We start from the raw sequence: 54,973 nt of genomic DNA, 5'->3' as shown, positions 1-54,973 counted from the left end.
GACGGCTTCGAGTTCCTCGGTGCTGGGGGTGTGCTCGAAGTTGTGGTAGGAGACGATCGCCACGGTGTCGTGCTGCTTGGCCGCGGCGATCACGTCGGCGAGGATTCCTCGTGAGGACAGTTCGATGTCCAGTGCCTCGACGTGGGGGGCCATCGCGCGGAACAGCTCAAGGCGCTCCTCCTCCGTGCCGTTCCAGTCGCCGCCTTCCTGCGCGGAGCGCACCGTGGCGAGGACGGGCAGGGAATGGAAGGTGCGGATCTGCTCCAGGACGTGCTCGGCGTCGGTCTGGGCAAACCTGTCGATGCGGAGTTCGGCGATGTCGATACCGGCTGCTTTCGCCTCGCTGGCAAGTCGCTCGCTGTCATTGTCGCGGAAGCTGACGGCCACGAGGGGAATTTCACTGTCGAGCAGCACCCGCATCATGTTCATTTACTTCGTCACATCCCTTTTGGAAATACTTGCGCCGCCAGCCCAGCCCTGCGATGTTCCACGGGATCATACCGCATCGGCCCTGCTGGAATGGGGCTGGGGCGGGCTCCCGCCCGTCTCTTCAAGCCTCGCTCGATGATGCCGGCGCCGGGGATTTCCGGGCGTTTTCCCGCAACGGGGTTTCGGGGAATCCGTCATGAAGGAATGGCGTGATGAATTCAAGAGTGGCCCGGCTTATCCCCTCCCGGCAGCAGGGGGAGTGGAGCTGGCCTGCGGCTGTGGGCGCGGGGTCGGCGGGTGCGGGGCTCCGGCGCGGGGTGGCGGGCACCGGCCGGCCTGTCCGGTGGTCACCGGATCGAAACCTGGGAGGGGTGTTGCGGCCGGTTGACCGCGGGTCAGAATCTACGCGCGTTGTTATGCGTCACGAGGGAGATGACATGCCGTTCGATCGTAGGACTTTTCTGGGCACTTCGGCTGCCACGGGTGCTGCCGTAGCGCTGGGAGGGGCGGCCGCCGCGCCCGCCGTCGCGCAACCGGGACCGCGCCGGCGGACGTACTCCTTCACCGTGATGGGGACCACCGACCTGCACGGGAACGTCTTCAACTGGGACTACTTCACCGACAAGGAGTTCGACGACAAGGCACACAACGACGTCGGTCTGGCGAAGATCTCCACCCTGGTCAATCAGGTGCGCGAGGAGAAGGGGCGGTGCAACACGCTGCTCATCGACGCGGGTGACACCATCCAGGGCACGCAGTTGTCGTACTACTACGCGAAGGTGGACCCGATCACGGCGCGGCAGGGTCCCGTGCACCCGATGGCCCAGGCGATGAACGCGATCGGCTACGACGCGGCGGCGCTGGGCAACCACGAGTTCAACTACGGCATTCCGGTGCTGCGGAAGTTCGAGGAGCAGTGCGACTTCCCGCTGCTGGGGGCGAACGCCCTGGACGCGAAGACGCTGCGGCCCGCTTTCCCGCCGTACAGCATGCACCGGCTGCGGACGCCGCACGGGCCGGATGTGAAGGTGGCGGTGCTGGGGCTGACGAACCCGGGGATCGCGATCTGGGACAAGGCCAACGTGCAGGGGAAGATGAGCTTCCCTGGGCTGGAGGAGCAGGCGGCGAAGTACGTGCCGCGGCTGCGTTCGCTGGGCGCCGATGTGGTGATCGTGTCGGCGCACTCGGGGTCGAGCGGTACTTCCTCGTACGGTGACCAGTTGCCGTACGTCGAGAACGCGGCGGGGCTGGTGGCGGAGCAGGTGCCGGGGATCGACGCGATCCTGGTGGGGCACGCTCACACGGAGATACCGGAGTACCGGGTGACGAACAAGGCGACCGGCAAGGAGGTCGTGCTGTCGGAGCCGCTGAAGTGGGGGCAGCGGCTGACGCTGTTCGACTTCGAGCTGACGTGGGCGAAGGGCCGCTGGTCGGTGGCGAAGGTCTCGGCGAAGGTGCTGAACTCCAATACGGTCGCGGAGGATCCGAAGATCACCGGCCTGTTGTCGGACGAGCACCGCAAGGTGGTGGCGTACGTGAACCAGGTGATCGGCACCTCGACGCAGGCCATGTCCTCGGCGGAAGGCCCGGTCAAGGACGTGGCGGTCATCGACTTGATCAACCACGTCCAGGCGGAGACGGTGCGGGCGGCTCTGGCGGGCACCCAGTGGGCCGCGCTGCCGGTGCTGTCGCAGGCCTCCTGTTTCTCGCGGACGGCGGCGATCCCGGCCGGGCAGGTGACGCTGCGGGACGCGGCGGGCCTGTACCCGTTCGAGAACACGCTGGAGGCGCGGCTGCTGACGGGCGCGCAGCTGAAGGACTACCTGGAGTATTCGGCGAAGTACTACGTGACGACGGCTCCCGGTGATGCGGTGGACCCGGCGAAGCTGACGAACGCCGAGGGCACGCCGGACTACAACTACGACGCCGTGTACGGGTTCACGTACGACATCGACATCGCGAAGCCGGCCGGTTCGCGGATCACGGGGCTGTCCTTCGAGGGCAAGCCGGTGGATCCGGCGGCGCGGTTCGTGCTCGCGGTGAACAACTACCGGGCTTCGGGCGGCGGGAACTTCCCGCACGTGCCGCAGGCCGAGCAGGTGTGGGCCGATTCGGACGAGATCCGCAACACGATCATCCAGTGGGTGAAGGCGAAGGGGAGCATCGATCCGGCTCGGTTCGCCTCGGTGGACTGGCGGCTGACCCGGGCGGGCGTGCCGGTCTTCTGAGCGAGCCGGAGCCCACGGGCCGCCGGAAGGCGGCGGCTACGGGTACTCGACCAGCGGGAGCAGTTCGCCCGCCGGCCGGGGGCGGGATCGTTCCCGCTGGTCGAGGCCGAAGGTGGTGAAGGCGGTGCGCTGCGGCTGGGGGTAGGGCTCCTTGCCCGTGAGGGTGTTCAGGATGGCGGCGCTGCGCCAGGCGGCGAGGCCGAGGTCGGGGGCTCCGACGCCGTGGGTGTGGCGTTCGCCGTTCTGGACGAAGACGCTTCCGGTGACGGTGGGGTCGAGGATCATCCGGTAGCGGTCGTCGATGCGGGGGCGGCCGGAGGAGTCCTTGCGCAGGTACGGGTCGAGGCCGGCGAGGAGTCGGCCGAGGGGGCGTTCCCGGTAGCCGGTGGCGAGGACCACGGCGTCGGTGGTGAGGCGGGACCGGGTGCCTTGTTCGAGGTGTTCGAGGTGCAGTTCGACTTTGGTGGTGGCGACGCGGCCGGCGGTACGGACGCTCACGCCGGGGGTGAGGACGGCGTCGGGCCAGCCGCCGTGGAGGGTGCGGCGGTAGAGCTCCTCGTGGATGGCGGCGATGGTGGCGGCGTCGATGCCCTTGTGGAGTTGCCATTGGGCGGGGACGAGCCGGTCGCGGACGGGTTCGGACAGGGAGTGGAAGTAGCGGGTGTAGTCGGGGGTGAAGTGTTCGAGGCCGAGCTTCGAGTACTCCATGGGGGCGAAGGCGGGGGTCCGGGCCAGCCAGGTGAGGTGTTCGCGGCCGCCGGGGCGGGCGCGCAGCAGGTCGAGGAAGACCTCGGCGCCGGACTGGCCGGATCCGATGACGGTGACGTGCTCGGCGGCGAGGATGCGCTCGCGGTTGTCGAGGTACTCGGAGGAGTGCATCACCGGGACGGTGGGGGCTTCGGCGAGGGGGCGCAGGGGTTCGGGGACGTAGGGTGCGGTGCCGATGCCGAGGGCGATGTTGCGGGTGTAGGTGCGGCCGAGGGCTTCGACTTCGCCGTCGGCGTCGAGCTGGGTGAAGTCGACTTCGAAGAGGTCGCGTTCCGGGTTCCAGCGGACGGCGTCGACGTGGTGGCCGAAGTGGAGGCCGGGGAGGCGGCCGGCGACCCAGCGGCAGTAGGCGTCGTATTCGGCGCGCTGGATGTGGAACTGCTCGGCGAAGTAGAAGGGGAAGAGCCGTTCCTTGTGTTTGAGGTAGCTGAGGAAGCTCCAGGGGCTGGCCGGGTCGGCGAGGGTGACGAGGTCGGCGAGGAAGGGGACTTGGAGGGTGGCTCCCTCGATGAGGAGTCCGGGGTGCCAGCGGAAGTCGCGGCGCTGGTCGTAGAAGGCGGTGGCGAGTTCTCCTGTTCCTTGCTGCGGCAGGCCGTGGGCGAGCGCCGCGAGGGACAGGTTGAAGGGGCCGATGCCGATTCCGACGAGGTCGTGGGGTGTATCGAGGTGGGCGGTCATCGGGGGGTCCTGCCTTCCAGGAGGGTGACGAGGGTGTCCAGGTCCCGCGCCGTGGTGTGGGGGTTGAGCAGGGTGGCTTTGAGCCAGAGGCGGCCGTCGGCCCGGGTGCGGCCGAGGACGGCGCTGCCGTCGTGCAGGAGGGTGCGGCGCAGGGTGGCGAGCCGGGTGTCGTCGGCGTGGGCGGGCCGGAAGAGGACGGTGCTGATGGTGGGCGCCGAGTGGAGTTCGAAGCCGGGGTGTGCGTCGAGGGTCCGGGCGAGGTGGTGGGCGAGTTCGCAGGTGCGGTCGATGAGCCGGGCGAGGCCGTCGCGGCCCAGTGCGCGCAGGGTGGTGGCGATCTTGAGGGCGTCGGGGCGGCGGGTGGTGCGCAGGGAGCGGCCGAGGAGGTCGGGCAGGCCGGCTTCGGTGTCGTCGGTGGCGTTGAGGTAGTCGGCCTGGTGGGCGAGGGGGGCCAGCAGGGCGGTGTCGGGGACGGCGAGCAGTCCGGCGGCGACGGGCTGCCAGCCGAGTTTGTGCAGGTCGATGGTGAGGGAGTGGGCGCGGCCGAGTCCGGCGAGTTTGTCGCGGTGGCGGGGGCTGAGGGCGAGCAGGCCCCCGTAGGCGGCGTCGATGTGGAGGTCGGCGCGGTAGCGGTCGCAGACGTCGGCGATGCGGTCGAGCGGGTCGATGAGTCCGGCGTCGGTGGTGCCGGCGGTGGCGGTGACGAGTACGGGGCCGTGGCGGGTGGCGGCGGCCAGGGCGTCGGCCAGGGCGCCGGGGTGGATCACTCCGGTGGGAGTGGGGAGGGCCACGGCCGGGGGCAGGCCGAGGAGCCAGGCGGCGCGGGGGACGGAGTGGTGGGCGTTGGCTCCGTGCAGGACGGTCAGGCGGGGGCCGTGGCGTTCGCGGGCGAGGAGCAGGGCCAGTTGGTTGGCTTCGGTGCCGCCGGTGGTGACGAGGGCGTCGGCGTAGGGGGTGGCGTAGAACTCGGCGGCGAGGGTGCGGGTGAGGAGCGCTTCGAGGGTGGCGGCGGCGGGGGCCTGGTCCCAGGAGTCGAGGGACGGGTTGAGGGCGCTGGCGGCGAGGTCGGCGGCGGCCGCGACGGCGAGCGGCGGGCAGTGGAGGTGGGCCGCGCAGAGGGGGTCGGCGGGATCGGCGGCGCCGGCGGCGAGGGTGTGCACGAGGGTCCGTAGCGCTTCGTGGTCGCCGGTTCCGTGATCGGGCAGTACGTCGCCCAGTGCGGCTTGGACGCGGGCCGCGAGCGGGCCCGGGCCGCCGGGCGGAAGCGGCCCGCCGCGTTCCTCGGCTCCGGTGCGCAGGGCGTCGAGGACGGTGTCGAGCAGCGGACGCAGGGCGTCGGCGCCCGCGCGGCCGCCGGCGAGCGGGGGCAGCGGGGGTGGTGTGCGTGTGCCGGGCGGCGCTGTCATGTGGGGTCCTCCGAGGCGGGGCGGTCGGGGCCTGCGGTGCCGTGCGTACGGGGTGGCGGGGCGGGCGCACCCGGCCGGTACAACGATCAGACCCGAATGGGGTAACCGCCGGGGTTTGTTCCGGATCAACGTTCCTGCGGCGGGCCCTGCCGGGCGGGGGGCGGTCTCGGGCGGCGCCTGCCGGGCGGGGGGCGGAGGTCCGGCGGGGCGGGGGCTGCCCCGCGGGGGTGGGGGGACGCCTGCCGGGCGGGCGGGGGGGGCCGCCAGGCGGGGGCGGTCTCAGGCCGACGCCTGCCGGGCGGGCGGCGGGGGGCGGAGCCTGCCGGGCGGGGGCGGTCTCAGGCCGACGCCTGCTGGGCGGGGGCGGGGGCGGAGCCCTGGCGGGCCCGGTGCGGGCCGAGCACGGCGCTGGTCCGGCGGTAGGGCGCCGCGCACCGCCCGGCTCCGGCCCCCGCCTGCGACGGGGCGGGGGCGGGGCCGGGGGCAACGGGGGCCCGGGACCTGCGCGGCCGTCGTAGCGGCCGGGGGCCCGGGGCCCGGGCCCGAGGGGGCTGCGGGCGGGGTTCCCGGTCCGGGCCGGAGTGAGCGGGAGGGTCAGGCCGTGCGGATGCGCAGGGCGCGGGCCAGGTCGTCCAGCTGGTCGACGAGCTTGCGGCGCAGGAGCGGCAGGATCTCCGCGTCCGCATCGGTGAGGCAGGCATGGCCCGCCCGGAGGTTGGCCTCGTCCACGGCGTAGGCCGGGAACGCCCAGCGGCCCGCTGCCTCGGCGATGGCCGGGCCGCGGCGGGCGCCGAGGGCGACGGCCTCCCGGTAGAACCGCGGTACGTACTCCCGTACGAGATCGCCTTGTTCGGCCTGCCAGAACCCCTGCGCGGTGGCGCTGAACAGGTAGTTGGACAGGCTGTCGTCATGGAAGAGGCGGTTCCAGGCGGCGGCCTTGGCCTCGGCGGAGGGCAGCGCGGCGCGGCAGCGGGCCGCGCCTTCCGCGCCGGTGGCGCTGGGGTCGGCGGCGAGGGCCGCGTCGATCTGGGCCTCATCGACGGCGCCCAGGACGGCGAGCCGGGCGAGGATGCGCCAGCGCAGCTCCGGGTCGAGTTCGGGGCCGCCGGGCACGGTGCCGTCGGCGAGCCAGGTGATGAGGGGGTCGGGGCCGGTGGCGCTGTCGATGAGGGCGCGTACGGCGGTCAGCCGCAGTCCGGGTTCCGAGCCGTCCTCGGTGCGCCGCAGCAGGTCGTGGGCGATCGCGGCGAGGGTGGTGAGCGCCTCGGTCCGCTCGGAGGGGGCGGTGTAGCGGTCGGCGATCTGGGTCCGGGCGAAGGCGAGGACGCCTTGGACGATGGCCAGGTCGCGTTCCTGGGGCAGGTGCGCTCCGGCGGTGGCGAGGTAGGCGCCGGGCTCCAGTTCCCCGTCGCGGACCATGTCGCGCAGGGAGTTCCAGACGACGGCGCGGGTGAGCGGTTCGGGGATGCGGGAGAGGCCGCGCAGGGCGGTTTCGACGGAGGTCTCGTCGAGCCTGACCTTGGCGTAGGTGAGGTCGCCGTCGTTGAGGACGAGCAGCGCGGGGCGCGGGCCGGTCACGGAGACCACTTCGTCGGACGGGACGTCGAGGTGGAGCAGTTCGTGCTGTTCCAGGACGGCGTCGGCGGCGGGGGCGCGGTGGTAGGCGCCGGCCGCGATGTGGTGGGGGCGGCTGCCCTGGCGCTCGACGGTGAGGGTCCAGCCGCCGGGGCTCTCCTCGATCCTGGGCGTGAGGGTGTCGATGCCGGTGGTGCGCAGCCAGATGCCGGCCCAGGCGTGGACGTCGCGTTCGGTGTGGGCGGCGAGGGAGTCCACGAAGTCGGCGAGGGAGGCGTTGGTGAACTTGTGGCGGGCGAAGTGGGTGTTGATGCCGGCCAGGAAGTCCTTCTCGCCGAGCCAGGCGACGAGTTGGCGCAGGGCGGAGGCGCCCTTGGCGTAGGAGATGCCGTCGAAGTTGAGGAGGGCGGAGGCGGTGTCGGGTACGTCGGCGGGGTCGGGGGCGACGGGGTGGGTGGAGGGGCGCTGGTCGGCGTCGTAGCCCCAGGACTTGCGTTCGACGCCGAAGTCGGTCCAGGTGCCGGTGAAGCGGGTGGCTTCGGTGAGGGTCTGGTAGCCCATGTATTCGGCGAAGGATTCGTTCAGCCAGATGTCGTCGAACCAGCGCAGGGTGACGAGGTCGCCGAACCACATGTGGGCCATCTCGTGGGCGATGACCATGGCGCGGCGCTGCCGCTCGGTGTCGGTGACGGCGGACCGGTAGATGAACTCGTCGCGGAAGGTGACCAGGCCCGGGTTCTCCATGGCGCCCGCGTTGAACTCGGGGACGAAGGCCTGGTCGTAGGAGTCGAAGGGGTACGGCTCGGTGAACTTCTCGTGGTAGCGGTCGAAGCAGTCCGTGGTGATGGACAGGATCTCCTCGGCGTCGGCGTCGAGGTGGGGGGCGAGGGACTGCCGGCAGTGGATGGCGAAGGGCAGTCCGACGTGCTGGGTGCGCACGCTGTGCCAGGGGCCGGCCGCGACGGCGGCGAGGTAGGTGGAGATGAGCGGTGTCGGGGCGGACTGCCAGATGGCGGCGCCGTCCGGGTCGTCGGTGTCCTGCCCGCCGGTGCGCTGGGTGCGCTGGGTGATGCCGTTGGCGAGGACGGTCCAGTGTGCGGGGGCGGTGACGGTGAACTCGAAGACGGCCTTCAGGTCGGGCTGGTCGAAGGCCGGGAAGACGCGCTGGACGTCGTCCAGGAACATCTGGGTGTAGACGTACGTCTCCCCGTCCGCGGGGTCGGTGAAGCGGTGCAGGCCTTCGCCGGTGCGGGAGTAGCGCATGAGGGTGTCGATGCGCAGCTCGTGGGCGCCTTCGGCGAGGCCGGCGAGGTGGAGGCGGTTGTCCTGGAAGGCGTGGGCGGGGACGGGGTCGCCGTCCAGGAGCGCCGAGTTCAGGTGTTCCGGCTTCAGCTCGACGAAGGTGTCGCATGCGGTGCGGGTGGTGAAGCGGATCACCGCGAAGGAGTGGAAGGTCTCGTCGCCGCGCGTGAGGTCGAGGCTGACGGCGTAGTGGTGGACGTCGAGGAGCTGGGCTCGGGTCTGCGCTTCGTTGCGCGTCAATGCGGGCATGGGCCCATGCTGCCGCAAGGGGGCAGCCGGACCTCGGTTCTACTCTTCGCCCGCCGCGATCGTCTCGTGGTGGCGGATGACCTCGGCGATGATGAAGTTCAGGAGCTTCTCGGCGAAGGCCGGGTCGAGCTTGGCGTTCTCGGCGAGCTGGCGCAGCCGGGTGATCTGGCTGGCCTCGCGACTCGGATCGGCCGGGGGGAGCTGGTGCTTGGCCTTGAGATGGCCGACCTGCTGGGTGCACTTGAAGCGCTCGGCGAGCATGTGGACGACGGCCGCGTCGATGTTGTCGATGCTGTCCCGCAGGCGGGCGAGTTCGGCGGTGACGTTCTCGTCGATGTCGCTGGTGTTCATGGTTCCCGAGAATACGTGGCGCGCGGCAGTCCTTCCCCGGCCAGCCGCTCCGTGAGACGCGGCCCGTCGGGGGCCCACGGGCCGCCCGGGTCGGGTGACCACCCGACCGCGCCTCGGGGGGGTGACCGGGGGGCGAGCGAGTCGCCGGGGGCTGTGCGCGCCGGGCGGGGCGGTGCGGGTGGCCCGGGGTGTACGGGTGCCCGTGCGGGGCGGCGCGGGAGCTGGCGCGGGCCGGTACGGGTCCTCGTGCGGGCCGGTACGGGTCCCCGTGCGGGCCGGTACGGGTCCCCGTGCGGGCCGGTACGCGCGGGCCGACCGGCTTCGCCGGGGCCGCCACGGCCCCGCTCCCCGGCTACCGCGCAGCCAGGATCCCCGGCCGGGGCCGGACGGACCGGTCGGGCGCGGCCGGACGAGCCGGGCGGGCACCCTACGGGGGCTCGTGCAGGCCGGTACGGGTCCCCGTGCGGGCCTGCACACCCGGGGCGGCAGGCTTCGCCGGAACGGCCGTGGCCCCCGCACTCCCCCGGCTACCGCGCAGCCAGGGTCCCCGGCCGGGCGCGGCCGGGCGAGCCGGGCGGGCGCCGTGGCGGGACCGCAGGGAGGTATCGCCTCGGCCGGGCGCGGCCGAAGCCGCCCCGTGGCGGGCCCGGCCGAAGCCGGGGTGGGGGGCGTCCTTCCGGTCGGTTTGCGGGCGGCCGGAAGGACGGTGGGGGCTACATGCCTGCCGCGGCGGTCTTGATCTCGTCGGCGAAGGCGGAGACCTCGGTGTAGACGCCGGGGTAGTCGGGCCTGGCGCAGCCCTGACCCCAGCTGACTATGCCGACCTGGATCCAGGCGTTCGTGTTGTCTCGGCGGAACATGGGGCCGCCGGAGTCGCCCTGGCAGGTGTCGACTCCGCCCTGGTCGAAGCCGGCGCAGATCTCCTCGTCGGGGACGAGGCTGCTGCCGTACGAGGCCTGGCAGCTGGCGTCGGAGACGAAGGGCACGGTGGCCTTCATCAGGTAGCGCTGCTGGCTTCCGCCCTCGCGCGTGGCTCCCCAGCCCGCGACGGTGAAGGTGCCGTTGTCGTAGGCGTTGGTCTCGGCGATCTTGAGGGTGGGCAGGTTGATGGGCTGGGCAAGTTTGATGAGGGCCCAGTCCTTGCCCTGGCCGTTGTAGCCGGGGGCTTGGAGCACCTTGGTGGATTTGACCTTGATGGCGCTGGAGCTTCTGAGGTCCACGACTCCGGCGGTGGCGGTGATGGTGGTGTTGTTGCCGGAGCCGTTCACGCAGTGGGCGGCGGTCAGGACGATCTGCTGGGTGTAGAGGGAGCCTCCGCAGCCCATGGAGAGGCGGACCATGAAGGGGAATTCGCCCTGGGCGGCGCGGGTGCCGCCGACGACGGGGGCCGGGGAGGCGGTGGCGGAAGTGGGCTGGAGGCTGACGGCCGCGAGGGCCACCGCGCCGGCGGCGAGGGTTCGCTTCATGAACCGCGCGAGAGTGGTCACAGTCAACACACTGCCTTTCGTGGGGGGTTGGGCCGTGCGCGCCATTGGGTGAATGACGGGTCCATGACACATCAGAGGTAAGGCGGGCATCAAGAACGCGTTTTTGGCCAACTTCGGCCGCTGACGGCAGGGGTTGCGGCGCGGGGCAGCCGATGACGCAGAACCGCAGGCGGGCCGGCCCCCAGGCGCACGGATTTCCCTACCGGGCGGGACCGCGCGGACCTCGATCACCGCCCCCTTCCGGCGCCTGCCGCCCCCGTGGGATCCGCGCGTACGCGAACGAGCGCGGCCTGCACGACCTGCCCGTACGCGGCCTTCGCCACCCCCGACGACCCGCACCGGGCGACCTCCGCCGTCATGCGCGCCCTACGACCACCGAAGCACGCCCGGTGGTCGGCTTCCGGCCGATGGCGTAGCAGGCCACGGCGGAACTGGCCGCAGGCTCCGGGCACTTCATCAAGGCGAGCGACCGATTCCACCCACCCCGCCGCCCGAGCCTTTCCGCCACCACGGAGGACTCGTGAACCTCCTGCGCCCACCGGGGCCGCAGCGACCGCCGGTGCCGGTGCGCAAATCGCCGGCGGCGGATTCACCGGGCGGCCACGAGAAGTTTCCTACCGACCAGTAGACATGGGTTCCGGACACCCCGACCCTGGTCGTGAACATGCCAGTTCACGACCCGAGGAGCGCCCCCCATGCGCATCAACCGCCGCATCCACACGGCCCGTACGCCCCGCACCGCCGCAATCGCAGTGGCCGCCGCGGCGGCCGTCCTGACGCTCCTTCCGGCCACCGCCGCCCAGGCGGCCCCGGCGACGGCGACGCTGCCGGCCACCGGCACTCAGCTGGCGCCGTACGGGACGTACGCGGCCTCCACGGCCTCGGCCTCGTCCGCACCCGGCGGCAACGCGGCGCTCCTCGGCATCGATTACGCCACCTGGCAGCGCGACGTCGCCGCCGTCATCGACGCGGCCCGCCCCGCCATCGAGCAGCGCATCGCCGCCTCACCCGCCGGAGAGAAGCCCGCCCTCGTCCTCGACATCGACAACACGTCGCTGGAGACGGACTTCCACTGGTTCTGGACCTTCCCGACCCCCGCGATCGCCAAGGTCCGCGAGCTGACCCGGTACGCCGACGAGCGCGGCGTCGCCGTCTTCTTCGTCACCGCCCGCCCCGGGATCATCCACTCCCTCACCGAGCACAACCTCAAGGCGGTCGGCTACCCGGTCTCCGGCCTGTACGTCAGGGACCTGCCGGACCTGTTCGAGGAGGTCAGCGCGTACAAGACGGGCAAGCGCGCCGAGATCGAAGCGCGGGGCTACACCATCATCGCCAACATCGGCAACAAGCCGAGCGACCTCGTCGGGGGCCACGCCGAGCGCACCGTCAAGCTGCCGGACTACGACGGCAAGCTCTCCTGACCCGGGCGGTCCGGCGAGGACGGACAAGTTGATGCGGCGGTGTGGTTCGGCAGCGGGGCGCACGGGGTAGTGATACCTCAGCGCACGAATGAAGGACCAGGGCCCGACCCCTCGCCAGGGGGCCGGGCCCTCCGCCGTTCCGCCGTTCCGCCGTTCCAGTCTTTGCCCGAGCGGCCGGCCCCGGGCCCGACCCGCCCGCGTACGGTAGGCAGCGGACCCGTACCGGCCCGGAGACGCACCGGTACGGCCCCGGCCCCGGCCCGTACCGGCTCAGCGAGCCCCGTACACCGGCAGCGGGGTTCCGGCCGCCGACAGGAGCTTCGCCGCTGCCTCGCCCGCCTCGGCGGGGGTCCAGCGGGTCCCCCGGTCGGCGGTGGGGCCGGGACGCCAGCCCTCCATCACCGTGATCCTGCCGCCCTCCGCCTCGAAGACGCGGCCCGTGACGCCCGCCGAGGCATCCGCGCCGAGCCAGACCACCAGAGGGGACACGTTCTCCGGGGCCATCGCGTCGAAGCCGCCCTCCGCCGGGGCGGCCATGGTCCCCGCGAAGGTCTCCTCCGTCATCCGGGTCCGCGCCGCCGGGGCGATGGCGTTGACCTGGACCCCGTACCGTCCCATCTCCGCGGCCGCGACCAGGGTCAGGCCGAGGATGCCCGCCTTGGCCGCGCTGTAGTTGCCCTGCCCGACCGAGCCCAACAGCCCTGCCCCGGACGTGGTGTTGACCACGCGGGCGGCCACCGGACGCCCGGCCTTGGCCTGCGCCCGCCACCAGCGGGCCGCGCACCGCAGCGGGAGGAAGTGCCCCTTCAGGTGGACCCGCACGACCGCGTCCCAGTCCTCCTCGCCCAGGTTGACCAGCATCCGGTCGCGCAGGAAACCGGCGTTGTTGACGAGCGTGTCCAGCCTCCCGAAGGCTGAGAGGGCGGTCTCGATGAGCGAGGCGGCGCCCTCGCCCGTCGCGACATCCCCGCCGTGCGCCACCGCCTCCCCGCCCAGCGCCCGGATCTCCGCCACGACCCGGGCCGCCGGACCGTCCGGCCCCGGCAGTCCGTCGAGGCCGACCCCCAGGTCGTTGACCACGACCCGCGCCCCCTGCGCCGCGAAGGCCAGCGCGTGGGCCCGGCCCAGGCCCCGCCCCGCGCCCGTCACGATCACGACTCGGCCCTCGCACATGCCCGCCATGCCTGCCGTGCCTGCCATGTCAGCCCTCCTCGCTTTCCGCGTTCGCCGCGCTTCCCGCGCTTCCCGCGCCGGCCTTGCCGCTCTCCACGTTGACGTTGGCCGCGGCCAGGAATGCCGGGCGCTCCCCGCCCCCGTGCACCAGCAGGCTGGCCCCGCTGATGTATCCGGCCCGGCCGGAGGCCAGGAAGACGGCCGCCTCCCCCACCTCCGAGGGCTCCGCCAGCCGCCCCAGCGGCACGGTCGCGCCCACGGCCGCGACGCCCGCCTCGTCCCCGTAGTGCAGGTGGGCCAGTTCGGTCCGCACCATGCCGAGGACCAGCGAGTTCACCCGTACGTCCGGCGCCCACTCCACGGCCATGGACCGGGCCAGGTGCTCCAGCCCCGCCTTCGCCGCCCCGTACGCGGCCGTCCCCGGGGAGGGCCGTGTCCCGCTGACGCTGCCGATCATCACCACCGATCCCCCCGCCCGCCTCAGCCAGGGGTACGCCGCCAGTGAGGCCGTCAGCGGCGCCAGCAGGTTGAGTTCCACGACCCGCGCGTGCCGCCGCACCTCGCCCACACCATCGGTCTCGCCCTCACCCCCGCCCAGCAGTCGGTACGGGGTCCCGCCCGCGTTGTTGACCAGGCAGTCGAGCCGCCCGTACCGCCGGGCGACCGAGCCGAAGAACTCCTCAACGGCGGCGGGGTCGCGCAGGTCGAGGGCGGTGAAGGCCGCCTTCCGCCCGCCGGCCGACACCGGTTCCGGAGGCGGCCGGCGCGCGCAGACGACGACCCGCGCCCCCGCCGCGAGGAACGACCGGGCGATGCCGGCGCCGACGCCCCTGGTCCCGCCGGTGACGACGGCGACCCTCCCCTCCAGCTCCATGGGCTGCTACCTTCCTCGCCTAACAAATGTTTGGTGGAAAGGTAGCTGATCCGCTCATGGGTGTCTCCACCTCCGCCCCCGCCAAGGGCATCGCGCTCGTCACGGTCGACTTCCCGCCGGTCAACGCACTGCCCGTACACGGCTGGTACGAGCTCGCCGACGCCGTGCGCGCCGCCGGGCGCGACCCAGAGATCCGCTGTGTCGCCCTCGCCGCCGAGGGCCGCGGATTCAACGCCGGCGTCGACATCAAGGAGTTGCAGCGCGACAGCGGCCACGCCTCCCTCATCGGCGCCAACCGGGGCTGCTACGAGGCCTTCGCCGCCGTGTACGACTGCGAGGTGCCGGTCGTCGCCGCCGTGCAGGGCTTCTGCTTGGGCGGTGGCATCGGCCTGGCCGGGAACGCCGACGCCATCGTCGCCTCTGACGACGCCGCCTTCGGCCTGCCGGAGCTCGACCGGGGCGCGCTCGGCGCCGCCACGCACCTGTCGCGGCTGGTCCCGCAGCACCTGATGCGCGCCCTCTACTACACCTCGCGGACCGCGAGCGCCGCCGAACTGCACGCACACGGCTCGGTCTGGAAGGTGGTCCCCCGCGCGCAGCTGCGGGCGGCGGCCCTGGAGCTGGCCGCCGAGATCGCGCGCAAGGACGGCTACCTGATCCGGCTCGCCAAGGCCGCCATCAACGGTATCGACCCCGTCGACGTGCACCGCAGCTACCGCTTCGAGCAGGGCTTCACCTTCGAGGCCGGTCTCAGCGGGGTCGCCGACCGGGTCCGCGACACCTTCGCCGCCACCGCACGACGGGAGGAACCGGCATGACCGACAAGAGCATGACCTGCGAGGAGGTGATCGGCCGGCTGCGCAGCGGGATGACCCTCGGCATCGGCGGCTGGGGCTCGCGTCGCAAGCCCATGGCCCTGGTGCGCGCGCTGCTGCACTCGGACATCACCGATCTGACGGTGGTCTCGTACGGCGGTCCCGATATCGGGCTGCTGGCCGCCGCCGGCCGGATCCGCAGGCTCGTCGCCCCGTTCGCGACCCTCGACTCCATCGCGCTGGAGCCCCACTTCCGCGCCGCCCGCGAGCGCGCCGCCTTCGCGTTCACCGAGCTCGATGAGGCCATGTTCATGTGGGGTTTGCGGGCCGCCGCCCATCGGCTGCCCTTCCTGCCCGTCCGCGCCGGCCTGGGCTCCGACGTCATGCGGGTCAATCCGGAGCTGCGTACGGTCACTTCCCCCTACGCGGACGGCGAGGAGTTCGTCGCCGTGCCCGCCCTGCGCATGGACGCCGCGCTGGTGCACCTCAACCGCGCCGACCGCCTCGGCAACGCCCAGTACCTGGGCCCGGACCCGTACTTCGACGACCTCTTCTGCGAGGCCGCCGACGCCGCCTACGTCTCCTGCGAACAGCTGGTCGAGACGGCGGAGTTGTCCAAGGCCGGTCCCCCGCAGTCCCTCCTCGTCAGCCGCCACCACGTCTCGGGGGTCGTGGAGACGCCGAACGGCGCGCACTTCACCTCCTGCGCGCCGGACTACGGCCGCGACGAGGCCTTCCAGAAGCTGTACGCGACCACCCCCTGGTCCGAGTTCACCGGGCGGTTCCTCCACGGCGCGAGTGAGTACGACTACCAGTGCGCCGTGCGGACCTGGCAGGAGGAGCAGCGGTGACGGCCACACCGGCGACCCCGCCGACACCCCGGCCCACGGCCGAAGCCACGCCCGCGGCTCCGCCCACGGCCGTCAGCCGGGCCGAGTACTGCGTGATCGCATGCGCCGAGGCCTGGCGCGGCGACGGCGAGGTGCTCGCCAGCCCGATGGGCCTCATCCCCTCCATCGGGGCCCGCCTCGCCAAGCACACCTTCTCCCCCGACCTGCTGCTGACCGACGGCGAAGCCATGCTCGTCTCGCTCGACGGCACGGCCGAGGGCTGGCTCCCGTACCGCCGCCATCTGGCCCTGGTCACCGGCGGCCGGCGGCACGTGATGATGGGCGCCAGCCAGATCGACCGGTTCGGCAACCAGAACATCTCCTGCATCGGCGACTGGCAACGCCCGGCGCGCCAGCTCCTCGGCGTGCGCGGGGCGCCCGTCAACACCCTCAACAACCCGGTGAGTTACTGGGTGCCGAAACACTCCACCCGGGTCTTCGTGGAACGGGTCGACATGGTCAGCGGCGTCGGCTACGACCGCGCCGCCCAGGCCGGGGTGACCCGCTACCACCGCCTGCCCCGAGTGGTCAGCGACCTCGGCGTCTTCGACTTCACCGGGCCCGGCCACACGATGCGCCTGGCCTCCCTGCACCCCGGGGTCACCGTCGAGCAGGTCCGGGCGGCCACCGGCTTCGAGCCGGCCGTCGCCGGGGAGGTCCCGTACACCCGGGAGCCGACCGCGCACGAGCTGCGGCTGATCCGCGAGGTGATCGATCCGGGGGGTCTGCGGGACCGGGAAGTACGGGGCTGATCGATGGAGACGGCATTCACCCGGCTCGTCGGAGTCGAGCATCCGATCGTGCAGACGGGCATGGGATGGGTCGCCGGGCCCCGGCTGGTGTCGGGCGCGGCCAACGCGGGGGCGCTGGGCATCCTGGCCTCCGCGACGATGACGATGGACCAGCTGCGCTCGGCGGTCCGCGAGGTCCGGTCCCGAACCCCGCGGGGCACCGTCTTCGGCGTCAATCTGCGGGCGGACGCGGGGGACGCGGCCGAGCGCGTACAGCTGATCATCGAGGAGGGCGTACGGGTCGCCTCCTTCGCCCTCGCGCCCTCCCAGGAGCTCATCGCACGGCTCAGGGAGGCGGGCGTGGTCGTCATCCCCTCCGTCGGCGCCCGCCGGCACGCCGAGAAGGTCGCCGCCTGGGGCGCCGACGCGGTGATCGTGCAGGGCGGCGAGGGCGGGGGGCACACCGGGGACGTGGCCACGACCGTGCTGTTGCCGCAGGTCGTGGACGCCGTGCAGATCCCGGTGATCGCGGCGGGCGGTTTCAGCGACGGCCGGGGGCTCGTCGCGGCGCTGTCGTACGGGGCGGCGGGCATCGCCATGGGCACCCGCTTCCTGCTGACCAGCGACTCCACCGTCCCCGACGCGGTCAAGGCCCGGTACCTGGCGGCCAGCGTCAAGGACGTCACCGTCACCACGGCCGTCGACGGGCTGCCGCACCGCATGCTCCGCACCGGGCTGGTCGAGTCCCTGGAGCGGGCCGGCCGGGCCGTGGCCCTGGCCCGGGCTCTTCGGCACGCGGCCGGATTCAGGAAGCTTTCGGGCCTGTCCTGGTCCCGCATGGTGCGGGACGGCCTCGCGATGAAGCACGGCAAGGAGCTGTCCTGGAGCCAGGTCCTGCTCGCGGCGAACACCCCCGTGCTCCTGCGGGCCTCCATGGTCGAGGGCCGCACGGACCTCGGCGTCATGACATCGGGCCAGGTCGCGGGGGTGATCGAGGACCTCCCGTCGTGCGCGGAGCTGGTCTCCCGCGTCATGGCCGAGGCGGACGCCGTACTGCAACGCCTCCACCGCCTGCCGGACCCCCACGCCCGGCCCGACCGGCACCACCTGCCCCTATCCGACCCCCACGACCGGCCCGACCGGCACCACCTGCCGGAGCCCCACGACCGGCCCGACCGGCGTCACGGGGAAGGCCTGCACTCGCTCCGCCCCCTGCCACCCCCAGGGTGATCCCCCTCCTCCGCCACAGGAGTCCCAGATGAGACGTGCTCGCATCCGCCTGGCCACCGCCGTCCTCGCGACCGCCCTCGCCGTCGGCGCCCCGCCCGCCTCCGCCTACGCCGCGCCGGTGCCGGGAGCCGGAGCCGACGCCCGGCAGCACCCGCACCACCAGCCCCACCCGTACAGCGCGGAGGCGATCCGCCGGATCCCCCTGCAGGGCGCCGTCAACGTACGCGACCTCGGCGGCTACCACACCTGGACCGGCGGCCGGGTACGCCACGGGCTGGTGTACCGCTCCGACGCGCTGAGCAAGCTGACCGACGCGGACCTCACCACCGTCTCCGGCCTGGGCCTCAGCAGGGTCGTCGACTTCCGCATCCCGCTGGAGCTCCAGTACGACGGCCCGGACAGGCTGCCTTGGGGGCTCAGCCCCACCTCCCGCCCGGTCAGCGATCTCGGTCTCTTCGGAACCCTCGTCACCGTGATCTCCAGCGGCGACCCCGCCCGCCAGGAGCAGATCCTCGGCGGCGGCCGCGCCGAGGCCTACATGCGCGACATCTACCGCACCTTCGTGACCAGCGCCGAGAACCGGGCGCAGTTCGCGGCCACCCTGCGGGAGATCGCCGCGACCGGTCGGGGCCCGGTCCTGTACCACTGCACGTCGGGCAAGGACCGGACGGGCTGGATGAGCTACGTCCTGCTGCGCGCCCTGGCCGTACCGCAGCAGGACGCGGAGGGCGACTACCTCGCCTCGAACACCTTCCGCGCCGCCTATGACGCCCAGGTGCGGGCCGCCCTGAAGCAGTCCGGGCGGATGCAGGACCCTGACCTGCTGATCCCGCTCCAGGAGGTCCGCCGGGACTACCTGGACTCCGCGACGGCGCAGCTGGAGGCCGACTACGGCGGCTTCCACGGTTACCTGACGAAGGGCCTCGGGTTGGACCTGCGGACGCTGGCGCAGCTCCAGGACAAGCTGGTCCGCTCGTAGGAGGCCCGGCGCGACCGCAAGACGCGCCCCGGCCCGTCGAAAGGCACGCCCTGGCCCCGGACACGACTGCGCCGGGCAGCGCGCGTGGCGCTGCCCGGCGCAGTCGGACGGTTGTGCGGGTCAGACGGCCCGGCGGCGACCCTGGCCGGCGGACTGGGCGCCGACCCGGCTGCGGGCGGAAGCGGCGGCGGCGCCCCCGGCGGCGCCGCCCCCGGTACGCCGTCCGCGCTCGGCGGAGCCGTTGGCCGCGGCGCCCTGGCCCCCCTGACCACCGCGACGGGCCTGGCCCGACCCGGCGGCCGGAGCCTGACCGGCCGCGCCGCCGCCGGAACGGCGTCCCCGGCCACCGGCGGCGGCCGGAGCGGCGCCGGCGGCGGATCCGGCGCGCGGTCCGCCCGAACGGCGGCGACCGCCGCCACCGCCCGCGCCGGTCCCCGAAGCGGGCTTCGAGGCGGAACGCTGGCGCGGCGGGGTGGGCTGCGGCACGTCCAGCACCACCGGGATGCCCGAGGGCTCCTTGGCGCCGGTCAGCCGGGACAGCTCCGCGTCGGAGGACTTGATCTGCGCGGTGCGCGGGGAGATCCCGGCGTCCGACATCAGACGGGTCATGTCCCGCTTCTGGTCGGGCAGGACCAGGGTGACGACGCTGCCGGACTCACCGGCGCGCGCGGTACGGCCGCCGCGGTGCAGGTAGTCCTTGTGGTCGCTGGGCGGGTCCACGTTCACGACGAGGTCGAGGTCGTCGATGTGGATGCCGCGGGCGGCCACGTTGGTGGCGACCAGCGCGGTGACCTCGCCCGTCTTGAACCAGTCCAGGGTCCGGTTGCGCTGCGGCTGCGAGCGCCCGCCGTGCAGACCGGAGGCGCGGACGCCGTCCGCGAGGAGCTTCTTGACCATGCGGTCCACCCCTCGCTTGGTGTCCACGAACATGATCACCCGGCCGTCGCGAGCGGCTATGCGCGTCGCCACGGCCTTCTTGTCGGTCTCGTCCATGACGTACAGGACGTGGTGCTCCATGGTGGTGACCGCGCCGGCCGACGGGTCGACGGAGTGCCCGACCGGGTCGGTGAGGAACATCTTGACGAGCTTGTCGATGTTCTTGTCCAGCGTCGCCGAGAAGAGCATCCGCTGACCGCCGGGCTGGACCTGCTTGAGCAGCGCCGTCACCTGCGGCATGAATCCCATGTCGGTCATCTGGTCGGCCTCGTCGAGGACGGTGATGGCGACCTGGGAGAGGTCGGCGTCACCGCGGTCGATGAGGTCCTTCAGGCGGCCGGGGGTGGCGACGAGCACCTCGGAGCCGCGGCGCAGGGCGCCCGACTGCCGGTTGATCGACATGCCGCCGACGACGGTCGCGATGCGCAGGTTGACGGCCGTGGCGTACGGGGTCAGGGCGTCGGTCACCTGCTGCGCGAGCTCACGGGTCGGTACGAGGACCAGCGCGAGCGGCGCCTTCGGCTCGGCGCGGCGGCCGGCCGTACGGGCCAGCAGCGCCAGGCCGAAGGCCAGCGTCTTGCCGGATCCGGTGCGGCCGCGGCCCAGCAGGTCACGGCCGACGAGGGAGTTCGGCAGCGTCGCGGCCTGGATGGGGAACGGCTCGGTGACGCCCTGGGCCGCGAGGGTCTTCAGCAGCGCGGGGGGCATGTCCATGTCCTCGAACGCGGCGACCGGCGGGAGCGCCGGGGCCAGCGGTTCGGGCATGGTGAATTCCTGGGGCCGGGCAACGGGGGCGGACTTCTGCCGTCCCGCGCCAGCGTTCGGACGTCCCTGAGCCGCACCTCGACCCCGGGTGGGGCGGCGGCTGGGGCGTGCGGAGCTGGAGCTGGTCATGCGGAAATGCCCTCCTGAAACCGGCAGGTACTACAAGGTCGAAACAGCAGACAAGCCGGGGTCCGCACCTCGCGGTGCGGACCCCGGCAAGCTGAATTACTTAGTTGGCGGGGAGGATGTTCTCCGCCTGGGGGCCCTTCTGGCCCTGGGTCACGTCGAAGGACACGCGCTGGCCCTCCTGGAGCTCACGGAAGCCCTGGGTGGCGATGTTCGAGTAGTGGGCGAAGACGTCCGGGCCGCCACCGTCCTGCTCGATGAAGCCGAAGCCCTTTTCCGAGTTGAACCACTTCACGGTGCCAAGTGCCATTTTAAATCTCCTGAATAGGCGGCAAAGGGCCCCATCCGGAGATTCCGGCAAAACAATAAAAGCGCCTGAGGATCATTCCCGTCAGGCGCACATAAAGTTCATGGGTACCACAACTGCAACGAGCTCTACGCTAGCACAGGTCCGCCGGAGAGTGCCGTGAGGGGAGTGTGATCTGCGTCGCGTGTGGTACCCGCGCGCACGCTCCCGCCCACCTCCGCGCGCGCACGCCCGCGAGCGCGTGGCTGGAAACGAGGAGGCGGGGCCCCGGAGGGGCGGCCGCAGAGGCCCGGGCCTTACAGGGCGCCCTCAGGGCCCGCGCCCTACACCCGCTCGATGATCGTCACGTTCGCCTGGCCGCCGCCCTCGCACATCGTCTGGAGCCCGAAGCGCCCGCCCGTGCGCTCCAGCTCGTGCAGGAGCGTGGTCATCAGCTTCACGCCCGTCGCCCCCAGCGGATGCCCGAGCGCGATCGCGCCCCCGTTGACGTTCACCCGGGAGGGATCGGCGCCGGTCTCCTTCAGCCAGGCCAGCACCACCGGGGCGAAGGCCTCGTTGATCTCCACCAGGTCGATGTCGGCCAGGGACATCCCGGTCTTCTTCAGGGCGTACGCCGTGGCGGGGATGGGTGCGGACAGCATGCGGATCGGGTCCTCGCCCCGGACCGACAGGTGGTGGATGCGGGCCCGTGGCCGCAGGCCGTGTTCGCGGACCGCCCGTTCGGAGGCGATCAGCATCGCCGCCGCGCCGTCCGACACCTGGGAGGAGACCGCCGCCGTGATGGTGCCGCCCTCGACCACCGGCCCCAGGGCCGCCATCTTGTCCAGGCCGGTGTCCCGGCGCGGTCCCTCGTCCACGGTCACGTCCCCGTACGCGACCGTCTCGCGGGCGAAGCGGCCCTCGTCGATGGCCCGGACGGCCCGCTGGTGGCTGGAGAGGGCGAAGCGCTCCATGTCCTGGCGCGAGATGCCCCATGTGCGGGCGATCAGCTCGGCTCCGTGGAACTGGTTCACCGGCGCGTCGCCGTACCGTGCGCGCCAGCCCGCGCTGCCCGCGTACGGCCCCTGCGTGAGGCCCAGCGGCTCCGCCGCCTGCCGGGAGGCGTAGGCGATGGGGATCATCGACATGTTCTGGGTGCCTCCCGCGACCACCAGGTCCTGGGTGCCGGAGAGGACGGCTTGCGCGGCGAAGTGCACGGCCTGCTGGGAGGAGCCGCACTGGCGGTCGACGGTGACCCCCGGCACCTCCTGCGGCAGGCCCGCCGCCAGCCACGCCGTCCGCGCGATGTCCCCCGCCTGCGGTCCCACCGTGTCGAGGCATCCGAAGACGACGTCCTCCACGGCGGCCGGATCCACCCCCGACCGCTCGACCAGCGCCCTGAGCACGTGCGCCCCGAGGTCGGCCGGGTGGACGGCGGACAGGCCGCCGCCCCGCCGCCCCACGGGCGTGCGTACCGCGTCGACTATGTAGGCCTCGGGCATCGGAACTCCTCGGGTGGGTTACGTACGGACGGCGATCCCGTCGAGGACCATCGACAGGTACTGACGGGCGATCTCCTCGGGGCTGTGCTGTCCGCCCGGCCGGTACCAGGACGCCGCGACCCAGACGGTGTCGCGGACGAAGCGGTAGGTGAGGCGGATGTCCAGGTCCGCCCGGAAGACCCGGGCGGCGACGCCTCGCTCCAGTGTTCCCAGCCAGGCCTTCTCGAACTTCTGCTGCGAGTCGGCGAGGTAATGGAAACGGGGCTGGACCGACAGGTGCCGGGACTCCTTCTGGTAGATCGCGACGGCGGCGCGGTGCCGGTCGATCTCCCGGAAGGATTCCGTGACGAGGGCTTCGATGGTCTCCCTGGGCCCCAGGCCGGCGGCGAGGACGGTGTCGTACCCCTCCCACAGCTCGGTCAGGAAGTCCGAGAGGATCTCATCCAGCATCGATTCCTTCGAATCGAAGTGGTAGTAGAGGCTGCCGGCGAGCATTCCGGCGGCGTCGGCGATCTTGCGGACGGTGGTGGCGTTGTAGCCCTGCGCGGCGAAGACCTCGGCGGCGGTGCCGAGGAGTTCCCTGCGCCGCTCGGGCGTGGCGGTCACATGGGGCTTCTTCTTGACTGGCGGCTTGTTCGTTGGCACACCCCCATTCTGGTGCCGGGAGTGCCGGGAGCGGCCCCGAAGTGGCGTCGGCCGCCCGGCGGACGTCGGCACGCGCGGGCGCCTAGGCTCGCTGGCTGCTGACGGAGACGGTCTCGCCCGTCATGTACGAGGAGTACCCGCTGGCCAGGAAGACGATGACGTTGGCGACCTCCCAGGGCTCCGCGTACCGGCCGAAGGCCTCGCGGGCGGTCAGTTCGGCGAGCAGTTCCTCGCTGGTGACCTTCGCCAGGTGGGGGTGCATGGCCAGGCTCGGGGCGACCGCGTTGACCCGTACGCCGAACTCGGCGGCCTCCAGCGCCGCGCAGCGGGTCAGCGCCATCACGCCGGCCTTGGCTGCGGCGTAGGCGGCCTGGCCGCTCTGGGCGCGCCAGCCGACGACGGAGGCGTTGTTGACGACGACCCCGCCGGCGCCGGTGGCGCGCAGGGAGCGCAGGGCGGCGCGGGTGCAGCGGAAGGTGCCGTTCAGGGTGACGTCGAGGATCTTGGCCCACTGGTCGTCGGTCATGTCCACGAGGGCGGCGGTGCCGCCGAGGCCGGCGTTGTTGACGACGATGTCGAGGCCGCCGTGGGTCTGTTCGGCGAGCGCGAAGAGCGCTCGCACCTGATCCTCGTCGGTGACGTCGCAGGGGAGGGAGGCGATGCGGTCCGCTCCGAAGCGTGCCGCGAGCGCGTCCTCGGTGTCCTTGAGGCGGCGGGCGTGGGCGTCGCCGATGACGACGCGGGCGCCCTCTTCGAGGAAGCGGCGGGCGGTCGCCCCGCCGATCCCGGCTCCGGCGGCGGCGGTGACGACGGCGGTGCGGCCCTTCAGGAGGTCATGGCCGGGGATGTACTCAGGCGCGTCCAAGTCCGGCCTCCCGTAGCCGAGTCGGTGGCCGAGTCGGTGCCCCCGCGTGGAACTCCTCGACGCTGCTCATGGCCGTACGTTAACCTACCAAACACTTGTTAGGGAAGCGGTGCGGAGGGAGGCGGACGCCTGATGGATCTCACCCAGACGCCGGAGGTGGAGGCCTTCCGGGCCGAGGCCCGGGCCTGGCTGGCCGCCTGTGTTCCCGCCTCTCCCCTGCCCTCCCTGGAGACGGCGGAGGGCTTCGCGGCCCACCGCGTGTGGGAGGCGCGGCTGTACGCGGACCGCTGGTCGGTGGTGTCCTGGCCCGAGGAGTACGGCGGGCGCGGCGCGGACATCGTCCGGTGGCTGGTGTTCGAGGAGGAGTACTGCGCGGCGGGCGCGCCCGGCCGTGTCTCGCAGAACGGCATCAGCCTGCTCGCTCCGACGCTCTTCGACCACGGGAGCCCCGAGCAGCGGGCGCGGGTGCTGCCGCCGATGGCGAGCGGCGAGGTGATCTGGGCGCAGGCATGGTCGGAGCCGGAGTCGGGCTCCGACCTGGCCTCCCTCAGGTCACGGGCGGTGCGCACGGAGGGCGGCTGGCTGCTGTCCGGGCAGAAGACGTGGTCCTCGCGGGCCGCCTTCGCCGACCGGGCGTTCGGCATCTTCCGCACGGACCCGGAGGCCGCGAGGGTGCACGAGGGGCTGACCTACGTGATGTTCGACTTGCGGGCGCCCGGGGTGACGGTGCGTCCCGTCGGCCGCCTGGACGGCAAGCCGGCTTTCGCGGAGATCTTCCTCGACCGGGTCTTCGTACCGGACGGGGATGTGATCGGGGAGCCGGGGCAGGGCTGGCGGATCGCCATGTCGACGACCGGCAACGAGCGGGGGCTCACCCTGCGTTCCCCCGGCCGGTTCCTGGCGGCGGCCGCCCGGCTGGTCGGGCTGTGGCGCTCGGCGGGCGATCCGGCGGACACCGCGCTGCGGGACCGGGTGGCGGACGCGGTGGTCGGGGCGCGCGCCTACGAGCTGTTCACCTGGAGCTGCGCCTCCCGCTTCGCGGCGGGCGGGAGGATCGGCGCCGAGTCCAGCCTGACCAAGGTGTTCTGGTCGGAGTACGACATGGCGCTGCACGAGACGGCGCTGGACCTGCTGGGTTCCGACGCGGAACTCGCCGACGGGGCGTGGGCGCAGCCGTGGATCTTCTCCCTGGCCGGGCCGATCTACGCGGGGACCAATGAGATCCAGCGCGACATCATCGCCGAGCGGCTGCTCGGCCTTCCGAAGGGCCGGCGCTGATGCGCTTCCTGCTGACCGAAGAGCAGTCCGACTACGCCCGCACCCTGCGCACCATGCTGGCCTCGGCGGAGGTCCCGCGGACGGCCCGGGCCTGGGCGGGCGGTGATCACGCACCGGGGCGGGAGCTGTGGTCGCGGCTGGCGCGGACGGGGCTGTTCGCGCTGGCCGCGCCGGAGGCGTACGAGGGGGCGGGCCCGCTGCCGCTCGAACTCGCCCTCGGCTTCGTGGAGCTGGGGCGGGCCGGGATACCGGGGCCGGTGGTGGAGACGGCGGCCGTGTCGGTGCTCCTGGCGGAGCTCGGGGACGAGGCGGTGGCGAAGCGGTTCCTGCCGGGCCTGGTCGCGGGCGAGGCCTCGGCCACGCTGACCGTGCCCGGCGGGGGTCCGTACGCCCTGGACGCCGACGCGGCGACCCACCGCTTCACGGTGTCGCGGGCGGGGGAACTGCGTCTGGCGGGCCGCGTCCCCGGCGCGCCGCTGCGGTCGACGGACCCGACGCGCCGGCTGTCCCGGCTCGCGGCGGGCGGCGAACTGCTGGCGGCGGGGCCCCGGGTGACGGCGGCGGCGCGGGCGGCCGCGCGCTGGGCGCGGCTGCTGACGGCGGCGCAGTGCCTGGGCGTGGGCGAGGCGCTGCTGGACCGTACGGTGGAGTACGCGAAGCGGCGCACGCAGTTCGGCGCGCCGATCGGCGGCTTCCAGGCGGTCAAGCACCGGCTGGCGGACACCCTGCTGGGCCTGGAGTTCGCCCGGCCGCTGGTGTGGGCGGCGGGGCTGTCACCGGCCCCGGGCGAGGTGGCCGCGGCGAAGCTGGCGGCGGGCGAATCCTGCTACCGGGCGGCGCTGACGGCCCTCCAACTGCACGGCGCGGTGGGCTACACGGACGAGCTGGACCTGTCACTGTGGCTCCGCAAGGCCCGCCCGCTCCGGGACGCGTGGGGCCCGCCCTCGGCCTGCCGGGCGGAGATCGTCCGGTACGCCCTTCAGTCCGCGCCCGGCGGCAGGTGACGGGGCGGTGGTCCATGCACGGCTGATGCGGGAGCTCCAGCCCCTCGTCAGACCGGGCTCGTCAAACCGGGCTCGTCAGACCGGGCTCGTCAGACCAGGCACGTCAGACCAGGACGGCGACGCTGAGGGTGACGACGTAGCACTCTTCGACCATCCCGTCGGGAAAGAGCGCGAGCAGCCGCGCCCGTTCGGCGTCGAGGAAGCGCCGGGTGCCGGCCTCACCGAGCAGCAGGAACGCGGAGTGGCTGGCATGGTTGGCGAGGTGGTGGTCCAGCGGGACCCGGCGTGACCAGGGGACTCGCCGCCCGGTGACGTCCAGCCCGGCCAGGGATTCACGCGGGGGCAGCCCGATCGCGGCCAGGGAGTCCCGGATGCGGGCGTCCTGTTCGGCGATCCAGGGGACGGCGGTGTCCAGGTCGTTCCACCACAGGGCGAGCGCACCGCCGGGGCGCAGCACGCGGCGGGCCTCGGGGACGGAGCGGGCCGGGTCCGTCCAGTGCCAGGCCTGGGCGTACGTCAGCAGATCGAACGCCCCGCCGGCGAGCGGCAGTCGGTTCCCGTCGCCCCGCACCAGCGGGATCCCGGGGTTCGCCCGCCGGAACTCGGCGGCCATTCCGTCGCCGGGTCCCACGGCGAGGACCTCGGCCCCGCGGGCGCGCAGCAGCGCGCTGGCGATGCCGGTCCCCGCCCCTACGTCGGCTACCCGCGCCCCGTGGAGCGCCCGTCCGGCGAGTTCCTCCACGGCGTCGAACAACGCCGGCGGATAGCCTGGCCGGTGGGCCTGGTACAGCGGCGCGGCGCCGTCGAAGGACCGTGCGCGTGTGGTCATCCGGTCGTCCCTTTCCCTCTCCCCCGCCCGTTCGGCCGTTCGGTGCCGGCAGCCGTATTCGGGCCGCGGCCTGCGGCGGACGGGCTCAGCGGAACTCTCGCACCACCTTGATGCGGCCCACGATGTGCGCGTTGAACTCGTCGAGGTCCTCCGCCGGGACCCACAGTTCCAGGATCGTCTCACCGCCCGCCTGCTGGACCGGGTAGCGCGCGAGGAAGTCGGAGTCTGCCTCGAAGCGCGTCACGTAGCCCGCACCGTCGTGCTTGACATTCCAGTCGCGGGCGATGCGGATCGCATAGTCCTCGTTCAGGACCGGATAGAAGATCGGCTGCTCCGGCAGGCGCGGCGGCCAGGCGCGCCAGTCGAGGGCGCGGACGAGGTCGAGCTCGGCGGGTCCCGTCGGCCGCCAGAGGGTGGTTGTGGACATGGCGACGACCCTACGGCTCGGGCGGGGGGCGGGCCACGGGATATCGGGAGCGGGGTCTGCGGAATCGGGCGGCGCGGGCGCCCGGCGGGCGGTTTGATGGGGGTATGACTACCAACAACTGGGCCGCGTTCGAGAAGGCGGAGCCGGAGTTCGCGGAGGCCGTCCGGGGCCGCTTCGCGCAGTATCCGCACCACGTCCTGGCCACCGTCCGCAAGGACGGCTCACCCAGGGTGACCGGGCTCAATGTGGACATCCGCGGCGGCGAGCTGTGGCTCGGCATGATGCCGGGCTCGATGAAGGCGAAGGACCTCCAGCGCGACCCGCGTTTCGCCCTGCACACCAACCCGGGTGCGGGCGAGACGATGCCCGACGGGGACGTACGGATCTCCGGGCACGCGGTGGAGGTCGTGGACCCGCCCGAGCTGCACCGGTACGCGGAGGAGACGGAGAGCCCGCACGCCTTCCACCTCTTCCACGCCGATCTGACGGAGGTGGTCCACATCGGCGTGGACGGGGAGGAACTGGTGATCCGGTCGTGGACCCCGGCGCGCGGCCTGCGCACCGTCCGCCGGGGCAATGACGACGAGCCGCCGCGCGAGCAGCCGGAGGGCTGAGAGACCCGGGGCAGCGGCTCCGCACGCCACAGCGCCCGCCATCCCTGGTCGGAGACGTGGCGGGCGCTGTGTCGGAGTTCCGTACACCGTTGTACGGACCGTATGAGGGGTCCTCCAGGGGGAGGGGTCCTGCCGGGGTGCGGGCCCCGCACCGGCAGGGTGGTGCGGGCCCGGCGCCGGGATCAGACGGTCAGGGAGCGGTCCGTCGGCTTGACCGGGTACGGCAGGGCGCTCGTACCCGTCAGGAAGCGGTCCACACCACGGGCGGCCGAACGGCCCTCCGCGATGGCCCAGACGATCAGGGACTGACCGCGGCCCGCGTCACCGGCGACGAAGACGCCGTCCACGTTGGTCGCGTAGGAGGCGTCGCGCTCGATGTTGCCCCGGGCGTCCAGCGCCAGCCCGAACTGCTGGACCAGGCCGTTCTCCTGGTCCGTGCCGGTGAAGCCCATCGCCAGGGTGACCAGCTGCGCCGGGAGGACGCGCTCGGTGCCGGGCTTCTGGACGAGCTTGCCGTCGACGAACTCGACCTCGACCAGGTGCAGGGCCTTGACGTTGCCGTCCTCGTCGCCTTCGAAGTGGGTGGTGGAGACCGAGTAGACCCGCTCACCGCCCTCCTCGTGCGCCGAGGTCACCTTGTACAGCATGGGGAAGGTCGGCCACGGCTGCGAGGCGATCCGGTCCTCGGACGGCTTGGGCATGATCTCCAGCTGGGTGACGGAGGCCGCGCCCTGGCGGTGGGCGGTGCCCACGCAGTCCGCGCCGGTGTCGCCGCCGCCGATGACGACCACGTGCTTGCCCTCGGCCGTGATGGGCGGCGTGAGGAAGTCGCCCTCCTGGACCTTGTTCGCGAGCGGAAGGTACTCCATCGCGAAGTGGATCCCGCCCAGCTCGCGGCCGGGCACGGGCAGGTCGCGGGAGACCGTGGCACCGGCGGCGATGACGACCGCGTCGTACCGCTTGCGCAGCTGCGCCGCGTCCAGGTCGCGGCCGATCTCCACGCCCGTGCGGAACTTGGTGCCCTCCGCGCGCATCTGCTCGATGCGGCGGTTGATGTGCACCTTCTCCATCTTGAACTCGGGGATGCCGTAGCGCAGGAGGCCGCCGACGCGGTCGGCGCGCTCAAACACGGCGACCGTGTGACCGGCCCGCGTCAGCTGCTGGGCGGCGGCCAGGCCGGCCGGGCCCGAGCCGATGACGGCGACGGTCTTGCCGGACAGGCGCTCGGGCGGCTGCGGGGTGACATCGCCGTTGTCCCACGCCTTGTCGATGATCGAGACTTCGACGTTCTTGATCGTGACGGCCGGCTGGTTGATGCCCAGCACGCACGCGGACTCACACGGAGCGGGGCACAGGCGGCCCGTGAACTCCGGGAAGTTGTTCGTGGCGTGCAGGCGCTCGGAAGCGGCCGTCCAGTCCTCGCGGTAGGCGAAGTCGTTCCACTCCGGGATGAGATTGCCGAGCGGGCACCCGTTGTGGCAGAAGGGGATGCCGCAGTCCATGCAGCGGCCGGCCTGCTTGCTGATGATCGGGAGCAGCGAGCCCGGGACGTAGACCTCGTTCCAGTCCTTCAGCCGCTCTTCGACGGGACGGGTGCAGGCGGTCTCGCGCGGGGTGGTGAGGAAGCCCTTCGGGTCAGCCATGGGTCGCCGCCTCCATCATCTTCTCGGTCGTCTCGGATTCCGAGAGTCCGGCCAGCTCAGCGGCGTCCTTGGCGGCGAGCACTGCCTTGTACGTGGTCGGGATGATCTTGCTGAAGCGGTCCGCGGCGACGGACCAGTCAGCCAGGAGCTTCGCGGCCACGGTCGAGCCGGTCTCCTCCTCGTGGCGGCGCACCACATCGTGCAGCCACTGCTTGTCGGCGTCGGACAGGGCTTCGACCGCACCCGCGTTGCCGACGTTGACGTTCTCCGGGGCGAGGTCGATGACGTACGCGACGCCGCCCGACATGCCGGCCGCGAAGTTGCGGCCGGTCTCGCCCAGGACGACCGCCTGGCCGCCGGTCATGTACTCGCAGCCGTGGTCGCCCACGCCCTCCGAGACGACCAGTGCGCCCGAGTTGCGGACGCAGAAGCGCTCGCCGGTGCGGCCGCGCAGGAACATCTCGCCACCGGTGGCGCCGTAGCCGATGGTGTTGCCGGCGATGGTCGAGTACTCGGCGAGGTGGTCGGCGCCGCGGTCCGGGCGGACCACGATCCGGCCGCCGGACAGGCCCTTGCCGACGTAGTCGTTGGCGTCGCCCTCCAGCCGCAGGGTGATGCCGCGCGGAATGAAGGCGCCGAAGGACTGGCCGGCCGAACCGGTGAAGGTCAGGTCGATCGTGTCGTCGGGCAGGCCCGCGCCGCCGAACTTCTTGGTGACCTCGTGACCGAGCATGGTGCCGACGGTCCGGTTGATGTTGCGGATCGCGACCTGGGCGCGGACCGGCCGGGCCTCCTCGGCGGTGGCCGCGTTCAGCGCGTCGGCGGCGAGCTCGATCAGCTCGTTGTCGAGTGCCTTCTCCAGACCGTGGTCCTGCGCGATCAGGGCGTGGCGGACCGCGCCCTCGGGCAGCTCGGGCACGTAGAAGAGGGGCTCCAGGTCGAGTCCCTGCGCCTTCCAGTGCGTGACGGCCTTCGTCGTGTCGAGCAGCTCGGCGTGGCCGACGGCCTCTTCGAGGGTACGGAAGCCCAGCTCGGCGAGGAGCTCGCGCACCTCCTGCGCGATGAACTCGAAGAAGTTCACCACGAATTCCGGCTTGCCCGAGAAGCGCTCCCGCAGGACCGGGTTCTGCGTGGCGATGCCGACGGGGCAGGTGTCGAGGTGGCAGACGCGCATCATGACGCAGCCGGAGACGACGAGGGGCGCGGTCGCGAAACCGAACTCCTCGGCGCCGAGCAGCGCGGCGATGACCACGTCGCGGCCGGTCTTGAGCTGTCCGTCCGTCTGGACGACGATCCGGTCGCGCAGGCCGTTGAGCAGCAGGGTCTGCTGGGTTTCGGCCAGGCCGAGCTCCCAGGGGCCGCCCGCGTGCTTGAGCGAGGTGAGCGGGGAGGCGCCCGTACCGCCGTCGTGGCCGGAGATGAGGACGACGTCCGCGTGGGCCTTGGAGACACCCGCGGCGACGGTGCCGACACCGACCTCGGAGACCAGCTTCACGTGGATGCGTGCGGCCGGGTTGGCGTTCTTGAGGTCGTGGATCAGCTGAGCCAGGTCCTCGATGGAGTAGATGTCGTGGTGCGGCGGCGGGGAGATCAGGCCGACGCCCGGGGTGGAGTGCCGGGTCTTGGCGACCCACGGGTAGACCTTGTGGCCGGGCAGCTGGCCGCCCTCGCCGGGCTTGGCACCCTGCGCCATCTTGATCTGGATGTCGTCGGCGTTGACGAGGTACTCGCTCGTGACGCCGAAGCGGCCGGAGGCGACCTGCTTGATGGAGGAGCGGCGCGCCGGGTCGTACAGGCGGTCCGGGTCCTCGCCGCCCTCACCGGTGTTGGACTTGCCGCCCAGCTGGTTCATGGCGATGGCGAGGGTCTCGTGTGACTCCTTGGAGATGGAGCCGTACGACATGGCGCCGGTGGAGAAGCGCTTGACGATCTCGGCGACCGGCTCCACCTCGTCGATGGAAATGGAGGGGCGGTCCTCGGACTTGAAGCCGAAGAGCCCGCGCAGCGTCATCAGGCGCTCGGACTGCTCGTTCACCCGGTCCGTGTACTGCTTGAAGATGTCGTACCGGCGGTTGCGGGTGGCGTGCTGGAGGCGGAAGACCGTCTCGGGGTCGAACAGGTGCGGCTCGCCCTCGCGGCGCCACTGGTACTCGCCGCCGATCTCCAGCGCGCGGTGCGTGGCCGCGATGCCGGAGGCCGGGTACGCCTTGGCGTGGCGGGCGGCCACCTCGGTGGCGATGACGTCCAGACCGGCGCCGCCGATCTTGGTGGCGGTGCCGTTGAAGTAGGTGTTCACGAAGTCGTCGTTGAGCCCGACGGCCTCGAAGACCTGGGCGCCGCGGTAGGAGGCGACGGTGGAGATGCCCATCTTGGACATGACCTTCAGAACGCCCTTGCCGAGCGCGTAGATCAGGTTCTTGATGGCCTGCTCCGGCTCCAGGCCGGAGAGGAAGGTACCGGCGCGCAGGAGGTCCTCGACGGACTCCATGGCGAGGTACGGGTTGACCGCGGCGGCGCCGTAGCCGATGAGCAGTGCGACGTGGTGGACCTCGCGGACGTCACCGGCCTCGACCAGCAGGCCCACCTGGGTGCGCTGCTTGGTGGCGATGAGGTGGTGATGGACGGCGGAGGTGAGGAGCAGCGAGGGGATCGGCGCGTGCTCGGCGTCCGAGTGGCGGTCCGACAGGACGATCAGGCGGGCGCCGTTCGCGATGGCCGCGTCGGCCTCGGCGCGGATCTCCTCGATGCGGGCGGCCAGTGCCTCGCCGCCACCGGAGACCCGGTAGAGGCCCGACAGGGTGGCGGCCTTCATGCCGGGCATGTCGCCGTCGGCGTTGACGTGTACGAGCTTGGCGAGCTCGTCGTTGTCGATCACCGGGAAGGGCAGGGTCACGCTGCGGCAGGAGGCGGCGTTCGGGTCCAGCAGGTTGCCCTGCGGGCCGAGCGAGGACAGCAGCGAGGTGACGAGCTCCTCGCGGATGGCGTCCAGCGGCGGGTTGGTGACCTGCGCGAAGAGCTGCGTGAAGTAGTCGAAGAGCAGCCGGGGGCGCTCGGAGAGGGCCGCGATCGGGGAGTCCGTACCCATGGAGCCGAGCGGCTCGCCGCCGGTACGGGCCATCGGCGCGAGGATGACGCGCAGCTCTTCCTCGGTGTAGCCGAAGGTCTGCTGGCGGCGGGTGACCGAGGCGTGGGTGTGGACGATGTGCTCGCGCTCGGGGAGGTCCTCCAGCTCGATCTCGCCGGTCTCCAGCCACTCGGCGTACGGCGCCGCGCCGGCCAGCTCGGCCTTGATCTCCTCGTCCTCGATGATCCGCTTCTGGGCGGTGTCGACGAGGAACATCTTGCCGGGCTGCAGGCGGCCCTTGCGGACGACCTTGGCCGGGTCGATGTCGAGGACGCCGACCTCGGAGCCGAGCACGACGAGGCCGTCGTCGGTGACCCAGTAGCGGCCGGGACGCAGTCCGTTGCGGTCGAGGACCGCGCCGACCTGGGTGCCGTCGGTGAAGGTGACGCAGGCGGGGCCGTCCCAGGGCTCCATCTGCGTGGAGTGGTACTTGTAGAACGCGCGGCGGGCCGGGTCCATGGAGGTGTGGTTCTCCCACGCCTCCGGGATCATCATCAGCACGCTGTGCGGGAGCGACCGGCCGCCGAGGTGCAGCAGCTCCAGCACCTCGTCGAAGGAGGCGGAGTCAGAGGCGTCCGGGGTGCAGATCGGGAAGATCCGCTCCAGCGGGCCCTCGCCGAAGGCCTCGGTGGCCAGCTGGGACTCGCGGGCCTTCATCCAGTTGCGGTTGCCCTTGACCGTGTTGATCTCGCCGTTGTGCGCGACGAAGCGGTACGGGTGGGCGAGCGGCCAGGACGGGAAGGTGTTCGTGGAGAACCGCGAGTGGACCAGGGCCAGCGCCGAGGCGAAGCGGCGGTCGGAGAGGTCGGGGAAGAAGGGCTCCAGCTGGCCGGTGGTCAGCATGCCCTTGTAGACGATCGTGCGGGCGGAGAGCGAGGGGAAGTACACCCCGGCCTCCCGCTCGGCGCGCTTGCGCAGCACGAAGGCCTTGCGGTCGAGCTCGATGCCGCTGGCGCCGGCCCCCGACACGAAGAGCTGCGAGAAGGCCGGCATGGTGGCGCGGGCGCCGTTGCCGAGCAGGTCGGGGGTGACCGGGACCTCGCGCCAGCCGAGGACCGTCAGGTTCTCCTCGGCGGCGATCGCCTCGATCCGCGCGACGGCCTGTGCGGAGCCGTCGGCGGGGAGGAAGGCGATGCCGACGGCGTACGCGCCGGCCTCGGGGAGATCGAAACCGGCCACTTCGCGCAGGAACGCGTCCGGCACCTGGCAGAGGATTCCGGCGCCGTCGCCGGAGTCCGGCTCGGAGCCGGTGGCCCCACGGTGTTCGAGGTTCCGCAATACGGTCAGCGCCTGCTCGACCAGCGTGTGGCTGGCCTCGCCGCTGAGGTTGGCCACAAAGCCGACGCCGCAGGCGTCGTGCTCGTTGCGAGGGTCGTACATGCCCTGCTGGGCGGGGCGACCGTCCATGGGCGACCAGGCGGTGGTGCTGAGGCCGGTCGCGGAGTGCGTGGATGCGGAACGCATCGGCTCTCCCGTCGTCGTCGTGGCATATGTGCATAGCCGAGGGACGACGTTGGCCCTCTGCGAAATTTCGTGCAGGTTACATGATGACGACAATCCCGAGAAGCGGATACGTCATTCCAGCATGCGGACTGTACGGGGCGGAGAAGGGGGTGGAAACGGTTGAAAAGAGGGAACTTTCGCAGACGTTCGCGTACGAATCGCAGGGCGAAGGTCCCGAGCACGAGCAGGCGGGCGTCATTGCCCGCGAGGCACCGCCGGCCGACAGCCGAGGGTCCTGGTGTGATGCCCGGCGGACACGGAATCGAAACCGCCGGGTAACGCACTACTTATGTTGCACTCCGCATAGTGTCTCACTCCCTGCCCGGTCAGCCTATGGCTCCGCCGATCCAGGTTCCCAGGATGTACGTCACACCCGCAGCCGCGCCACCCAGGAGCAGCTGGCGCAGCCCGCTGTACCACCAGGACCGGGCGGTGACCCGGGCGACGACCGCCCCGCAGGCGAAGAGCCCGGCCAGCGCGAGCAGGACCGCCGGCCACAGGGAGACGGCCCCGAACAGGTACGGCAGTACGGGCAGCAGCGCGCCCAGCGCGAAGGAACCGAAGGAGGAGACCGCCGCGACCAGCGGCGACGGCAGATCGTCGGGGTCGATCCCGAGCTCCTCGCGCGCGTGGATCTCCAGCGCCTGCTCCGGGTCGCGGGACAGCTGCATGGCGACCTCGCGGGCCAGGGCCGGCTCCACGCCGCGCGAGACGTACAGCTCGGCGAGCTCCTCCATCTCGTCGACGGGATGCTTGCGCAACTGCTGGCGTTCTACATCAAGTTCGGCGAGGACCAGCTCGCGCTGCGAGGCGACGGAGGTGTACTCGCCGGCCGCCATCGAGAAGGCGCCGGCCGCCAGGCCCGCCAGGCCGGTGATCGCGACGATGTGCGGGGCGACGGCCCCGCCCGCCACGCCGGTCATCAGGGCGAGATTGGAGACGAGCCCGTCCATGGCACCGAAGACGGCCGGCCGCAGCCATCCACCGTTGACGTCGCGGTGGGTGTGGTTGTCGCGGTGGGCGGTGTGCAGCGGTGCTTCGGTATCGATGATGGACATGCGGCGTATCTCCCCTTTTGCGTGAACGGACGCCACGAGGTGTCCCGTTCCCCTCAACACCTCGAAACTACGCACGATTTAGGCCGCCCGCCAGCAAGGAAGGCCGTACTTACCTGCGGTTTTACGGGTCGGCGACCGGGTGACGGCGGCGTCTGCGGGGTCTTTCGCGACGAGCGACAAACCGCCTGTGAGCGCTGCGGGCGCCACGACCGGGTGCCTGCCGTACGCGGCTGCGACGGCATCGGTTTCGATACGCTCGGCCACCTCACCGCACAGGAGGCAGCACGCTCATGACGGCCATCGCCGTGCTCGGCAGTACGAACATGGACCTCGTCGCCTACGTCCCGCGGGCCCCCCGGCGCGGGGAGACCGTCACCGGCCGCGCGTTTCGCACTGTGCCCGGCGGCAAGGGCGCCAACCAGGCCGTGGCCGCCGCGCGGTGCGGCGGCGAGGTGGTGATGATCGGCGCGGTCGGCTCCGACGAGTTCGGCGTACGGCTGCGCTCCGCGCTCACCGCGGCCGGGGTCGAGACGACGGCCCTGCGTACCGTCGAGGGCGCCAGCGGCACCGCGCACATCACCGTGGACGACGAGGGCGGCAACAGCATCATCGTCATCCCCGGTGCCAACGCCCAGGTCACCGGCCTGGCGGCGGGCGACGAGGCGCTGATCGCGGCCGCCGGCTCCCTCCTCCTCCAGCTGGAGCTGCCCATGTCGGCCGTACTGGCCGGGGCCCGGGCCGCCCGCGCGCACGGAGTCCGTACGGTGCTCACTCCGGCCCCCGCCCGGCCGCTGCCCGCGGAGCTGCTCGCCGCCACCGACCTCCTGGTCCCCAACGAGCACGAGGCGGCCGCCCTGACCGGGCTCAGCGACCCGTACCGGGCCGCCGAGGCTCTACTGCGGGACGTGCCCGAAGTGGTCGTCACGCTGGGAGCGGCCGGGGCCCTGTACGCGGCCCGCGGGCAAGAGCCGCTGACCGTGCCCGCGCCCCGGGTCCGGGCCGTGGACACCACCGCGGCCGGGGACACCTTCGTCGGCGCCCTCGCGGTGGCCCTCGGGGAGGGACGTCCCATGCCGGGGGCCCTGGCATGGGCCTCGGCCGCGGCAGCCCTCTCCGTGCAGCGACCGGGCGCCCAGGACTCGATGCCGACCCGCGCCGAAACGGACGCGCTCGCGGCGACCGGACCCGAGGGGGAACCGGCTCCGACCGCCCAGGCTGAACCCCAGCCCGGCACGGGCCAAGGAGCCGAGAGCCCGGCTTAGCCGCGCAGACGCGAAGGGGGGCGCCGCGTGGTGCGGCGCCCCCCTTCGGACCGTTGCGGTCAGCTCTTGTCGGCCTGCGCGGGCGCGTCCCCGGCGGGCTCCGCCTTGCGCAGGTCGGCCTTGACGGCGCCGTCCTCGGGCTTGGCGTCCGCGAGAGCCGCCGGCTCGGCCTTGGCGGAAACCGCCTGCTCGGACTTCGCGAGGGCGTCCGGCTTCGGCCCGGCCGCAGCTCCGGCCGCGGTTCCCGCCTCGGCGCGGTCCGGTTCGACGATCCCTTCGCGACCGGGCCGCAGCTTCGCCGACAGCACCAGGTAGACGACGGCCAGGACGAAGACGACGATCGAGGTCCAGACGTTCAGCCGCAGCCCCAGGATGTGGTGCGCCTCGTCGACCCGCATGTACTCGATCCAGCCGCGGCCGACGCAGTACGCGGCGGCGTAGAGGGCGAACACCCGTCCGTGGCCGAGCTCGAAGCGGCGGTCGGCCCAGATCACCAGGGCGGCGACGCCGACGCACCACAGGGACTCGTACAGGAAGGTCGGGTGGTAGGTGCCCTCGACCCGGTTCGGGCCCTCGCTGATCTTCACCGCCCAGGGAAGGTCGGTGGCCCGGCCGTAGAGCTCCTGGTTGAACCAGTTGCCCCACCGTCCGCAGGCCTGGGCCAGCGCGATGCCCGGCGCCAGGGCGTCCGCCCAGGCCGGCAGCGGGATGCCGCGCCGCCGGCAGCCGATCCACGCACCCACCGCGCCCAGCGCGATCGCGCCCCAGATGCCCAGGCCGCCCTCCCAGATCTTGAAGGCATCGACCCAGTTGCGGCCCTCGCCGAAGTAGAGCTGGTAGTCGGTGATCACGTGGTAGAGGCGACCGCCGACCAGGCCGAAGGGCACGGCCCACACGGCGATGTCCGCGACCGTGCCCGGCTTCCCGCCGCGCGCGACCCAGCGCTTGTTGCCGAGCCAGACAGCGACGAAGACGCCGATGATGATGCAGAACGCGTAGCCGCGCAGCGGGATCGGTCCGAGATGGATCACGCCGGTCGAGGGGCTGGGGATGTAAGCAATGTCCATGGCAGAGCTGACGCTACCCTGCCGGGCGGTGCTGACCGCAACCGCCCGGCAAGCCGAAACCAAATCCACACATGATCCGGGCGTGGCACCTCAGTCCTGCGAGGTCCCCTTCGAAACAGCCCTGGACCCGGACGACGAAGACGCCTTCGGGCTTCCCGACGGCGAGGCCGGGCCGGAGCCGGAGGCCGGGCGGGCGTCCGGGGCGGATGCCGCCCCCGACGCCGACGCTGACGCGGACGCCTTGGGCGCCGTCCCCTTCGGGGCTCCGGCCGTGCTACCGCCGCCCGGGCCCTTGGCCGCGGCCTCCACCTGCTCCTTCAGCCTCTGCGGGGTCAGCGGATTGGCCTGGTCGGAGAAGATGTCCTTGCCGTTCAGCAGCACGGTCGGCGTGCCCCGGAACTTCCCGGCGCGGAACGCCTCGTTCACCTTGCCCACCCAGCTGTTGTGCGTGCCTTCCTCGACGCACGAACGGAAGGCGGGGGTGACCAGCCCGTCCACCTGGCCCGCCAGCTCCAGCAGCCTGGCGTTCTTGCCGTAGGCGTCGTCCACCTCCTCCGGCTGATGCTGGAAGAGGAGGTCGTGGTAGGCCGGGAACTTGCCGGCGTCCTGCGCGCAGGCCGCCGCGTTGGCGCTCTTCAGCGAACCGGAGCCGCCCATGTTCCCGTCGATGAGGGTGACCAGGTGGTACTCCACCTTGAGCAGCCCCTTGTCCACCAGCTCGTGGAGGGTGGCCCGGTAGTTGTCCTCGAAGGCCTTGCAGGCCGGGCAGCGGAAGTCCTCCCACACGGTCAGCGTGGACTTGGCGTCGTCCCTGCCCGTCCGGATCGCGAGGGCGTCCTTGCCGGCGGCTCCGGAGGGGGCCACCACCGGACCGCCCTTGGCGGAGCCGTCGTTCTTGCCGGTGTTCGCCGCGATCAGGCCGACGACGGCCGCCAGGCCGAGTACGCCGACCACCGCCGCCGACACGATGAGGGTCCGCCGCCGCTTGTCCCGGGCCTTCTGCCGCTCGCGCTCCGCGAGCAGTCGCTCCCGGGCCGATCGTTTCGTCGCATCGCGGTTCGCACCGTCGTTCTTCTCGCTCACGTCCGGCCAACGAAGCGGGGAGGCACTCGCGTGCCTCCCCGCTCCCACTTCCACTCGATCGGGCTACAGAACCCGGCGTGGAGCCGCTCCGGGTCAGCTCCTGCGTACGCCTTCCGCAAGTTCGCCCGCAAGCGCCCGTACGGCCGCCAGCCCGGCCGGCAGGTCGGGCGCGTCCAGGAGCAGCTTCACGAAGGCCGATCCGACGATCACCCCGTCGGCGAATCCCGCCACTTCCTTGGCCTGGCCGGCGTTGGAGACGCCGAGGCCCACGCAGACCGGCAGGTCGGTGGTGGCGCGGGTGCGTCGCACCAGGTCCTGGGCCTGGCCGCCGACCGACTGGCGGGTGCCGGTGACTCCCATGAGGGAGGCGGCGTAGACGAAGCCGGATCCGACCGCCGTGATGGTGGCCAGGCGCTCGTCCTTGCTGCTGGGGGCCACGACGAAGACGGTCGCCAGACCGTGCTTGCCGGCGTGCTCGCGCCACAGCGCGGACTCCTGGACCGGCAGGTCGGGCAGGATGCAGCCCGCGCCGCCCGCCTGCGCCAGCTCGGCGGTGAACCGCTCGACGCCGTAGCGGTCGATGGGGTTCCAGTACGTCATCACCAGGATCGGGGCCCCGGTCGCCTCGTGTACCTCGCGGACCGTACGGATCACGTCGGCGATGCGGACGCCGCCGCGCAGGGCGATGTCGTCGGCCGTCTGGATGACCGGGCCGTCCAGTACCGGGTCGCTGTGCGGGAGCCCGATCTCGACGACGTCCGCGCCGCCCGCGATGACGGCCTTGGCCGCCTCGATGGCGCCGTCCACGGTGGGGAAGCCCGCCGGGAGGTAGGCGACCAGCGCGGCGCGGTTCTCGGACTTGGCCTTGGCCAGGGTCGCGCTCAGCAGCTCGACGTTCCCGGTCGCGGTGTTGGCGCTCACTTGTCGTCCCCCTCGGCGAACTCGTTCTCTGCGACTTCCCCGTCGGTGTCGTACAGCCCGAAGTAGCGGGCGGCGGTGTCCATGTCCTTGTCGCCGCGGCCGGACAGGTTGACCACGATCAGCCCGTCCTTGCCCAGCTCCTTGCCCAGGTCGAGCGCGCCCGCGAGGGCGTGCGCCGACTCGATCGCCGGGATGATCCCCTCCGTACGGGAGAGCAGCCGCAGGGCCCGCATCGCGGCGTCGTCGGTGATCGCGCGGTATTCACCGCGGCCGGAGTCCTTGAGGTAGGCGTGCTCCGGGCCGATGCCCGGGTAGTCCAGGCCGGCCGAGATCGAGTACGGCTCGGTGATCTGGCCTTCCTCGTCCTGGAGGACGTACGACCGGGAGCCGTGCAGGATCCCCGGCTCGCCCGCGGTCAGCGTGGCCGCGTGCTCACCGGATTCGACGCCGTGCCCGGCGGGCTCGAAGCCGACCAGGCGGACGTCCGCGTCCGGGATGAAGGCGTGGAAGAGGCCGATGGCGTTGGAACCGCCGCCGACGCACGCGGCGACGGCGTGGGGGAGCCGGCCGGCGCGTTCCAGGATCTGGCGGCGGGCCTCGACGCCGATGACGCGGTGGAAGTCGCGGACCATGGCGGGGAAGGGGTGCGGACCGGCGACCGTACCGAAGAGGTAGTGCGTGCGGTCCACATGGGCGACCCAGTCGCGGAACGCCTCGTTGATGGCGTCCTTGAGGGTCCGCGAGCCGGACTTCACCGCGATGACCTCGGCGCCCAGCATGCGCATCCGGGCCACGTTCAGGGCCTGGCGCTGAGTGTCGATCTCGCCCATGTAGATGGTGCAGTCGAGGCCGAAGAGCGCGCAGGCGGTGGCGGTCGCGACACCGTGCTGGCCGGCGCCGGTCTCGGCGATGACCCGGGTCTTGCCCATGCGGCGGGTGAGGAGTGCCTGGCCCAGCACGTTGTTGATCTTGTGTGAGCCGGTGTGGTTGAGGTCCTCGCGCTTGAGGAAGATCCGCGCGTTCCCGGCGTGCTCGGCGAAGCGGGGCACCTCGGTGAGGGCGCTGGGCCGGCCGGTGTAGTTGACCATGAGCTCATTGAGCTCAGCGGTGAAGGCGGGGTCGCTCTTGGCCTTCTCGTACTCGACGGCGACCTCGTCCACGGCGGCGACGAGGGCCTCCGGGATGAATTTGCCGCCGAATGCGCCGAAATAACCTTCGGCGGTGGGGACCTGACCGTCCGGGTCCGGTACGAAGAACTCGCTGGACATGTCCAGTGCTCCTACGGGGTGCGAGATGCGGCGGGTTGGTTTTCACCGTATGGCGCCGTCCGCCCGCGCCGCGCGCACCCCGCTGGGGGGCGTCGTGCCTGCGGTACGGAGCGGCCCGCGCCCGGAGCCGTCATGGCCCGGGCGGCGGACCGTACGGGAGCACCGCGCGGCATCCACCGCGTGGCCCTCTTCGTTACGGCGCGTCTCCGCGACGCCATCGCATGCCGTTGACCTGACCGGGCTCGGAGCCGATCACGTACCTGACCCGCCGCCCGTGCACGCGCCGGGCCGGGGCGCGGCAGCCGCGGGGGCGGCAGCCGCGCGCCAGCGGCGCGTGCGCCGTCGGCACGGCGACCGGGCCGCGGCGAGCTGCCGGCGGCGGGGTCTGCGTGCGGACGGAGGGGCGGTCGTGGGCCATGGGACGGGTCAGCTCCGTCCGTGGCGCAGGGCGGGGTGGGCGCCGGCGGCGACGAGGTCGGCCACGGCCGACTTCGGGTCGCGTCCGGTGACCAGGGACTCCCCGACGAGGACGGCGTCGGCGCCCTCGTTCGCGTAGGCGATCAGGTCGTGCGGCCCGCGGATGCCGGATTCGGCAACCTTGACGATGTGGGCCGGGATCTCGGGGACGACGCGCTCGAAGGTGGAGCGGTCGACCTTGAGGTCCTTGAGGTTGCGGGCGTTGACGCCGATGATCTTGGCACCGGCGGCGACCGCGCGCTCGGCTTCTTCCTCGTCGTGGACCTCGACGAGCGGGGTGAGACCGATGGACTCGGCCCGCTCGATGAGGGAGACGAGGGCCTCCTGCTCCAGGGCCGCGACGATCAGCAGCGCGAGGTCGGCGCCGTAGGCGCGGGCCTCCCACAGCTGGTACGCCGTGACGATGAAGTCCTTGCGCAGGATCGGGATGTCCACGCGGGCGCGGACGGCCTCCAGGTCGGCCAGCGAGCCGCCGAATCGGCGCTGCTCGGTGAGGACGGAGATGACCGCCGCACCGCCCGCCTCGTAGTCGGCGGCGAGCCCGGCCGGATCGGCGATCGCGGCCAGCGCGCCCTTGGACGGGCTGGAGCGCTTGACCTCGCAGATCACCTTGACGCTGTCGCCGCGCAGGGCGGCGACGCCGTCTTTGGCCTGGGGCGCCTTGGCGGCACGCTCCTTGAGCTCGTCGAGGCTCACGCGGGCCTGCCGTTCGGCAAGGTCTTCGCGGACCCCTTCGATGATCTCGTCGAGCACACTCACGCGAGCGGCCCCCTTCCGGGTCGATGACGGTCGGCCGCCTTGCAGACACGTACAACTGCAAGGTCAGCAATCAAATGGTATCCGCAGGAGGCGTTGCACTCCGCACGCGGTTGACGGCGTCCCAGTAACTGGACATCCGGAATACGGGCTTCATAAAACGCCTCACGGGGAGTTCAGGGCGCCAGCGCGGAACCGAAGGAGAAATTCCGGATCACCGCGAAAACGAGGGCGACGGCGCCGATGGCCCACCAGTACGGCCGCTTCGGGGCGAACCGCGGGGGCGGCCCGCCGCGGAAGGCCCGTACCAGCCACAGGGCCATGAAGACGGCGAAGACGAAATACCCGGCGACCGCCAGGGCATTTGCCCCGATAGCTGTGATCAGATCGCCCTGGGCGAACGCGTGCGCGCTGCGCAGGCCGCCGCAGCCCGGGCACAGGATCCCGGTCAGGCTCAGCAGCGGGCAGACCGGGTAGTGGCCCGGTTCGTTGGGATCCACGGCGCCCACGTACGCGAAGGCCGAGGCGGCCCCGGCGAGGATGAGCGCCGGCGCGGCCAGCCGCCGGGCGCGGGAGGGCCGGCCCGGTGGCGCCGGCGTCGGCGCCATGGGGCCCGCCTGCCGCGGCCACGGGGTCCGGTCGGGCCGTTCGGAGGCCTCGGGCCCGTTGGGCCCTTCGGGCTGGTCTCGCGCCGTCGGGGGCACGGCATCAGGAGTGCGGGAAGCGTCCACCCGGTGATTGTCTCCGCTCATGACAAAAGGCGCAGCCCGACCCGGGCCGCGCCTTTCGGCCGCGCTGACACACCGCGCGGAGCGCGCACACCGCGCAGCACGCGCGGACCGCGCTCAGACCTTGGCGGGGGTCTTGGTCTTGCCGGCGGCGATGACCTCGGCCAGGTCCCGGTGCGCGGGCTTCGGCGCGCCCATGCCCGCAGCCTTCATCGCCATGCCGACGACACCACCCAGGGCGACGACGACGAGACCGGCCCAGAAACCGAGCGGGTTCGCCAGCACCATGAAGGCGCCGGAGATGCAGAAACCGATGAAGGCGATGAACACACCGGTCCAGGCGGCCTTGGTGTGTCCGTGGTCTGTGCCCGCCATGAGTTGCTCCTCGTTGCTCTGTCGCACGTGCTGGGTGAATGCTCGGTGGTCATTGTCCCGTACCGGGCGGGCTCGCCGTCCAGGGGGGTCAGGTCGGCGGCCGGGTCGGGGCCGGGTCCGGGGGCCGGGTCGGGGGCCGGTTCAGCGGCCGGGTCGGAGGCCGGTCGGCGGCCGGGTCAGCGAGTCGGATCCTCGCCGCGGTCCAGAGCTTTCCACAGATCCTCCGGCCGGTCCGGATCCACCGCCGCGACCGTACGCGTCCGGGAGCTGCCGTCCCGCTCGTACCGGCCGCCCATCGCGGGCCAGCCGCGGCCGAACCACAGGGCCAGCACTCCGGCGGCCATGATCAGGACGCCGCCGGCGGCAGTGACGTACGGCCACGCCGTATGGGTAAGCCCCGCCACCTGGGCGGCGGTGTCCGCGGTCGTACGGGCGGCCTCCGCGTCCAGCGCCCGGCGGTCGTCGGCGGCGAGGACGGCGCCCAGCGCCGCGCCCAGGCCGCTGAGCGCGAGCAGCCCCGACACCAGCAGCCGGCCCCTGCCGCGGACGGCGAAGACGGCGACCAGCGCGGCGAGCCCCACGATGGCCAGCGCGGCCGGGAGCCCGGTGACGGCCCGCCCGTCCGCGGTCAGCGGCAGCGAACCGCCTGCGACGGCGGCGGTGCCCCGGGCCCAGGTCCGGCCGGAGGCGAGCAGGACGACGGTGGCTCCGAGCGCGCCGAGCAGGAGGGCGACGGCCACACTGCGGCGGCCGCCGCGGCTCTCCGGGCTCTCGTGGCTCTCGGACGCGGCATCGGGACGGGGCGGGGGCGCGGCACTCACGTACCCCACTATCCCCTACGCCCTCACGAGCCGTGGAGGCGGTTGGCCGCCGACACCGCGCGCAGCACCGCGGCCGCCTTGTTGCGGCACTCCTCGTCCTCCAGCCGCGGCACCGAGTCGGCGACGACCCCGGCGCCGGCCTGCACGTACGCCGTGCCGTCGCGCAGCAGCGCGGTACGGATGGCGATGGCCGTGTCGGAGTCGCCGGCGAAGTCGAGATAGCCGACGCAGCCGCCGTACAGGCCGCGCCGGGAGGGCTCCAGCTCCTCGATGATCTGCATGGCGCGGGGCTTGGGCGCGCCCGAGAGGGTGCCGGCCGGGAAGCAGGCGGTGAGCACGTCGAAGGCGGTCTTCCCCTCGGCGACCCGCCCGGTGACCGTGGAGACGATGTGCATGACGTGCGAGTACCGCTCGATGCTCATGAAGTCGACGACCTCGACGGAGCCGGGCTCGCAGACCCGCCCGAGGTCGTTGCGGCCCAGGTCGACGAGCATCAGGTGCTCGGCGCGCTCCTTGGGGTCGGCGAGCAGCTCCTCGGCGAGGTCGTGGTCCTCCTGCGGGGTGGCGCCGCGGTGCCGGGTGCCGGCGATGGGGTGGACCATGGCCCGCCCGTCCTCGACCTTGACCAGGGCCTCGGGGCTCGACCCGACCACGTCGAAGCCGTTCTCGAAGCGGAAGAGGTACATGTACGGGGAGGGGTTGGTGGCCCGCAGCACCCGGTAGACGTCCAGCGCGGAGGCGTGGCAGGGGGTCTCGAACCGCTGCGAGGGCACCACCTGGAAGGCCTCGCCGGCCCGGATGCGCTCCTTGATGTCCTCGACGGCGGCCTGGTAGCGCTCGCCTCCCCACAGTGCGGTCACCGTGCCGTCGGCGAAGCCGGGCGGCAGGGATTCGGGCAGCGGGGCGGGCTTGTAGGGGGCGGGCCGCGCGAGGTCGGCCTCCATGGCGTCGAGCCGCGCGACGGCGTCCGCGTACGCCTCGTCGACCCCGGAGTCCAGGTCGTTGTGGTTTATGGCGTTGGCGATCAGCTGGACGGTGCCGTCCCAGTGGTCCAGGACGGCCAGGTCCGAGGTGAGCAGCATCGTCAGCTCGGGCAGCTGGAGGTCGTCGGTGCCGTGCTCGCCGATGCGCTCCAGGCGGCGCACGATGTCGTAGCCGAGGTAGCCGACCATGCCGCCGGTGAAGGGGGGCAGGGCCCCGCCCAGCAGCTCGGCCAGGTCGCGGGGGGTGTGCAGGGCCTCGACGGTGGCGCGCAGGGCTTCGAGCGGGTCGCCAGCGGTGGGTACGCCGACGGGCGGAGTGCCGATCCAGTGCGCCTGGCCGTCCCGGGCGGTCAGCGTGGCGGCGCTGCGGACGCCGACGAAGGAGTAGCGGGACCAGGAGCGGCCGTTCTCGGCGGATTCCAGCAGGAACGTGCCGGGGCGTTCGGCGGCCAACTTGCGGTAGAGCCCGACGGGGGTGTCCCCGTCGGCCAGCAGCTTGCGGCTCACGGGGATGACGCGGCGGTCGGCCGCGAGCTTGCGGAACGTCTCAAGATCCATGGCGTGGGACCTTACCTATTCGGCGGGCTGGCCGGGCGCGGCGGCGAGGGGCAGGACGTCGGCGTCGAAGCAGGTCCGGGCGCCGGTGTGGCAGGCCGCCCCGAGCTGGTCGACCTTGACGAGCACGGTGTCGGCGTCGCAGTCGAGGGCGACGGACTTCACGTGCTGGACGTGACCGGAAGTGTCCCCCTTGACCCAGTACTCCTGGCGGCTGCGGGACCAGTAGGTGCAGCGGCCGGTGGTCAGGGTGCGGTGCAGGGCCTCGTCGTCCATCCAGCCCAGCATGAGCACCTCACCGGTGTCGTACTGCTGGGCGATGGCCGGTACCAGGCCGTCGGCGGAGCGCTTGAGGCGCGCGGCGATGGCGGGGTCGAGGTTGCCGGAGCGGGGGGACGTACTCATGCGGCCATTGTGCCGGGCGGGAGCGGTGACCACGGGTCCCTGTCCGCCTGATGGGCAGGCGGACGGTGTCTTCCGGCCGTAGGGTGGCTCGCATGTCTACCCATGCGAAGCGTGAACGCCTGCTGCTTGCGGACCTGTTGGAGGCGGTCGGCCCGGAGGCGCCGACGCTGTGCGACGGCTGGCTGACGCGGGAACTGGCGGCGCACGTGGTCGTCCGCGAGCGGCGCCCGGACGCGGCGGGCGGTCTGCTGCTCAACGTGCTGAAGACGCGGTTGGACAAGGCGATGGAGGAGTACACCGCCAAGCCGTACGAGGAACTGATCCGGCTGATCCGGACCGGCCCGCCGAGGATGTCGGTGTACGCGCTGAAGCAGATCGACGAGGCGGCGAACGCGGTGGAGTTCTACGTCCACTCCGAGGACGTGCGGCGGGCCCAGCCGGACTGGTCGCCGCGCGAGCTGGACCCGGTCTTCTCGGACGCGCTGTGGTCCCGGCTGGAGAAGCTGGCCCGCCTGACGGGCCGCCGCGCGCCGGTGGGCCTGGTGCTGCGCCGGCCGAACGGCCAGACGGCGGTGGCGCACAAGGGCACGCCGGTGGTGACGGTGACCGGGGAGCCGGGTGAGCTGACGCTGTTCTGCTTCGGCCGCCAGGACACTGCCGCGGTGACCATGGACGGCGACAAGGAAGCGGTGACCCGCCTGTTCACCGCGAAACTGGGCATCTGACCTGCCGGCCGTGGCCCGGGGGCTCCGCCCGGGAAACGGCGAAACGGCGGGGTGGGGAGAGGCTCCGCGCAGCGGCGCCCTCCTCCAACGGTCAGCGGTGCTAGGTCCTGTCGTCAAAGTAGCTCCGGTAAGGCCCGGGGCGTCTGGTGCCGTGCATCGCAAGGCGGCGGGGCGCCCGTGTACTGGACGTACTCGGGCGCTCCGACAACGCAGGGAGGTGCGGTGCCAGACGCCCCGGGCCAGGAGGGACTTTGACGACAGGGCCTAGCGGACCGGGTGGCCGGCCTCGCGCAGGGCCGCCTTGACCTCGGAGATCCGCAGGTCGCCGAAGTGGAACACCGAGGCCGCGAGCACCGCGTCGGCGCCCGCCGCGACCGCCGGCGGGAAGTGCGCGAGCCGGCCCGCGCCGCCCGAGGCGATCACCGGGACCGTGACGTGCTTGCGCACGGCCGCGATCATCTCGGTGTCGTAGCCGTCCTTCGTGCCGTCCGCGTCCATCGAGTTCAGCAGGATCTCCCCGGCGCCCAGTTCGGCCGCCCGGTGCGCCCATTCGACGGCGTCGATGCCGGTACCGACGCGGCCGCCGTGCGTGGTGACCTCGAAGGAGCCGGTGTCCGTGCGGCGCGCGTCCACGGACAGGACGAGGACCTGGCGGCCGAAGCGTTCCGCGATCTCCTGGATGAGCTCGGGGCGGGCGATGGCGGCGGTGTTCACGCCGACCTTGTCCGCGCCCGCGCGCAGCAGCTTGTCCACGTCGTCCGCGGTGCGGACGCCGCCGCCCACGGTCAGCGGGATGAAGACCTGCTCGGCGGTCCTGCGCACCACGTCGTAGGTGGTCTCGCGGTTGCCCGAGGACGCCGTGATGTCGAGGAAGGTCAGCTCGTCGGCGCCTTCGGCGTCGTACAGCTTGGCCATCTCCACCGGGTCGCCGGCGTCGCGCAGGTTCTGGAAGTTGACGCCCTTGACGACGCGGCCGTTGTCCACGTCGAGGCAGGGGATCACCCGTACGGCCAGGGTCATGCTGACTCTCCCGGTTCGGCGCGGAAGGCTTCGACCTCGACCTCGACGACCATGCCGGGGTCGACGAAGCCGGAAACGATGATCATGGATGCGGCGGGGCGGACCGCGTCGAACAGCTCCTTGTGGGCGCGGCCGACGTCGTCCACGTCCCGGGCGTGCGTGAGGTACATCCGGGTGCGGACCACGTGCTCGGGGCCCAGGCCGGCCTGCTCCAGCGCCTTGAAGGCGACGCCGAAGGCCGTGATGGCCTGTTCGTACGGGCCGCCGCCGTCGGTGGCGGTGCAGCCGGAGACGAGGACGAGTCCGTTCGGCAGCTGGACGGCGCGGGAGTAGCCGATGACGTCCTCGTAGGGGCCGCCGGAGGAGATGCGGCGTACCGGGTCGGACGGGCTCATGCGGAGACCGCCTCCAGCGCCTCTTCCAGGGTGAAGGCCTTGGCGTACAGGGCCTTGCCGACGATCGCGCCTTCGACGCCCAGCGGCACCAGCTCGGACAGCGCGCGCAGGTCGTCCAGCGAGGAGATGCCGCCGGAGGCCACGACGGGCCGGTCGGTGGCTGCGCAGACGCCCCGCAGCAGCTCCAGGTTGGGGCCGGTCAGCGTGCCGTCCTTGCCGATGTCGGTGACGACGTACCGGGCGCAGCCCTCGGAGTCCAGACGCGCGAGGGTCTCGTACAGGTCGCCGCCCTCGCTCGTCCAGCCGCGGCCCTTGAGGGTGGTGCCGCGTACGTCGAGGCCGACCGCGATCCGGTCGCCGTACTCGGCGATGGCCTTGGCGGTCCACTCGGGGGTCTCCAGGGCGGCGGTGCCCAGGTTGACGCGGGTGCAGCCGGTGGCGAGGGCCGCGGCGAGCGAGGCGTCGTCGCGGATGCCGCCGGACAGTTCCACCTTGATGTCCATGGCGCCGGTGATCTCGGCGATCAGGGCGCGGTTGTCGCCGGTGCCGAAGGCGGCGTCCAGGTCGACCAGGTGCAGCCACTCGGCGCCGGAGCGCTGCCAGGCGAGGGCCGCCTCCAGCGGGGAGCCGTAGGAGGTCTCGCTGCCGGACACCCCGTGCACCAGGCGGACGGCCTGTCCGTCGCGGACGTCGACCGCGGGCAGGAGCTCAAGTGTGCGTGCGGTCATCACAGGGTCTCGATCCAGTTGGTGAGGAGCTGGGCGCCGGCGTCGCCGGACTTCTCGGGGTGGAACTGGGTGGCCCACAGGGCACCGTTCTCCACCGCCGCGACGAAGCGGTCGCCGTGCGTGGCCCAGGTGACCTTGGGAGGACGGATCAGCGGGTTGGTGACCTCCAGGGTCCACTCGCGCGCCGCGTAGGAGTGCACGAAGTAGAACCGGGCGTCGTCGTCCAGACCGGCGAAGGCCTGACTGTCGGCAGGAGCCTGGACCGTGTTCCAGCCCATGTGGGGGACGACCGGGGCCTTGAGGGGGCCGACCGTGCCGGGCCACTCGTCGAGCCCCCCGGTCTCCACGCCGTGCTCGATGCCGCGTTCGAAGAGGATCTGCATGCCGACGCAGATGCCCATGACCGGGCGGCCGCCGGAGAGCCGGCGGCCGATGATCCAGTCGCCGCGGACGTCCTTGAGCCCCTGCATGCAGGCGGAGAAGGCACCCACGCCGGGGACGAGGAGTCCGTCGGCGTCCATGGCCTTGTCGTAGTCACGGGTGATCTCGACGTCCGCGCCGACGCGGGCGAGGGCGCGCTCGGCGGAGCGGACGTTGCCGAAGCCGTAGTCGAGGACCACGACGGTCTTGTTTGCGCTCATTCCCAGATCCCTCGAATCCGCAGGACTCCGGCGAGCAGGCACATCGCGGAGCCGATGGCGAGCAGCACGACGACCGACTTGGGCATCTGCTGCTTCTGGAAGGAGTAGACGCCGCCGGCCAGGAAGAGGCCGAGGACGATGAGGATGGTGTTCAGGCCGGTCACGGCTAGAGGGCGCCCTTCGTGGAAGGCAGGATTCCGGCCGCGCGCGGGTCGAACTCCGCGGCGTAGCGCAGGGCGCGGGCGAGGGCCTTGAACTGGCACTCCACGATGTGGTGGGCGTTGCGGCCGTACGGGACGTGGATGTGCAGCGCGATCTGGGCCTGCGCGACGAAGGACTCGAAGATGTGCCGCGTCATCGTCGTGTCGTACGAGCCGATCATCGGCGCCATGTTCTCGGGCTCGGTGTGCACGAGGTAGGGGCGGCCGGACAGGTCGACGGTCACCTGGGCGAGGGACTCGTCGAGCGGCACGGTGCAGTTGCCGAAGCGGTAGATGCCCACCTTGTCGCCGAGGGCCTGCCTGAAGGCGGCCCCGAGCGCGAGGGCGGTGTCCTCGATGGTGTGGTGCGTGTCGATGTGCAGGTCGCCGTCGGTCTTGACCGTGAGGTCGAACAGGCCGTGGCGGCCGAGCTGGTCGAGCATGTGATCGTAGAAGCCCACGCCTGTCGAGACGTCGACCTTGCCCGTTCCGTCGAGGTTTATCTCGACGACGACGGAGGTCTCCTTCGTGGTCCGTTCGACCCGTCCGATGCGGCTCATGCGTGCTGCTCCTTCTTCAGTGCGCGAACCGCTTCCAGGAACGCGTCGTTCTCGGCCGGGGTGCCCGCGGTGACCCGCAGCCAGCCCGGTACGCCGTTGTCCCGGACCAGGACGCCCCGGTCGAGGAGGTCCTGCCAGGCGGTGTGGGAGTCGGCGAACTTCCCGAACTGGACGAAGTTCGCGTCGGAGTCGGTGACCTCGCAGCCCATGGCCCGCAGCTCGGTGACGAGGCGGTCCCGCTCGGCCTTGAGCTGCTCGACATAACCGAGCAGGGTGTCGGTGTGTTCCAGGGCGGCCAGCGCCGTCGCCTGGGTGACGGCCGACAGGTGGTACGGCAGGCGCACCAGCTGGACGGCGTCGACCACGGCGGGGTGGGCGGCCAGGTAGCCGAGGCGCAGCCCGGCGGCGCCGAAGGCCTTGGACATGGTCCGGGAGATCACGAGAGTGGGCCGGCCCTCGATGAGGGGCAGCAGCGAGTCCCGGTGGCTGAACTCCACATACGCCTCGTCCACGACGACCAGGGAGGGCCGGGCCGCCTGGGCGGCCTCGTAGAGGGCGAGGACGGTCTCCGCCTCGACCGCGGTGCCCGTGGGGTTGTTGGGCGAGGTGATGAAGACGACGTCCGGCGCCTGCTCGGCGATCGCCCGCTCGGCCGCCGCGACGTCGATCGTGAAGTCGGGGCGGCGCGGCCCGGAGACCCAGCCGGTTCCGGTGGCGCGGGCGATCAGGCCGTGCATCGAGTACGAGGGCTCGAAGCCGATCGCGGTGCGGCCGGGCCCGCCGAAGGTCTGGAGCAGCTGCTGGATGACCTCGTTGGAGCCGTTGGCCGCCCATACGTTCTCCCGCACGACCGGGTGCTTGCCCGTACGGGTGAGGTAGGCGGCCAGTGCGGTCCGCAGCTCGACCGCGTCCCGGTCGGGGTAGCGGTTGAGGGTGCGGGCCGCGTCGGCGACGCGCTCGGCGATGCGCCGTACGAGCGGCTCGGGCAGCTCGTACGGGTTCTCGTTGGTGTTCAGCTGGACGGGCACGTCGAGTTGCGGGGCGCCGTACGGGGTCTTGCCGCGCAGTTCATCCCGGATGGGGAGGTCGTCGATGCCGATGGGGCCGGTCATGCCTTCGGCACCTTCCACCCGCTGTGCTCGTCCTGTTCGCCTCCGGCACTGTGCTCGTCTTGTTCGCCTCCGGCACTGTGCTCGTCTTGTTCGCCTCCGGCACTGTGCTCGTCTTGTTCGCCTCCGGCAAAACGGGCCTTCACGGCTGCCCCGTGCGCCGGGAGGTCCTCGGCCTCGGCGAGCGTCACCACGTGGTGGGCGACCTCGGCGAGGGCGTCGCGCGTGTAGTCCACGATGTGGATGCCGCGCAGGAAGGACTGCACGGACAGGCCGGAGGAGTGGCAGGCGCAGCCGCCGGTGGGCAGCACGTGGTTCGACCCGGCGCAGTAGTCGCCGAGCGAGACGGGGGCCCAGGGGCCGACGAAGATGGCGCCGGCGTTGCGGACCCGGGCGGCCACGGCGGCGGCGTCGGCGGTCTGGATCTCCAGGTGCTCGGCGCCGTACGCGTCGACCACCTTGAGTCCGTCCTCCAGGCTGTCGACCAGCACGATCGCGGACTGGCGGCCGGCGAGGGCCGGCTTGATCCGGTCCTCGACGTGCTTGGTGGCCGCGACCTGCGGCTCCAGCTCCTTCTCGACGGCGGCCGCGAGCTCCTCGCAGTCGGTGACGAGGACTGCCGCGGCGAGCGGGTCGTGCTCGGCCTGGCTGATCAGGTCGGCGGCGACGTGCACCGGATCGGCCGTGGAGTCCGCGAGGACCGCGATCTCGGTCGGGCCGGCCTCGGTGTCGATGCCGATCTTGCCGGTGAAGTAGCGCTTGGCGGCGGCGACCCAGATGTTGCCGGGGCCGGTGACCATGTTCGCGGGCGGGCACTCCTCGGTCCCGTACGCGAACATCGCGACGGCCTGGGCGCCCCCGGCCGCATACACCTCGTCCACACCCAGCAGGGCGCAGGCGGCGAGGATCGTCGGGTGCGGCAGGCCCCCGAACTCGGCCTGCGGCGGGGACGCGAGCGCGATCGACTCGACGCCGGCCTCCTGCGCCGGTACGACGTTCATCACCACGGAGGACGGGTACACCGAGCGGCCGCCCGGGGCGTACAGCCCCACGCGCTCCACCGGAACCCACTTCTCCGTCACCGTGCCGCCCGGGACCACCTGGGTGGTGTGCTCGGTGCGGCGCTGATTGCGGTGGACGATCCGGGCGCGCCGGATCGACTCCTCAAGGGCGGCGCGGACGGCGGGGTCCAGCTGCTCCAGGGCGGCCGTGATGGCCCGCGCGTCCACCCGGACCTGCGAGAGCTCGACCCCGTCGAACTTCCGCGCGTAGTCGATCAGCGCCGCGGTGCCACGATGATGGACGTCCTCGCAGATGGGCCGCACCTTGTCCAGGGCGGCCGCTACGTCGAACTCGGCACGGGGCAGCAGATCGCGCAGGGCGCCGCCCTCGGGGAGGGCGTCACCGCGCAGGTCGATACGAGAGATCACGCCACAATTCTCTCAGACCGGCTAGCGGCACCGTTCCCCTGTATCACTGGCTGATACGAGTCCCGGCTGTCACACCCGCCCGTTAGCGTTCCCCTACGGACAGGAACAGCGGAGGGGGGCCGCCATGACGGAGGTGCGCGAGGAGGGGGAACCGGCGGATCTCACCGGTCCCGAGCGCCGCATGTGGAGCGCCTACCGCACGGGCAGCGTCTGCGACCTCAGCGCGCGCGCCGCCGGCCGCGACGATCCGCACGACGACGGGACCTGGGGGGCGGAGCGCGCTGTCCGCGCCGAGATCGTGGCGCTGCTGCTCCTCCACGGGCCGCCGCCCGTCCCGGGGCGGGTGGCCTCGCTCAAGCTGCGCGGCGTGCGGATCACCGGGCGGCTCGACGTGTCCGGCGGCACGGTGGCGCCGTACGTGGAGCTCCAGGCCTGCCGCTTCGACGGCGAGATACAGCTCTCCGAGGCCCGCTTCGGCACGCTGCGCCTGGTCAACTGCGCGATTCCGCGGCTGGACGCGGCGCGCCTGCACACCGAGGGGGACCTGCACCTGCCGCGCTGCCGGGTGGCCCGGGGCATCCGGCTGACCGACGCGCAGATCGGCACCGATCTGCTGATCAGCCAGGCCGTGGTGCAGCGCGACACCAAGGGCCGGGCGATCGCGGCCGACGGGATGTCGGTGGCCCAGGACTTCCAGGGCGAGCTGCTGGAGACGTACGGCGAGGTGAGCCTGCGGGGCGCGAAGGTCGGCGTGTCGATGAACCTGCGCGGGGCCCGCCTGCGCAACGCGTACGGTCGGTACGCGCTGAACGCCCCGCAGCTGACCGTCGAGCGGACCTTGTACCTGACCTCGATCGCGCTGGACTACGTCCCCGGCGGTTCGGGCTCTTCCACTCCCCCGTACGGGCTGGGCCAGACGCCGACGCGCGGGCAGCGGGCCCAGCCCTTCGAGTGCCGGGGCGGGCTGCGGCTGGACGACGGCCGCTTCGGCGACGCCGTCGACTTCTACGGCGCGCGGTTCCGGCTCACCGCCGAGCAGGAGATCTCCCTGCGCCGGATCCAGACCCCCGAGTTCCGTTTCGTGGGCGAGCGGCCCGAGCAAGGGCGGGTGGTGGTGTCCGGGGCCAAGGTGGTCAAGCTGGTCGACACCGCCACGAGCTGGCCGGGCCCGGGCGGGGTGTCGATCGAGGGCTTCGTCTACGAGACCCTCGCACCCCGCGGGCACTTCCCGCTGTCGAGCCGGCTGGCCTGGGTGGAGGCGGCCACCCCCGAGTACTCTCCGGAGCCGTACGAGCGCCTGGCGGCCGTCCTGCGGGCCAGCGGTGAGGACGCGGAGGCGCGGGAGGTGCTGCTCGCCAAACAGCGGCGGCGCAGGGCCACGCTGCCCCGGGCGGCCAAGGCCTGGGGCCACCTCCAGGACTGGACGGTGGTGTACGGGTACCGCCCGGGCCGGGCGGCGCTGTGGATGGCGGTCCTGTGGGCGGCGGGCGCGCTGCTGTTCTCCCAGCACGACCCGCCCCCGATCAAGGCGGACGAGCACCCGCAGTGGAATGCCGCCCTGTACGCCCTGGACCTGCTGCTGCCGGTGATCGACCTCGGCCAGCAGGGCCACTGGAAGGTGGCGGGCGGCTGGCAGTGGGGCGCGGCGGCCCTCGTCATCCTGGGCTGGATCCTGGCCACGACGGTGGCGGCGGGCGCGTCCCGCCTGCTGCGAAGGGGGTGACGGGGGCAGGGGCCCGGCTCACGGCGGCCGGGGCACCGCGGCCGGTGCCCGGACCGGGGGCGGCACGGCGCCATGCCGCCCCCCGGGCGGGTAGTGGCCGCGGTCCCGGCGGTCCTGCGCCGACCCGGGGCCGGTCCCGCCTCGATCCGGGCAGGTCCCGTCCCGGTCCGGCGGACATTCCGGGGCCCGCGGCCACTACCCTGTGCCTGGTGACCACCGTTCGCCTGCCCCTCTTCCCGCTGAACTCAGTGCTGTTCCCCGGGCTCGTCCTCCCGCTGAACATCTTCGAGGAGCGTTATCGCGTCATGATGCGCGAGCTGCTGAAGACGGGCGAGGACGAGCCGCGCCGCTTCGCCGTCGTCGCGATCCGCGACGGCCGCGAGGTCGCGCCGACCGCGCCCGGCCTGCCGGACCAGACGGCCCTTCCGGAGCGCGGCCCGGCCGCGGGCTTCGGAGCCGACCCGATCCAGGCCTTCCACCGGGTGGGCTGCATCGCGGACGCGGCGACGATCCGCGAGCGGGAGGACGGCAGCTTCGAGGTCCTGGCGAC

The 54,973-nt window shown here is 72.4% G+C and carries 49 protein-coding genes and 2 pseudogenes (2 of these 51 only partly in view); 14 read left to right on the top strand and 37 right to left on the bottom strand.

Translation table 11 applies throughout. The annotated features are described in order from the left end of the window. Nucleotides 1-429 carry the 5' portion of a type I 3-dehydroquinate dehydratase gene (gene aroD, locus ACWDX7_RS08335; RefSeq protein WP_451492227.1) on the bottom strand. The gene continues 324 nt to the left of window position 1, outside the view, so the window shows 429 of its 753 coding nt (coding positions 1-429); the start codon lies at nt 427-429; its stop codon lies off the left edge, out of view. Nucleotides 430-866: 437 nt separating this feature from the next. Between aroD and ACWDX7_RS08330 the strand changes: the two genes are divergently transcribed. After that, nucleotides 867-2,657, top strand: a complete 1,791-nt coding sequence (locus ACWDX7_RS08330; protein WP_451492228.1) for a bifunctional metallophosphatase/5'-nucleotidase — start codon at nt 867-869, stop codon at nt 2,655-2,657. Between the two features lie 36 nt (nt 2,658-2,693). Here ACWDX7_RS08330 and ACWDX7_RS08325 read toward each other — a convergent pair whose 3' ends face one another. From ACWDX7_RS08325 to ACWDX7_RS08305, 5 genes are all read right to left on the bottom strand, one after another. Continuing rightward, complete coding sequence (locus tag ACWDX7_RS08325; protein WP_451492229.1) at nt 2,694-4,103, bottom strand: lysine N(6)-hydroxylase/L-ornithine N(5)-oxygenase family protein; 1,410 nt, start codon at nt 4,101-4,103, stop codon at nt 2,694-2,696. Then, nucleotides 4,100-5,509 (bottom strand): pyridoxal phosphate-dependent decarboxylase family protein, encoded by a 1,410-nt coding sequence (locus ACWDX7_RS08320; protein ID WP_451492230.1) that lies wholly within the window; start codon nt 5,507-5,509, stop codon nt 4,100-4,102. Before ACWDX7_RS08320 ends, ACWDX7_RS08325 begins: the two co-directional genes overlap by 4 nt. A 594-nt stretch (nt 5,510-6,103) precedes the next feature. Further along, nucleotides 6,104-8,635 (bottom strand): aminopeptidase N, encoded by a 2,532-nt coding sequence (gene pepN / locus ACWDX7_RS08315; protein WP_451492231.1) that lies wholly within the window; start codon nt 8,633-8,635, stop codon nt 6,104-6,106. A 39-nt stretch (nt 8,636-8,674) separates the two neighbouring features. Beyond that, nucleotides 8,675-8,986, bottom strand: a complete 312-nt coding sequence (locus ACWDX7_RS08310; protein ID WP_451492232.1) for a chorismate mutase — start codon at nt 8,984-8,986, stop codon at nt 8,675-8,677. A 713-nt stretch (nt 8,987-9,699) separates the two neighbouring features. After that, nucleotides 9,700-10,452 (bottom strand): serine protease, encoded by a 753-nt coding sequence (locus ACWDX7_RS08305; protein ID WP_451492239.1) that lies wholly within the window; start codon nt 10,450-10,452, stop codon nt 9,700-9,702. Nucleotides 10,453-11,168: 716 nt separating this feature from the next. Between ACWDX7_RS08305 and ACWDX7_RS08300 the strand changes: the two genes are divergently transcribed. Beyond that, nucleotides 11,169-11,894, top strand: coding sequence for an HAD family acid phosphatase (locus ACWDX7_RS08300; protein WP_451492606.1), 726 nt, complete (start codon nt 11,169-11,171; stop codon nt 11,892-11,894). 270 nt (nt 11,895-12,164) lie between these two features. Here the strand turns inward: ACWDX7_RS08300 and ACWDX7_RS08295 are convergent, their stop codons facing one another. Both ACWDX7_RS08295 and ACWDX7_RS08290 read right to left on the bottom strand, forming a co-directional pair. Next, nucleotides 12,165-13,076, bottom strand: a complete 912-nt coding sequence (locus ACWDX7_RS08295) for an SDR family oxidoreductase (protein WP_451492653.1) — start codon at nt 13,074-13,076, stop codon at nt 12,165-12,167. 19 nt (nt 13,077-13,095) lie between these two features. After that, nucleotides 13,096-13,941, bottom strand: a complete 846-nt coding sequence (locus ACWDX7_RS08290) for an SDR family oxidoreductase (RefSeq protein ID WP_451492607.1) — start codon at nt 13,939-13,941, stop codon at nt 13,096-13,098. Between the two features lie 56 nt (nt 13,942-13,997). On the opposite strand from ACWDX7_RS08290, the gene ACWDX7_RS08285 reads away from it, so the two are divergent. The 5 genes from ACWDX7_RS08285 (at nt 13,998) to ACWDX7_RS08265 (ending at nt 18,586) form a co-directional block, all read left to right on the top strand. Beyond that, nucleotides 13,998-14,759, top strand: a complete 762-nt coding sequence (locus ACWDX7_RS08285) for an enoyl-CoA hydratase family protein (RefSeq protein WP_451492608.1) — start codon at nt 13,998-14,000, stop codon at nt 14,757-14,759. Then, nucleotides 14,756-15,607, top strand: a complete 852-nt coding sequence (locus ACWDX7_RS08280; RefSeq protein ID WP_451492609.1) for a CoA transferase subunit A — start codon at nt 14,756-14,758, stop codon at nt 15,605-15,607. Before ACWDX7_RS08285 ends, ACWDX7_RS08280 begins: the two co-directional genes overlap by 4 nt. A 92-nt stretch (nt 15,608-15,699) precedes the next feature. Next, on the top strand, nt 15,700-16,398 hold the full coding sequence (locus ACWDX7_RS08275) for a CoA-transferase subunit beta (protein WP_451492654.1): 699 nt from the start codon (nt 15,700-15,702) through the stop codon (nt 16,396-16,398). Between the two features lie 3 nt (nt 16,399-16,401). Next, nucleotides 16,402-17,607, top strand: coding sequence for an NAD(P)H-dependent flavin oxidoreductase (locus ACWDX7_RS08270; protein ID WP_451492610.1), 1,206 nt, complete (start codon nt 16,402-16,404; stop codon nt 17,605-17,607). A 28-nt stretch (nt 17,608-17,635) separates the two neighbouring features. After that, entirely contained in the window at nt 17,636-18,586 is a 951-nt protein-coding gene (locus ACWDX7_RS08265; protein WP_451492611.1) for a tyrosine-protein phosphatase, read from the top strand. 120 nt (nt 18,587-18,706) lie between these two features. On the opposite strand, the gene ACWDX7_RS08260 is transcribed toward ACWDX7_RS08265, so the two are convergent. The 5 genes from ACWDX7_RS08260 to ACWDX7_RS08240 all read right to left on the bottom strand — a co-directional run bounded on the left by ACWDX7_RS08260 (nt 18,707) and on the right by ACWDX7_RS08240 (nt 23,711). Then, nucleotides 18,707-20,416: a DEAD/DEAH box helicase gene (locus ACWDX7_RS08260; RefSeq protein WP_451492612.1), complete on the bottom strand. Its 1,710-nt coding sequence runs from the start codon at nt 20,414-20,416 to the stop codon at nt 18,707-18,709. Between the two features lie 100 nt (nt 20,417-20,516). Next, nucleotides 20,517-20,723, bottom strand: a complete 207-nt coding sequence (locus ACWDX7_RS08255; RefSeq protein ID WP_030707191.1) for a cold-shock protein — start codon at nt 20,721-20,723, stop codon at nt 20,517-20,519. Nucleotides 20,724-21,043: 320 nt separating this feature from the next. After that, complete coding sequence (locus tag ACWDX7_RS08250) at nt 21,044-22,201, bottom strand: acetyl-CoA C-acetyltransferase (RefSeq protein ID WP_451492613.1); 1,158 nt, start codon at nt 22,199-22,201, stop codon at nt 21,044-21,046. 18 nt (nt 22,202-22,219) lie between these two features. Next, nucleotides 22,220-22,846, bottom strand: coding sequence for a TetR/AcrR family transcriptional regulator (locus ACWDX7_RS08245; protein ID WP_451492614.1), 627 nt, complete (start codon nt 22,844-22,846; stop codon nt 22,220-22,222). A gap of 82 nt (nt 22,847-22,928) precedes the next feature. Continuing rightward, nucleotides 22,929-23,711: an SDR family oxidoreductase gene (locus tag ACWDX7_RS08240; RefSeq protein WP_451492615.1), complete on the bottom strand. Its 783-nt coding sequence runs from the start codon at nt 23,709-23,711 to the stop codon at nt 22,929-22,931. Nucleotides 23,712-23,843: 132 nt separating this feature from the next. Between ACWDX7_RS08240 and ACWDX7_RS08235 the strand changes: the two genes are divergently transcribed. Together ACWDX7_RS08235 and ACWDX7_RS08230 are read left to right on the top strand one after the other, a co-directional pair. After that, nucleotides 23,844-24,989, top strand: a complete 1,146-nt coding sequence (locus ACWDX7_RS08235) for an acyl-CoA dehydrogenase family protein (RefSeq protein ID WP_451492616.1) — start codon at nt 23,844-23,846, stop codon at nt 24,987-24,989. After that, a complete protein-coding gene (locus ACWDX7_RS08230) occupies nt 24,989-25,993 on the top strand; it encodes an acyl-CoA dehydrogenase family protein (RefSeq protein WP_451492617.1) in 1,005 nt (334 codons plus the stop codon). Before ACWDX7_RS08235 ends, ACWDX7_RS08230 begins: the two co-directional genes overlap by 1 nt. A 103-nt stretch (nt 25,994-26,096) precedes the next feature. On the opposite strand, the gene ACWDX7_RS08225 is transcribed toward ACWDX7_RS08230, so the two are convergent. Both ACWDX7_RS08225 and ACWDX7_RS08220 read right to left on the bottom strand, forming a co-directional pair. Continuing rightward, the gene (locus tag ACWDX7_RS08225) at nt 26,097-26,822 is read right to left on the bottom strand and encodes a class I SAM-dependent methyltransferase (protein ID WP_451492618.1); all 726 of its coding nucleotides are present in this window, start codon (nt 26,820-26,822) and stop codon (nt 26,097-26,099) included. An 85-nt stretch (nt 26,823-26,907) separates the two neighbouring features. Continuing rightward, nucleotides 26,908-27,249 (bottom strand): hypothetical protein, encoded by a 342-nt coding sequence (locus ACWDX7_RS08220; RefSeq protein ID WP_451492619.1) that lies wholly within the window; start codon nt 27,247-27,249, stop codon nt 26,908-26,910. A gap of 104 nt (nt 27,250-27,353) precedes the next feature. On the opposite strand from ACWDX7_RS08220, the gene ACWDX7_RS08215 reads away from it, so the two are divergent. After that, nucleotides 27,354-27,863: a pyridoxamine 5'-phosphate oxidase family protein gene (locus tag ACWDX7_RS08215; RefSeq protein WP_451492620.1), complete on the top strand. Its 510-nt coding sequence runs from the start codon at nt 27,354-27,356 to the stop codon at nt 27,861-27,863. A gap of 182 nt (nt 27,864-28,045) precedes the next feature. Here ACWDX7_RS08215 and ACWDX7_RS08210 read toward each other — a convergent pair whose 3' ends face one another. The 3 genes from ACWDX7_RS08210 to ACWDX7_RS08200 all read right to left on the bottom strand — a co-directional run bounded on the left by ACWDX7_RS08210 (nt 28,046) and on the right by ACWDX7_RS08200 (nt 35,191). Then, nucleotides 28,046-29,506: a glutamate synthase subunit beta gene (locus ACWDX7_RS08210; RefSeq protein ID WP_451492621.1), complete on the bottom strand. Its 1,461-nt coding sequence runs from the start codon at nt 29,504-29,506 to the stop codon at nt 28,046-28,048. After that, nucleotides 29,499-34,037 carry a glutamate synthase large subunit gene (gene gltB / locus ACWDX7_RS08205; protein WP_451492655.1) on the bottom strand — a complete coding sequence of 1,513 codons (4,539 nt, stop codon included), beginning with the start codon at nt 34,035-34,037 and terminating at the stop codon, nt 29,499-29,501. The genes ACWDX7_RS08210 and gltB overlap by 8 nt, the downstream gene beginning before the upstream one ends. Before the next feature lie 422 nt (nt 34,038-34,459). Continuing rightward, nucleotides 34,460-35,191: a VIT1/CCC1 transporter family protein gene (locus ACWDX7_RS08200; protein ID WP_451492622.1), complete on the bottom strand. Its 732-nt coding sequence runs from the start codon at nt 35,189-35,191 to the stop codon at nt 34,460-34,462. Nucleotides 35,192-35,481: 290 nt separating this feature from the next. On the opposite strand from ACWDX7_RS08200, the gene rbsK reads away from it, so the two are divergent. Continuing rightward, nucleotides 35,482-36,453, top strand: a complete 972-nt coding sequence (rbsK, locus tag ACWDX7_RS08195) for a ribokinase (protein WP_451492623.1) — start codon at nt 35,482-35,484, stop codon at nt 36,451-36,453. 59 nt (nt 36,454-36,512) lie between these two features. Here the strand turns inward: rbsK and lgt are convergent, their stop codons facing one another. From lgt to hisI, 11 genes and pseudogenes are all read right to left on the bottom strand, one after another. Beyond that, nucleotides 36,513-37,520: a prolipoprotein diacylglyceryl transferase gene (gene lgt, locus ACWDX7_RS08190; RefSeq protein WP_451492624.1), complete on the bottom strand. Its 1,008-nt coding sequence runs from the start codon at nt 37,518-37,520 to the stop codon at nt 36,513-36,515. Nucleotides 37,521-37,808: 288 nt separating this feature from the next. Continuing rightward, a pseudogene (locus tag ACWDX7_RS08185) lies at nt 37,809-38,603 on the bottom strand (DsbA family protein); the annotation flags it as partial. 93 nt (nt 38,604-38,696) lie between these two features. Beyond that, nucleotides 38,697-39,524: a tryptophan synthase subunit alpha gene (gene trpA / locus ACWDX7_RS08180; protein ID WP_451492625.1), complete on the bottom strand. Its 828-nt coding sequence runs from the start codon at nt 39,522-39,524 to the stop codon at nt 38,697-38,699. After that, on the bottom strand, nt 39,521-40,792 hold the full coding sequence (gene trpB / locus ACWDX7_RS08175) for a tryptophan synthase subunit beta (protein ID WP_451492626.1): 1,272 nt from the start codon (nt 40,790-40,792) through the stop codon (nt 39,521-39,523). The genes trpA and trpB overlap by 4 nt, the downstream gene beginning before the upstream one ends. Before the next feature lie 193 nt (nt 40,793-40,985). Beyond that, nucleotides 40,986-41,210 (bottom strand): tryptophan biosynthesis modulator TrpM, encoded by a 225-nt coding sequence (gene trpM / locus ACWDX7_RS08170; protein ID WP_451492627.1) that lies wholly within the window; start codon nt 41,208-41,210, stop codon nt 40,986-40,988. A gap of 8 nt (nt 41,211-41,218) precedes the next feature. Next, complete coding sequence (trpC, locus tag ACWDX7_RS08165) at nt 41,219-42,028, bottom strand: indole-3-glycerol phosphate synthase TrpC (RefSeq protein ID WP_451492628.1); 810 nt, start codon at nt 42,026-42,028, stop codon at nt 41,219-41,221. A gap of 173 nt (nt 42,029-42,201) precedes the next feature. Then, the gene (locus ACWDX7_RS08160; RefSeq protein ID WP_451492629.1) at nt 42,202-42,633 is read right to left on the bottom strand and encodes a DUF2752 domain-containing protein; all 432 of its coding nucleotides are present in this window, start codon (nt 42,631-42,633) and stop codon (nt 42,202-42,204) included. Nucleotides 42,634-42,870: 237 nt separating this feature from the next. Beyond that, nucleotides 42,871-43,128, bottom strand: coding sequence for an HGxxPAAW family protein (locus ACWDX7_RS08155; RefSeq protein ID WP_451492630.1), 258 nt, complete (start codon nt 43,126-43,128; stop codon nt 42,871-42,873). A gap of 176 nt (nt 43,129-43,304) precedes the next feature. Further along, the gene (locus tag ACWDX7_RS08150; protein ID WP_451492631.1) at nt 43,305-43,958 is read right to left on the bottom strand and encodes a TIGR02234 family membrane protein; all 654 of its coding nucleotides are present in this window, start codon (nt 43,956-43,958) and stop codon (nt 43,305-43,307) included. Nucleotides 43,959-43,972: 14 nt separating this feature from the next. Then, the gene (locus ACWDX7_RS08145) at nt 43,973-45,490 is read right to left on the bottom strand and encodes an anthranilate synthase component I (protein WP_451492632.1); all 1,518 of its coding nucleotides are present in this window, start codon (nt 45,488-45,490) and stop codon (nt 43,973-43,975) included. A 15-nt stretch (nt 45,491-45,505) separates the two neighbouring features. Beyond that, the gene (hisI, locus tag ACWDX7_RS08140) at nt 45,506-45,892 is read right to left on the bottom strand and encodes a phosphoribosyl-AMP cyclohydrolase (protein ID WP_451492633.1); all 387 of its coding nucleotides are present in this window, start codon (nt 45,890-45,892) and stop codon (nt 45,506-45,508) included. Nucleotides 45,893-45,984: 92 nt separating this feature from the next. On the opposite strand from hisI, the gene ACWDX7_RS08135 reads away from it, so the two are divergent. After that, on the top strand, nt 45,985-46,617 hold the full coding sequence (locus ACWDX7_RS08135; protein ID WP_451492634.1) for a TIGR03085 family metal-binding protein: 633 nt from the start codon (nt 45,985-45,987) through the stop codon (nt 46,615-46,617). Between the two features lie 264 nt (nt 46,618-46,881). Here ACWDX7_RS08135 and hisF read toward each other — a convergent pair whose 3' ends face one another. The 8 genes and pseudogenes from hisF to hisD all read right to left on the bottom strand — a co-directional run. Further along, complete coding sequence (gene hisF / locus ACWDX7_RS08130) at nt 46,882-47,637, bottom strand: imidazole glycerol phosphate synthase subunit HisF (RefSeq protein WP_451492635.1); 756 nt, start codon at nt 47,635-47,637, stop codon at nt 46,882-46,884. Further along, nucleotides 47,634-48,032 carry a RidA family protein gene (locus ACWDX7_RS08125; protein WP_451492636.1) on the bottom strand — a complete coding sequence of 133 codons (399 nt, stop codon included), beginning with the start codon at nt 48,030-48,032 and terminating at the stop codon, nt 47,634-47,636. The genes hisF and ACWDX7_RS08125 overlap by 4 nt, the downstream gene beginning before the upstream one ends. After that, nucleotides 48,029-48,760 (bottom strand): bifunctional 1-(5-phosphoribosyl)-5-((5-phosphoribosylamino)methylideneamino)imidazole-4-carboxamide isomerase/phosphoribosylanthranilate isomerase PriA, encoded by a 732-nt coding sequence (gene priA, locus ACWDX7_RS08120; RefSeq protein ID WP_451492637.1) that lies wholly within the window; start codon nt 48,758-48,760, stop codon nt 48,029-48,031. Before priA ends, ACWDX7_RS08125 begins: the two co-directional genes overlap by 4 nt. Beyond that, complete coding sequence (gene hisH, locus ACWDX7_RS08115) at nt 48,760-49,401, bottom strand: imidazole glycerol phosphate synthase subunit HisH (RefSeq protein WP_451492638.1); 642 nt, start codon at nt 49,399-49,401, stop codon at nt 48,760-48,762. Before hisH ends, priA begins: the two co-directional genes overlap by 1 nt. Then, complete coding sequence (locus ACWDX7_RS08110) at nt 49,398-49,565, bottom strand: hypothetical protein (protein ID WP_355410386.1); 168 nt, start codon at nt 49,563-49,565, stop codon at nt 49,398-49,400. Before ACWDX7_RS08110 ends, hisH begins: the two co-directional genes overlap by 4 nt. Before the next feature lie 2 nt (nt 49,566-49,567). Then, on the bottom strand, nt 49,568-50,161 hold the full coding sequence (gene hisB, locus ACWDX7_RS08105) for an imidazoleglycerol-phosphate dehydratase HisB (protein WP_008738630.1): 594 nt from the start codon (nt 50,159-50,161) through the stop codon (nt 49,568-49,570). Beyond that, entirely contained in the window at nt 50,158-51,273 is a 1,116-nt protein-coding gene (locus tag ACWDX7_RS08100) for a histidinol-phosphate transaminase (protein ID WP_451492639.1), read from the bottom strand. The genes hisB and ACWDX7_RS08100 overlap by 4 nt, the downstream gene beginning before the upstream one ends. 128 nt (nt 51,274-51,401) lie before the next feature. Then, a pseudogene (hisD, locus tag ACWDX7_RS08095) lies at nt 51,402-52,700 on the bottom strand (histidinol dehydrogenase); the annotation flags it as partial. A 124-nt stretch (nt 52,701-52,824) separates the two neighbouring features. Here hisD and ACWDX7_RS08090 point away from each other — a divergent pair. Together ACWDX7_RS08090 and ACWDX7_RS08085 are read left to right on the top strand one after the other, a co-directional pair. After that, complete coding sequence (locus ACWDX7_RS08090) at nt 52,825-54,423, top strand: oxidoreductase (RefSeq protein ID WP_451492640.1); 1,599 nt, start codon at nt 52,825-52,827, stop codon at nt 54,421-54,423. A 209-nt stretch (nt 54,424-54,632) separates the two neighbouring features. Beyond that, nucleotides 54,633-54,973 carry the beginning of an LON peptidase substrate-binding domain-containing protein gene (locus ACWDX7_RS08085; RefSeq protein WP_451492641.1) on the top strand. The gene runs 397 nt beyond the window's last position, so 341 of the gene's 738 nt are visible here — the first part of the coding sequence; it begins with the start codon at nt 54,633-54,635; the stop codon falls past the right edge of the window.

The sequence above is a fragment of the Streptomyces sp. NPDC003034 genome (assembly GCF_053591375.1).
Note: the sequence above shows the minus strand (reverse complement) of the source record. Positions and strands in the feature narration are given on the sequence as shown.

What these genes read in the sequence shown, in the direction of transcription:
- ACWDX7_RS08260 (WP_451492612.1), bottom strand. Translation starts at nt 20,416, where the DNA reads ATGACCAGCTCCAGCTCCGCACGCCCCAGCCGCCGCCCCACCCGGGGT.
- ACWDX7_RS08215 (WP_451492620.1), top strand. Translation starts at nt 27,354, where the DNA reads ATGACTACCAACAACTGGGCCGCGTTCGAGAAGGCGGAGCCGGAGTTC.
- gltB (WP_451492655.1), bottom strand. Translation starts at nt 34,037, where the DNA reads ATGGACGGTCGCCCCGCCCAGCAGGGCATGTACGACCCTCGCAACGAG.
- ACWDX7_RS08285 (WP_451492608.1), top strand. Translation starts at nt 13,998, where the DNA reads ATGGGTGTCTCCACCTCCGCCCCCGCCAAGGGCATCGCGCTCGTCACG.
- priA (WP_451492637.1), bottom strand. Translation starts at nt 48,760, where the DNA reads ATGACCGCACGCACACTTGAGCTCCTGCCCGCGGTCGACGTCCGCGAC.
- ACWDX7_RS08310 (WP_451492232.1), bottom strand. Translation starts at nt 8,986, where the DNA reads ATGAACACCAGCGACATCGACGAGAACGTCACCGCCGAACTCGCCCGC.
- ACWDX7_RS08290 (WP_451492607.1), bottom strand. Translation starts at nt 13,941, where the DNA reads ATGGAGCTGGAGGGGAGGGTCGCCGTCGTCACCGGCGGGACCAGGGGC.
- ACWDX7_RS08160 (WP_451492629.1), bottom strand. Translation starts at nt 42,633, where the DNA reads ATGGCGCCGACGCCGGCGCCACCGGGCCGGCCCTCCCGCGCCCGGCGG.
- ACWDX7_RS08230 (WP_451492617.1), top strand. Translation starts at nt 24,989, where the DNA reads ATGCGCTTCCTGCTGACCGAAGAGCAGTCCGACTACGCCCGCACCCTG.
- ACWDX7_RS08220 (WP_451492619.1), bottom strand. Translation starts at nt 27,249, where the DNA reads ATGTCCACAACCACCCTCTGGCGGCCGACGGGACCCGCCGAGCTCGAC.
- ACWDX7_RS08250 (WP_451492613.1), bottom strand. Translation starts at nt 22,201, where the DNA reads ATGCCCGAGGCCTACATAGTCGACGCGGTACGCACGCCCGTGGGGCGG.
- ACWDX7_RS08280 (WP_451492609.1), top strand. Translation starts at nt 14,756, where the DNA reads ATGACCGACAAGAGCATGACCTGCGAGGAGGTGATCGGCCGGCTGCGC.
- ACWDX7_RS08200 (WP_451492622.1), bottom strand. Translation starts at nt 35,191, where the DNA reads ATGTCCATCATCGATACCGAAGCACCGCTGCACACCGCCCACCGCGAC.
- rbsK (WP_451492623.1), top strand. Translation starts at nt 35,482, where the DNA reads ATGACGGCCATCGCCGTGCTCGGCAGTACGAACATGGACCTCGTCGCC.
- ACWDX7_RS08325 (WP_451492229.1), bottom strand. Translation starts at nt 4,103, where the DNA reads ATGACCGCCCACCTCGATACACCCCACGACCTCGTCGGAATCGGCATC.
- ACWDX7_RS08210 (WP_451492621.1), bottom strand. Translation starts at nt 29,506, where the DNA reads ATGGCTGACCCGAAGGGCTTCCTCACCACCCCGCGCGAGACCGCCTGC.
- ACWDX7_RS08155 (WP_451492630.1), bottom strand. Translation starts at nt 43,128, where the DNA reads ATGGCGGGCACAGACCACGGACACACCAAGGCCGCCTGGACCGGTGTG.
- ACWDX7_RS08235 (WP_451492616.1), top strand. Translation starts at nt 23,844, where the DNA reads ATGGATCTCACCCAGACGCCGGAGGTGGAGGCCTTCCGGGCCGAGGCC.
- ACWDX7_RS08295 (WP_451492653.1), bottom strand. Translation starts at nt 13,076, where the DNA reads ATGGCGGGCATGTGCGAGGGCCGAGTCGTGATCGTGACGGGCGCGGGG.
- ACWDX7_RS08125 (WP_451492636.1), bottom strand. Translation starts at nt 48,032, where the DNA reads ATGAGCCCGTCCGACCCGGTACGCCGCATCTCCTCCGGCGGCCCCTAC.
- hisF (WP_451492635.1), bottom strand. Translation starts at nt 47,637, where the DNA reads ATGACCCTGGCCGTACGGGTGATCCCCTGCCTCGACGTGGACAACGGC.
- ACWDX7_RS08270 (WP_451492610.1), top strand. Translation starts at nt 16,402, where the DNA reads ATGGAGACGGCATTCACCCGGCTCGTCGGAGTCGAGCATCCGATCGTG.
- ACWDX7_RS08145 (WP_451492632.1), bottom strand. Translation starts at nt 45,490, where the DNA reads ATGGATCTTGAGACGTTCCGCAAGCTCGCGGCCGACCGCCGCGTCATC.
- hisI (WP_451492633.1), bottom strand. Translation starts at nt 45,892, where the DNA reads ATGAGTACGTCCCCCCGCTCCGGCAACCTCGACCCCGCCATCGCCGCG.
- ACWDX7_RS08135 (WP_451492634.1), top strand. Translation starts at nt 45,985, where the DNA reads ATGTCTACCCATGCGAAGCGTGAACGCCTGCTGCTTGCGGACCTGTTG.
- trpM (WP_451492627.1), bottom strand. Translation starts at nt 41,210, where the DNA reads ATGGCCCACGACCGCCCCTCCGTCCGCACGCAGACCCCGCCGCCGGCA.
- ACWDX7_RS08255 (WP_030707191.1), bottom strand. Translation starts at nt 20,723, where the DNA reads ATGGCACTTGGCACCGTGAAGTGGTTCAACTCGGAAAAGGGCTTCGGC.
- ACWDX7_RS08100 (WP_451492639.1), bottom strand. Translation starts at nt 51,273, where the DNA reads ATGACCGGCCCCATCGGCATCGACGACCTCCCCATCCGGGATGAACTG.
- ACWDX7_RS08330 (WP_451492228.1), top strand. Translation starts at nt 867, where the DNA reads ATGCCGTTCGATCGTAGGACTTTTCTGGGCACTTCGGCTGCCACGGGT.
- lgt (WP_451492624.1), bottom strand. Translation starts at nt 37,520, where the DNA reads ATGGACATTGCTTACATCCCCAGCCCCTCGACCGGCGTGATCCATCTC.
- ACWDX7_RS08300 (WP_451492606.1), top strand. Translation starts at nt 11,169, where the DNA reads ATGCGCATCAACCGCCGCATCCACACGGCCCGTACGCCCCGCACCGCC.
- ACWDX7_RS08320 (WP_451492230.1), bottom strand. Translation starts at nt 5,509, where the DNA reads ATGACAGCGCCGCCCGGCACACGCACACCACCCCCGCTGCCCCCGCTC.
- trpB (WP_451492626.1), bottom strand. Translation starts at nt 40,792, where the DNA reads ATGTCCAGCGAGTTCTTCGTACCGGACCCGGACGGTCAGGTCCCCACC.
- hisH (WP_451492638.1), bottom strand. Translation starts at nt 49,401, where the DNA reads ATGAGCGCAAACAAGACCGTCGTGGTCCTCGACTACGGCTTCGGCAAC.
- ACWDX7_RS08265 (WP_451492611.1), top strand. Translation starts at nt 17,636, where the DNA reads ATGAGACGTGCTCGCATCCGCCTGGCCACCGCCGTCCTCGCGACCGCC.
- pepN (WP_451492231.1), bottom strand. Translation starts at nt 8,635, where the DNA reads ATGCCCGCATTGACGCGCAACGAAGCGCAGACCCGAGCCCAGCTCCTC.
- ACWDX7_RS08305 (WP_451492239.1), bottom strand. Translation starts at nt 10,452, where the DNA reads ATGAAGCGAACCCTCGCCGCCGGCGCGGTGGCCCTCGCGGCCGTCAGC.
- hisB (WP_008738630.1), bottom strand. Translation starts at nt 50,161, where the DNA reads ATGAGCCGCATCGGACGGGTCGAACGGACCACGAAGGAGACCTCCGTC.
- ACWDX7_RS08225 (WP_451492618.1), bottom strand. Translation starts at nt 26,822, where the DNA reads ATGACCACACGCGCACGGTCCTTCGACGGCGCCGCGCCGCTGTACCAG.
- ACWDX7_RS08090 (WP_451492640.1), top strand. Translation starts at nt 52,825, where the DNA reads ATGACGGAGGTGCGCGAGGAGGGGGAACCGGCGGATCTCACCGGTCCC.